This window comes from Citrobacter sp. C1 (genome assembly GCF_014596895.2).
GTDB lineage: Bacteria > Pseudomonadota > Gammaproteobacteria > Enterobacterales > Enterobacteriaceae > Citrobacter > Citrobacter gillenii.
On record NZ_CP115035.1, the window covers coordinates 3,042,014 to 3,099,684 of the forward strand.

55 protein-coding genes and 2 pseudogenes (2 of these 57 running past the window's edge) are annotated in these 57,671 nt (G+C 48.3%); 33 read left to right on the forward strand and 24 right to left on the reverse strand.

From position 1 onward, the window contains the following. The 9 genes from IB214_RS14850 to IB214_RS14890 form a co-directional block, all read left to right on the forward strand. Positions 1–401, forward strand: the 3' portion of a protein-coding gene (locus tag IB214_RS14850; protein ID WP_117341888.1) for a DUF2857 domain-containing protein. The gene continues 187 nt to the left of window position 1, outside the view; 401 of the gene's 588 nt are visible here — the last part of the coding sequence; the start codon falls outside the window, past its left edge; it ends in the stop codon at positions 399–401. Continuing rightward, the gene (locus IB214_RS14855) at positions 391–600 is read left to right on the forward strand and encodes a TraR/DksA family transcriptional regulator (RefSeq protein ID WP_117341887.1); all 210 of its coding nucleotides are present in this window, start codon (positions 391–393) and stop codon (positions 598–600) included. The genes IB214_RS14850 and IB214_RS14855 overlap by 11 nt, the downstream gene beginning before the upstream one ends. A 406-nt stretch (positions 601–1,006) precedes the next feature. Next, a complete protein-coding gene (locus tag IB214_RS14860; RefSeq protein WP_117341886.1) occupies positions 1,007–1,228 on the forward strand; it encodes a hypothetical protein in 222 nt (73 codons plus the stop codon). A 68-nt stretch (positions 1,229–1,296) separates the two neighbouring features. Then, the gene (locus tag IB214_RS14865; RefSeq protein WP_117341885.1) at positions 1,297–1,944 is read left to right on the forward strand and encodes a lytic transglycosylase domain-containing protein; all 648 of its coding nucleotides are present in this window, start codon (positions 1,297–1,299) and stop codon (positions 1,942–1,944) included. After that, entirely contained in the window at positions 1,944–2,222 is a 279-nt protein-coding gene (locus IB214_RS14870) for a TrbC/VirB2 family protein (RefSeq protein ID WP_117341984.1), read from the forward strand. The genes IB214_RS14865 and IB214_RS14870 overlap by 1 nt, the downstream gene beginning before the upstream one ends. A gap of 11 nt (positions 2,223–2,233) precedes the next feature. Beyond that, complete coding sequence (locus IB214_RS14875; RefSeq protein ID WP_117341884.1) at positions 2,234–4,981, forward strand: VirB3 family type IV secretion system protein; 2,748 nt, start codon at positions 2,234–2,236, stop codon at positions 4,979–4,981. A 23-nt stretch (positions 4,982–5,004) separates the two neighbouring features. Then, the gene (locus IB214_RS14880) at positions 5,005–5,724 is read left to right on the forward strand and encodes a type IV secretion system protein (RefSeq protein WP_117341983.1); all 720 of its coding nucleotides are present in this window, start codon (positions 5,005–5,007) and stop codon (positions 5,722–5,724) included. Positions 5,725–5,734: 10 nt separating this feature from the next. After that, the gene (locus tag IB214_RS14885) at positions 5,735–6,010 is read left to right on the forward strand and encodes an EexN family lipoprotein (protein WP_117341883.1); all 276 of its coding nucleotides are present in this window, start codon (positions 5,735–5,737) and stop codon (positions 6,008–6,010) included. A 72-nt stretch (positions 6,011–6,082) separates the two neighbouring features. After that, positions 6,083–7,114 (forward strand): type IV secretion system protein, encoded by a 1,032-nt coding sequence (locus IB214_RS14890; protein ID WP_117341882.1) that lies wholly within the window; start codon positions 6,083–6,085, stop codon positions 7,112–7,114. Positions 7,115–7,143: 29 nt separating this feature from the next. On the opposite strand, the gene IB214_RS14895 is transcribed toward IB214_RS14890, so the two are convergent. Next, entirely contained in the window at positions 7,144–7,338 is a 195-nt protein-coding gene (locus IB214_RS14895; RefSeq protein ID WP_162604168.1) for a hypothetical protein, read from the reverse strand. Here IB214_RS14895 and IB214_RS14900 point away from each other — a divergent pair. The 9 genes from IB214_RS14900 (at position 7,337) to mobC (ending at position 15,276) form a co-directional block, all read left to right on the forward strand. Beyond that, on the forward strand, positions 7,337–8,020 hold the full coding sequence (locus tag IB214_RS14900; protein WP_117341881.1) for a type IV secretion system protein: 684 nt from the start codon (positions 7,337–7,339) through the stop codon (positions 8,018–8,020). The two genes, IB214_RS14895 and IB214_RS14900, sit on opposite strands and share 2 nt — an antisense overlap. After that, positions 8,020–8,907: a P-type conjugative transfer protein VirB9 gene (gene virB9 / locus IB214_RS14905; protein WP_117341880.1), complete on the forward strand. Its 888-nt coding sequence runs from the start codon at positions 8,020–8,022 to the stop codon at positions 8,905–8,907. Before IB214_RS14900 ends, virB9 begins: the two co-directional genes overlap by 1 nt. Then, positions 8,904–10,208 carry a VirB10/TraB/TrbI family type IV secretion system protein gene (virB10, locus tag IB214_RS14910; RefSeq protein WP_117341879.1) on the forward strand — a complete coding sequence of 435 codons (1,305 nt, stop codon included), beginning with the start codon at positions 8,904–8,906 and terminating at the stop codon, positions 10,206–10,208. The genes virB9 and virB10 overlap by 4 nt, the downstream gene beginning before the upstream one ends. Then, positions 10,198–11,226 (forward strand): P-type DNA transfer ATPase VirB11, encoded by a 1,029-nt coding sequence (virB11, locus tag IB214_RS14915; protein WP_117341878.1) that lies wholly within the window; start codon positions 10,198–10,200, stop codon positions 11,224–11,226. The genes virB10 and virB11 overlap by 11 nt, the downstream gene beginning before the upstream one ends. Before the next feature lie 49 nt (positions 11,227–11,275). After that, positions 11,276–11,578, forward strand: a complete 303-nt coding sequence (locus tag IB214_RS14920) for a conjugal transfer protein (protein WP_117341877.1) — start codon at positions 11,276–11,278, stop codon at positions 11,576–11,578. Positions 11,579–11,596: 18 nt separating this feature from the next. Next, complete coding sequence (locus tag IB214_RS14925) at positions 11,597–11,902, forward strand: hypothetical protein (RefSeq protein ID WP_117341876.1); 306 nt, start codon at positions 11,597–11,599, stop codon at positions 11,900–11,902. Positions 11,903–12,369: 467 nt separating this feature from the next. Beyond that, positions 12,370–12,651: a hypothetical protein gene (locus IB214_RS14930; RefSeq protein ID WP_117341875.1), complete on the forward strand. Its 282-nt coding sequence runs from the start codon at positions 12,370–12,372 to the stop codon at positions 12,649–12,651. Next, positions 12,648–14,519 (forward strand): type IV secretion system DNA-binding domain-containing protein, encoded by a 1,872-nt coding sequence (locus IB214_RS14935; protein WP_117341874.1) that lies wholly within the window; start codon positions 12,648–12,650, stop codon positions 14,517–14,519. Before IB214_RS14930 ends, IB214_RS14935 begins: the two co-directional genes overlap by 4 nt. A 10-nt stretch (positions 14,520–14,529) precedes the next feature. Further along, positions 14,530–15,276: a MobC family replication-relaxation protein gene (mobC, locus tag IB214_RS14940; RefSeq protein WP_117341873.1), complete on the forward strand. Its 747-nt coding sequence runs from the start codon at positions 14,530–14,532 to the stop codon at positions 15,274–15,276. 447 nt (positions 15,277–15,723) lie between these two features. On the opposite strand, the gene IB214_RS14945 is transcribed toward mobC, so the two are convergent. Next, positions 15,724–16,218: a GGDEF domain-containing protein gene (locus tag IB214_RS14945; protein ID WP_223240194.1), complete on the reverse strand. Its 495-nt coding sequence runs from the start codon at positions 16,216–16,218 to the stop codon at positions 15,724–15,726. 1,220 nt (positions 16,219–17,438) lie between these two features. On the opposite strand from IB214_RS14945, the gene IB214_RS14950 reads away from it, so the two are divergent. The 4 genes and pseudogenes from IB214_RS14950 (at position 17,439) to IB214_RS14965 (ending at position 22,355) form a co-directional block, all read left to right on the forward strand. Continuing rightward, positions 17,439–18,110 carry a nitroreductase gene (locus IB214_RS14950; protein ID WP_117341872.1) on the forward strand — a complete coding sequence of 224 codons (672 nt, stop codon included), beginning with the start codon at positions 17,439–17,441 and terminating at the stop codon, positions 18,108–18,110. 365 nt (positions 18,111–18,475) lie between these two features. Further along, positions 18,476–18,955: pseudogene (locus tag IB214_RS14955) on the forward strand ((2Fe-2S)-binding protein); the annotation flags it as partial. Then, entirely contained in the window at positions 18,952–19,950 is a 999-nt protein-coding gene (locus IB214_RS14960; protein WP_117341870.1) for a xanthine dehydrogenase family protein subunit M, read from the forward strand. The pseudogene IB214_RS14955 and the gene IB214_RS14960, both read left to right, overlap by 4 nt. Further along, positions 19,947–22,355 carry a xanthine dehydrogenase family protein molybdopterin-binding subunit gene (locus tag IB214_RS14965; protein ID WP_117341869.1) on the forward strand — a complete coding sequence of 803 codons (2,409 nt, stop codon included), beginning with the start codon at positions 19,947–19,949 and terminating at the stop codon, positions 22,353–22,355. Before IB214_RS14960 ends, IB214_RS14965 begins: the two co-directional genes overlap by 4 nt. Before the next feature lie 30 nt (positions 22,356–22,385). Here the strand turns inward: IB214_RS14965 and IB214_RS14970 are convergent, their stop codons facing one another. The 9 genes and pseudogenes from IB214_RS14970 to IB214_RS15010 all read right to left on the reverse strand — a co-directional run bounded on the left by IB214_RS14970 (position 22,386) and on the right by IB214_RS15010 (position 33,116). After that, positions 22,386–23,360, reverse strand: a complete 975-nt coding sequence (locus IB214_RS14970; RefSeq protein WP_117341868.1) for an XdhC family protein — start codon at positions 23,358–23,360, stop codon at positions 22,386–22,388. Positions 23,361–23,577: 217 nt separating this feature from the next. Next, a pseudogene (gene tatA / locus IB214_RS14975) lies at positions 23,578–23,703 on the reverse strand (twin-arginine translocase TatA/TatE family subunit); the annotation flags it as partial. A gap of 84 nt (positions 23,704–23,787) precedes the next feature. Continuing rightward, positions 23,788–24,147: a DUF1330 domain-containing protein gene (locus IB214_RS14980; RefSeq protein ID WP_117341866.1), complete on the reverse strand. Its 360-nt coding sequence runs from the start codon at positions 24,145–24,147 to the stop codon at positions 23,788–23,790. 167 nt (positions 24,148–24,314) lie between these two features. Next, positions 24,315–25,298: an aldo/keto reductase gene (locus tag IB214_RS14985; RefSeq protein ID WP_161959005.1), complete on the reverse strand. Its 984-nt coding sequence runs from the start codon at positions 25,296–25,298 to the stop codon at positions 24,315–24,317. 597 nt (positions 25,299–25,895) lie between these two features. Next, on the reverse strand, positions 25,896–29,024 hold the full coding sequence (locus tag IB214_RS14990) for an efflux RND transporter permease subunit (protein ID WP_117341864.1): 3,129 nt from the start codon (positions 29,022–29,024) through the stop codon (positions 25,896–25,898). After that, positions 29,017–30,225, reverse strand: coding sequence for an efflux RND transporter periplasmic adaptor subunit (locus IB214_RS14995; RefSeq protein WP_117341863.1), 1,209 nt, complete (start codon positions 30,223–30,225; stop codon positions 29,017–29,019). The genes IB214_RS14990 and IB214_RS14995 overlap by 8 nt, the downstream gene beginning before the upstream one ends. Positions 30,226–30,613: 388 nt before the next feature. Next, positions 30,614–30,862 (reverse strand): YdgH/BhsA/McbA-like domain containing protein, encoded by a 249-nt coding sequence (locus IB214_RS15000; protein ID WP_117341862.1) that lies wholly within the window; start codon positions 30,860–30,862, stop codon positions 30,614–30,616. Positions 30,863–31,191: 329 nt separating this feature from the next. Then, complete coding sequence (locus IB214_RS15005) at positions 31,192–32,259, reverse strand: alpha/beta hydrolase (RefSeq protein WP_117341861.1); 1,068 nt, start codon at positions 32,257–32,259, stop codon at positions 31,192–31,194. Positions 32,260–32,378: 119 nt separating this feature from the next. Continuing rightward, positions 32,379–33,116, reverse strand: coding sequence for an NAD(P)H-dependent oxidoreductase (locus IB214_RS15010; protein WP_223240193.1), 738 nt, complete (start codon positions 33,114–33,116; stop codon positions 32,379–32,381). A 508-nt stretch (positions 33,117–33,624) separates the two neighbouring features. On the opposite strand from IB214_RS15010, the gene IB214_RS15015 reads away from it, so the two are divergent. Next, positions 33,625–34,311: a heavy metal response regulator transcription factor gene (locus tag IB214_RS15015; protein WP_117341860.1), complete on the forward strand. Its 687-nt coding sequence runs from the start codon at positions 33,625–33,627 to the stop codon at positions 34,309–34,311. Between the two features lie 19 nt (positions 34,312–34,330). After that, positions 34,331–35,719: a heavy metal sensor histidine kinase gene (locus IB214_RS15020; protein WP_117341859.1), complete on the forward strand. Its 1,389-nt coding sequence runs from the start codon at positions 34,331–34,333 to the stop codon at positions 35,717–35,719. 207 nt (positions 35,720–35,926) lie between these two features. On the opposite strand, the gene IB214_RS15025 is transcribed toward IB214_RS15020, so the two are convergent. The 3 genes from IB214_RS15025 to IB214_RS15035 all read right to left on the reverse strand — a co-directional run bounded on the left by IB214_RS15025 (position 35,927) and on the right by IB214_RS15035 (position 37,970). Continuing rightward, entirely contained in the window at positions 35,927–36,301 is a 375-nt protein-coding gene (locus IB214_RS15025) for a helix-turn-helix domain-containing protein (protein WP_117341858.1), read from the reverse strand. 141 nt (positions 36,302–36,442) lie between these two features. Further along, positions 36,443–36,697 (reverse strand): YdgH/BhsA/McbA-like domain containing protein, encoded by a 255-nt coding sequence (locus IB214_RS15030; RefSeq protein WP_117341857.1) that lies wholly within the window; start codon positions 36,695–36,697, stop codon positions 36,443–36,445. A gap of 193 nt (positions 36,698–36,890) precedes the next feature. Next, entirely contained in the window at positions 36,891–37,970 is a 1,080-nt protein-coding gene (locus IB214_RS15035; protein ID WP_117341856.1) for an alpha/beta hydrolase, read from the reverse strand. 732 nt (positions 37,971–38,702) lie between these two features. Here IB214_RS15035 and ompC point away from each other — a divergent pair. The 6 genes from ompC (at position 38,703) to IB214_RS15065 (ending at position 45,888) form a co-directional block, all read left to right on the forward strand. After that, positions 38,703–39,827, forward strand: a complete 1,125-nt coding sequence (gene ompC / locus IB214_RS15040) for a porin OmpC (protein WP_117341855.1) — start codon at positions 38,703–38,705, stop codon at positions 39,825–39,827. A gap of 512 nt (positions 39,828–40,339) precedes the next feature. Further along, positions 40,340–41,233 (forward strand): LysR family transcriptional regulator, encoded by an 894-nt coding sequence (locus IB214_RS15045; protein ID WP_117341854.1) that lies wholly within the window; start codon positions 40,340–40,342, stop codon positions 41,231–41,233. 181 nt (positions 41,234–41,414) lie between these two features. After that, positions 41,415–42,479, forward strand: a complete 1,065-nt coding sequence (locus IB214_RS15050; protein ID WP_223240192.1) for an alpha/beta hydrolase — start codon at positions 41,415–41,417, stop codon at positions 42,477–42,479. Between the two features lie 61 nt (positions 42,480–42,540). Further along, positions 42,541–43,590 (forward strand): aldo/keto reductase, encoded by a 1,050-nt coding sequence (locus IB214_RS15055; RefSeq protein ID WP_117341853.1) that lies wholly within the window; start codon positions 42,541–42,543, stop codon positions 43,588–43,590. Between the two features lie 164 nt (positions 43,591–43,754). After that, entirely contained in the window at positions 43,755–44,885 is a 1,131-nt protein-coding gene (locus IB214_RS15060) for an NADH-dependent flavin oxidoreductase (protein WP_117341852.1), read from the forward strand. A 412-nt stretch (positions 44,886–45,297) separates the two neighbouring features. Beyond that, positions 45,298–45,888, forward strand: coding sequence for a nucleotidyltransferase family protein (locus IB214_RS15065; RefSeq protein WP_117341851.1), 591 nt, complete (start codon positions 45,298–45,300; stop codon positions 45,886–45,888). Positions 45,889–46,016: 128 nt separating this feature from the next. Here IB214_RS15065 and IB214_RS15070 read toward each other — a convergent pair whose 3' ends face one another. Together IB214_RS15070 and IB214_RS15075 are read right to left on the reverse strand one after the other, a co-directional pair. Continuing rightward, entirely contained in the window at positions 46,017–46,856 is an 840-nt protein-coding gene (locus tag IB214_RS15070) for an SDR family oxidoreductase (RefSeq protein ID WP_117341850.1), read from the reverse strand. Between the two features lie 47 nt (positions 46,857–46,903). Then, positions 46,904–47,638, reverse strand: a complete 735-nt coding sequence (locus tag IB214_RS15075) for an SDR family oxidoreductase (protein ID WP_117341849.1) — start codon at positions 47,636–47,638, stop codon at positions 46,904–46,906. Positions 47,639–47,904: 266 nt separating this feature from the next. Between IB214_RS15075 and IB214_RS15080 the strand changes: the two genes are divergently transcribed. Further along, the gene (locus IB214_RS15080; protein ID WP_117341848.1) at positions 47,905–48,804 is read left to right on the forward strand and encodes an AraC family transcriptional regulator; all 900 of its coding nucleotides are present in this window, start codon (positions 47,905–47,907) and stop codon (positions 48,802–48,804) included. 284 nt (positions 48,805–49,088) lie between these two features. On the opposite strand, the gene IB214_RS15085 is transcribed toward IB214_RS15080, so the two are convergent. The 4 genes from IB214_RS15085 to IB214_RS15100 form a co-directional block, all read right to left on the reverse strand. Continuing rightward, complete coding sequence (locus IB214_RS15085; RefSeq protein ID WP_117341847.1) at positions 49,089–49,829, reverse strand: NADPH-dependent F420 reductase; 741 nt, start codon at positions 49,827–49,829, stop codon at positions 49,089–49,091. Between the two features lie 8 nt (positions 49,830–49,837). Beyond that, complete coding sequence (locus IB214_RS15090) at positions 49,838–51,187, reverse strand: MFS transporter (protein WP_117341846.1); 1,350 nt, start codon at positions 51,185–51,187, stop codon at positions 49,838–49,840. Positions 51,188–51,650: 463 nt separating this feature from the next. Continuing rightward, positions 51,651–51,782 carry a hypothetical protein gene (locus tag IB214_RS15095; RefSeq protein WP_348939670.1) on the reverse strand — a complete coding sequence of 44 codons (132 nt, stop codon included), beginning with the start codon at positions 51,780–51,782 and terminating at the stop codon, positions 51,651–51,653. Positions 51,783–52,307: 525 nt separating this feature from the next. Further along, the gene (locus IB214_RS15100; protein ID WP_117341844.1) at positions 52,308–53,057 is read right to left on the reverse strand and encodes a DeoR/GlpR family DNA-binding transcription regulator; all 750 of its coding nucleotides are present in this window, start codon (positions 53,055–53,057) and stop codon (positions 52,308–52,310) included. A 390-nt stretch (positions 53,058–53,447) separates the two neighbouring features. Here IB214_RS15100 and IB214_RS15105 point away from each other — a divergent pair, with 390 nt between their 5' ends. Next, entirely contained in the window at positions 53,448–54,416 is a 969-nt protein-coding gene (locus IB214_RS15105) for a Gfo/Idh/MocA family oxidoreductase (RefSeq protein WP_117341843.1), read from the forward strand. Between the two features lie 387 nt (positions 54,417–54,803). Here the strand turns inward: IB214_RS15105 and IB214_RS15110 are convergent, their stop codons facing one another. Both IB214_RS15110 and IB214_RS15115 read right to left on the reverse strand, forming a co-directional pair. After that, on the reverse strand, positions 54,804–54,962 hold the full coding sequence (locus tag IB214_RS15110; protein ID WP_223240191.1) for a hypothetical protein: 159 nt from the start codon (positions 54,960–54,962) through the stop codon (positions 54,804–54,806). A gap of 8 nt (positions 54,963–54,970) precedes the next feature. Beyond that, positions 54,971–55,207: an MFS transporter gene (locus IB214_RS15115; protein WP_244207856.1), complete on the reverse strand. Its 237-nt coding sequence runs from the start codon at positions 55,205–55,207 to the stop codon at positions 54,971–54,973. A gap of 383 nt (positions 55,208–55,590) precedes the next feature. Between IB214_RS15115 and IB214_RS15120 the strand changes: the two genes are divergently transcribed. Next, complete coding sequence (locus IB214_RS15120) at positions 55,591–56,430, forward strand: sugar phosphate isomerase/epimerase (RefSeq protein WP_117341842.1); 840 nt, start codon at positions 55,591–55,593, stop codon at positions 56,428–56,430. Positions 56,431–56,438: 8 nt separating this feature from the next. On the opposite strand, the gene IB214_RS15125 is transcribed toward IB214_RS15120, so the two are convergent. Together IB214_RS15125 and IB214_RS15130 are read right to left on the reverse strand one after the other, a co-directional pair. Continuing rightward, entirely contained in the window at positions 56,439–57,419 is a 981-nt protein-coding gene (locus IB214_RS15125; protein WP_117341841.1) for a LacI family DNA-binding transcriptional regulator, read from the reverse strand. Between the two features lie 97 nt (positions 57,420–57,516). Further along, positions 57,517–57,671, reverse strand: the end of a protein-coding gene (locus IB214_RS15130) for a Gfo/Idh/MocA family oxidoreductase (protein WP_117341840.1). 994 nt of this gene lie beyond the right edge of the window; the window shows 155 of its 1,149 coding nt (coding positions 995–1,149); its start codon lies off the right edge, out of view — the gene reads right to left on this strand; it ends in the stop codon at positions 57,517–57,519.

The following is a 57,671-nucleotide window of genomic DNA, read 5'->3' on the forward strand; positions in this document are numbered from 1 at the left end:
ATCACGACGCATTACGCCTGCTTCTAGCGAAATCCCGTGAGGAGGTTCTGCAGCAACAACGTATCAACCACGCCATCCGGCTGGGTGGGTCGATTGCGCTGCTAACTCACTATTTTGGTCTCACATCCAATGAGGTCAGCCTGCGTCGTAGGTTGCTGGATATCACCATCCCTCATGGCCGGACAATCATCCCGGATGAAGAGACCGATGCCAGGATCTGGGGGCAATGGCAAAAATGCAGGGTAGTTAATTTAGAATCAGCCGAGGCACTGGAGGCGATGATGCAGGTCACTGAAAAATTGTCCGCCCAGCCCGATAACCCCTCGCTCACTGTCGTCTGGAACCGTATCAAGCTTTTCGAACGTGAAGCAACTGACAGGGAGACGTCTCATGCCGGATGAGATCGACCGCGATCAGGAGTTTAATGAACAGCGGCTGGAAGATATGATTGAACAAAGCCGTTTCAAACCCGCTGTAACGCCTTCATTAATTCACTGTCAATTCTGTGGGAAACCTATTCCAGAGAAAAGGCGGCAGACACTGCCCGGGGTGACAACATGCACGGATTGCCAGTCCATTCTTGAACGTCGCAGGCGCTAATCATTATGCCGGTTACGCGCGGTGATTTTCTCTTCCCCGCGCGTTTTTATATTCCCCTATCAGTCAAATATCCGTTAATTTATTTTATTACCCTGGCAACATAAAGAATCCCCCCGCCTGATACATCCATCTTTTTCTTTTATCAACTCTCTTTATTCTGTTTTTAATTTTTTATATCGAAGCCTTTTTTAATATTGCACCCTGTATGCGCCGTTAATTAATGGCTCACCAGATGGACGTTAATTCGTCCGGGACGAATATTGCTCTTTAAAAATAAGGTTCGGGCTGTCACGAAACTACAATTCAGGGTGCCGCTGAATGTTCTCGCTGACCCGTTAAAGCCGGAATGCAGAATTGGGATGTGACATTTATTTAACTCATCGTTGTTTTTAGTAGAGGAGGCCTCATGCGAAAACCCATTTATCACGTATTTGTCACCCAAGAAAGTCAACCCGATGCACAGGGCGAAATAAACACGTATTGGACCAGGGTTGGCGTGGCGTTCGCTCATAACGGTAAGTCTGGCCTGAATATCATGCTGACACCCGGTATTGCTGTCTCCGGCAAGTTGGTGCTGCTTGAACCCAGAGAAGATAGCGGCATTTCGCAGGATACCACCTCTGCTTAATCCGCTTTTGACCTTCCTCCGGCAGGGGCTTGGTATACCCCCCCCGGGCTGACTGTTAAGAGGCCACCATGCTATCCACCACAGCCTTTCTTACGCTGTCGATGCAGTGCGCCGCCAGCGTTCACCCGTCCACGGCGCTTGATGTGGCGCGGGTCGAATCTGGTTTGAATCCGTATGCCATCGCTGAAATCCTGCCCGATGGCAAAGGCGTGACTTCACATTTCCCCACAAGCAAGGATGAGGCCGTCAGCCTCACCGGACGGCTGGCGGTACAGGGCCGACGTTATTCGGTCGGGCTGATGCAAATCACCAGCACCAATTTCCGTCATTACGGCGTGACCGCCCGTGACCTTCTTGCCCCTTGTACCAACCTGTCCATCTTTGAGCGCATCCTCACCGACTGCTACCGGCGCGGGGGTTCCCTGAAGCGTGCGCTCAGCTGCTACTACTCGGGAAATGTCACGACCGGCCAACAGCCGGAATCCGCGTTTAACCAGACCAGCTACATCCAGCGCATCGGCTACGCCGTACCGTCAACGCGGGAAGACCGGCAGCGGCCTCCCACCGAAAAGCTCGTGCCGGCAATCCATTACCCCACCGCCGTCTTGCGTGGTGAGCTTACTGATAACGCCATGCCAGTACTGTCATCCCTGCGCTACCCCAACGCCTTGATACGCGGCGCGTTACCCATCCCCGGCTCCCAGGAGGAACAATGATGAAACGAAGACAGAATGACAGGCCCGTACTCTCTTCCTTGTTAATGACAAGCCCGGCGCTGGCAGCAGACAGCGGGTTTAATAAAGCCAATGAGACGCTGAGCAACACCTCCACCGGCCTGCTCGGGCTGGCCGCCGTTACCATCACGCTCGCCACCATGTGGGTGGGATACAAAGTCTTGTTTGACGGCAAGAGCCTGCATGACATGCGCAACGTCATCATTGGCGCCATCCTTATCGTCGGTGCGTCAGGTTTCGGTGCCTACTGGGCGTCATAAGGGAGGTGACAATGGCTACGCTGAACAAAGCGCTGACGCGGCCTGCCGCCATAGCCGGCATTCCCCTCGTGCCGTTCGTGATGGTCAGCGGGGCCATCGTCCTGCTGGCGGTCTATGTCAGCTATTACCTGATATTACTGCTTATTCCCGCCTGGCTGGAGATGAAGGCAAAGGCCAGAACCGATATTCACTATTTCGGGCTGCTCTGGCTGGCCTTTAAAACCCGTGGCCGGTTTGGCACCAATAAACATTTTGGTGCCAATGCCCTGCTGGCAAACCGCTATGACGCCGTCGACGTCTCGGAGCTTATTGAAAAAATGAAGTTAAACGAGCGCGTTACGCTGGATAAATACATTCCGTATTCCTCCCATATTCACCCGCACGTCATCAGAAACCGCCAGGGTGATTTGGTTGCCAGCTGGGAGCTGGAGGGCACCGTTTTTGAATGCGAGGACGAACATCACCTGACGTTAATGGCGTCGCATCTCAATAACGTTATTCGTGCGTATGAAGGCCTGCCGGTTACTTTTTATCTTCACCGTATCCGGGAAAAGTACCACGATGTCTTTGACGCGAATTCAGGCATTCCCTTTTCTGATGAAGTGACCCGGCTGTATTACCAGCCGATCAGCGAAAAACCGTTCTGGCGGCACCGGCTGTTTTTCACCCTCTGCTACGCGCCCTTCTCTCCACTGGAGAAAAAGGCCATGAAGGCGCAGCCGTCCGGTAAACGCAAAGCGGCGCTGGATGATGCCCTGAAAGTGATGCTGGAATACCGGGAGGCACTGGCATCGGCGCTGTCCCGCTATACGGCGACGCCGCTAGGGATGTATGAAGAAAACCGGCGGGTGTATTCCACCCAGCTTTCCTTGTATCACCGCCTGCTCACCGGCCAGTGGCAAAAGGTGGCGGTCACGCGTGCGCCGTTTTATGAAACATTAAGTACGCCGGATGTCTTTTTTACCACCGACACTGCCGAGTGCCAGACGGTCGGCGGCTCCCGCTTTTTTCGCAGTCTGGAAATCAAAGATTACTCGCCTGAAACCGCGACCGGCCTGCTGGACGCGCTGCTGTATGCCGAAAGTGAGTATGTGCTGACACAGTCCTTCACCTGCATGGCCCGCGATGAGGCGCAGAAGCATATTCGCCTGGCGGAAAAGCGCCTGAGTTCGGCGGATGACGACGCCATTTCGCAGCGTGAAGAGCTGATTGTCCTGCGCGACCTGCTCCAGTCCGGGCATGTCTCCTGCGGGAAATACCACTTTTCCCTGCTGGTATCTTCAGACAGCCCCGAGCAGGTGGTGAAGGATGCCAACGCGCTGGCACAGCCTTTCGCCGACCTCGGCATCATGACGACGCTGTCCACGCTGTCGCTGCCCGCTGCGTACCTGGCGCAACTGCCGGGTAACTATACGCTGCGCCCTCGTCTGGTGGCCGTCAGCAGCCAGAACTTTGCCGACCTGGCGAGCCTGCACAATTTTCATCCTCATAAACGAAACGGCAATCCCTGGGGCGATGCCATCGCCATCCTCAAATCCCCTGGCGGTGGCGGGTATTACCTGAACCTGCACGACAGCCAGAGCGGGCGGGATGGCTTCAACGCAAAAACGCCGGGTAACACGGCGATTATCGGTAAAACCGGCTCAGGGAAAACGATGCTGATGACCATGATGCAGCAACTGATGCAGAAGTACCGCAATCCGGCGACGTTCTCTGAATCAGCCCTCCTTAAGCAGCTGACCACCGTGTATTTCGACAAGGACCGGGCGGCGGAGATGGCGATACGCCAGATGGGCGGACGCTACTTCCGTATCCGTACCGGCACTCCCACCGGGTTTAACCCGTTTAAGCTTGCGCCGACCCGGCGGAATATCAGCTTTATCAAACGACTGGTGCGCATGCTGTGCGGCCGCAACGGCAAGCCGCTCGATCCGCGCGATGAGGAGCGGATCAGTGCCGCCGTAGATACCATCATGCTCGACTACCCGCCGGAATACCGCAAGTTCGGGATCACCCGGCTGCTGGAAGTCCTGCCGGAGCCGCCAACCCCTGACGCCCGTATCAACGGGCTACGTATTCGCCTTAAACAGTGGGCACAGGGCGGCGAGTTCGGCTGGGTATTCGACAATGAGGAGGACACCTTCAACATCAGCAACATTGATAACGTAGGTATCGACGGTACGGAATTTCTCGATGATGAAGATATTCGCGGCCCCATCACGTTTTATCTGCTTTACCGCGTCACCAGCCTGCTGGATGGTCGCCGTCTGGTGATGTTCATGGACGAGTTCTGGAAATGGCTGGCCGATGTCGAATTTTCCCGCTTCTCGCTCAATATGCTGAAAGTGATCCGCAAGCTGAACGGCATCTTCATCCCCGCCACGCAGTCGCCTGACGAAATCGTCAAACATCCAATTGCCCCGGCGATTATTGAGCAGTGCAGCACGCAGATTTTTCTTGCCAACCCGAAGGCCAGCCGGGCGGATTACGTGGAAAAGATGAAAGTGCCGGAAAGCGTGTACGACATCGTCAGAAACCTCGATCCGGATGAGCGCTACATGGTGGTCCTGAAAACGCCGTTACGAGCAGGTGAAAACCGGCCTTTTGTGGCGATGGCGAAAATGGATTTAGCGGGCCTCGGGAAACTTACCAAAATGCTGAGCGGGAGCGAAGACAACCTGAAACTGTTCGACACCCTGTATCAGGAAGGACTGCAGCCTGATGACTGGAAAGCCGCCTTCCTTGAACAAGCCCTGTAATATTCATGACGGAGGTAATGAAAATGCGGTTCAGAGATATCATACTGGCGTTGTCGCTGTTTATTTCCACCCAGGCGATGAGCGCCGGAATACCGGTATTCGACGCCGTACAGAATACCGAATCCATGAATCAGTGGATCCAGAAACTCCAGCAGTGGCAGGAAACCGTCACCCATTACAGAAGTGAACTGGATGCCTACAAGCAGCAATTAGCCACAGCAACGGGCGTGCGGGACGTTCAGGCATTTCTCCGCGAGGCCAAAAGCCTGAAAACCGATATTGATAATCTTCGTCAGCACGGTATTTCACTCGATGACCTGCTGAGCAACCAAAACGGGTCATATTCGTCGGAACTGAATAGCTTGTATAACAAATATAAATCGTTCGATACCTGTAACCCCTCCAGCGCTTCACAACGCTATCTGGACAGCTGCAAACAGATGATCCTGAATCAGGCCGTAGCGATAGAAAATACATCTGAGGTTGAAAACAAGATCACAGGCACGCTCGGTGATATATCAGATTTATCAGACCGTATTGCTAATGCGCAGGATTCCAAAGAGTCGCAGGACCTGGCTAACGCCATCGCGGCCAAAAGCGTACAATTAAATGCGCTGACTAGCCAATGGGAAATGTCAGTCAAACAGGCTGAACAGCGAACAACGCTGCTGGAACAGCAAAAACAGAAAGCCTTTGAGCAACAGCAATTAACTGCGCCCGTTGCCGATCTGAACTCTCTATAGGGAGGTTAACATGTTAAAACCCGTATTAACCTTATGCGTCATGTCAGGCATTCTCGTCTTATCCGGTTGTAAAGAGACGAAATCAGAAGCCTGGTATAAAGGACATCCCGATGAAACCTATAAGGTCTATACGCAATGCCTCAAGGATGGCGAGGCAAGCGACAACTGCGAGTTTGCGCACCGGGCAGCACTCATGTTTGCCCAGACCGGCAAACCCGGCATCAGGAAAAAATTCGAGACGCTGTTTCAGCAGGAAGCCCAAAAAAGAAAATCCGTCACTCAGTAATATTCCCACCAACAAAAACAGGGATCCCTCCCTGTTTTATCCCCTGTCTGTTCCTGACTAATGAGAGGCACCATGTCCGGTGGTATTTTTGTTGGTATGGACAAAAACATCATGGATGGACTTAACGCCGTGTTAGAAGGTCAGTCTTCTACCTACGGCACCCTAATCAGTGCGATTATCGTCAGTTCCTTCACCCTATTTATTACGTATCGCGGTTATCAGACGCTTGGCGGCAAACTCCAGACACCGGTTGAAGATGTTGTCTGGGATGTGGGCCGCATGTTGCTGATCACCACCTTCGTTTTAAACCGCGATGGCTGGCTGGATACCATCATTGCGGCCATTGAAGGGCTTAAGGACGGCATCAGTGGCGATGATAATGTCTGGGCGCTGCTCGACACGGTGTGGGAAAAGGCACAAGCGCTGGGGCAAACGCTGTTTAATCTCGATACCGCCACCTACGTCAAAGTGAATGGCGGCTTTGCCGAGGTGCTGGTCTGGGGCGGTGCAATCGTTCTGTTACTGGCTGCAACCTTTGTCAACCTGCTCGCCGAAATCACCATTCTGTTAATGACCACCACCGCCCCACTCTTTATTTTCTGCCTGCTGTACGGTTTTCTTAAACCCATGTTTGATAACTGGCTGAAAACACTATTTACCGCAATCTTAACGATCATGTTCTCTGCCCTGTCTGTCCGGATCGCCATCAACTACCTGAATACAATACTGGATGCCGCCACAGCAACGTCTGCTGAAAGCAATATGGTGACCCTGGCGGCGCAATGTTTGCTGGCCGGGATTGCCGCAGGCGTCGTGGTGTATTTTTCAGCGAAAATAGCCACTGCGCTGAGCGGTGCCGCCGTTCAGGCCGTGTTACAGGGTGCAGCCATGAGCGGACTGAGCGGGCTGGTGAGCAAATCTGCCGACGCCGCCAGACCCGGCATACAGGCCGGGGGCCGACTGACCTCAAAAGGTGGCATGGCAGCAGCCGCGACAACCGGCAGGTTCATTGCCGCAGGTGCGGGCAAAGCCGTGAACGCCTGGCAGAAACGTGCCACCGCCATCGAAAGCATGAAACGCCAGAATCAGCAGCGTCACCGTTAATCCTCCCGACCGCTAATTTCTTTTCTCCGTCACGCCATGGCCTCTGCCAGCGGTGCGGCTTTCCTGCATTTATCCGATAAGAGGCTTCCATGAAATTCAGCATCTTGCTTCTGGTGCTGTGCGCGCTTACGGGCTGCGCTCAGCATCAGGGCGACCTCCCGCCGGTGTCCGGCGATCCCCAGCCGGTGAATTCCCCCGCCATAATTCAGGAGCTCACTCACCATGTCTGATATTCGGCACATCATTAATGTCTCGCGCTCTTTTGAATCCATCCTGCTGGAAAAGGAAGAGCGTTCCCGCAAAACCGCCTGGCGGGTGGCCGCTGCCGGGCTGATTCTGGCTGCACTGGCAATTACGGCCATTCTTATTCTGCTGCCGCTGAAAACCACTGACATTGAATTGTGGTCGGTGGATAAACAAACCGGTCGTTATGAGTATATGACCCGCATTAAAGAGCGGGATATGGCGTCTGAAAAAGCACTGGCCCATTCACTGGCGGCACACTATGTCAGACTCCGCGAAGGGTATAATTATTTCTCCCTCCAGCGTGATTATGACGACGTACAGTTATTTAACAGCGACAGCGTGAACCGGGATTATCTGGAGGGGTTTAACGGCGACCAGGCTCCGGACGTTATTTTTAATAAAGCCGAATATGTCGTCTATATCGACATTATTTCTAATGTGCATGCGCCTGCTACCGGACCGGATAGTCTGGCAACACTGCGTATTAAGCGCACTCTCCGCCGTATTTCTGATAATTCAGTGAAAACGGACTTCTGGAATATCCGCCTCACTTACCGTTATGTCCCGCATCAGCAACTGACGGACAGCCAGCGTGAAGTGAACCCGCTGGGCTTTATCGTCACCAGCTACCAGCGCGATAAAGAACTGAGGAGCGAATGATGCTGAAAAACATCCTGCTCCTGACGGGCTTAATGGTGTCATGCGCGACATGGAGCGTCGCCACCCCGCGCGGCAGCGGCTATGACAGCCGGATGCAGAACGTATCGTATAACAGCCAGAACGCCACCGTGGTGAACACCCGCCCTGGCTACGTCACCACGCTGCTGTTTGACGACGATGAAGCTGTGATTGATGCGCAAGCCGGTTTTCCAAAAGGCTGGACGGTAACGAAAAGTGATAACCGGGTGGGCGTCAGCCCGAACCCCATCACCCAGCCGGTGACGGACGCCAGCGGCAACAACGTCAGCCAGGTGTTCCTGCCCACGGCAAAGGACTGGAAGACCAACCTGTTTGTGGTGACCTCAAAGCGTGATTACAGCCTGGAGCTGAACGTGCTGGACCACGATTCCCCCGCGCAGGCGTTCGTTATCCGCTACCACTATCCGGCCGAGGTTCTCCAGCAATCCGCCGCCGCCAGCGCCGCGCGTCAGGCGCAGCAGCGGGAAAGACAGGAGAAGCAGCAGATAACGGCGGCATTCGGACAGGCGAGCATGCCACGCAACTGGCGCTACACCAAACGGGTCGCCGCCGGTTCGGCCTCCATCGCACCGGATTTTGCCTGGGACGATGGCCGCTTCACCTGGCTGGGATTTTCCCCCATCAGAGCCCTGCCTTCCGTTTTCCGGGTGGTTAACGGACGGGAGCAGGCAGTCACGCCCCGGACGGTTAAGCAGGGTAACTACATCGTGATGGTGGTGCCGGCAGCGCCACAACTGGTGCTGCGTTACGGCACTTCGGTGGTGGGGATCGAAAACGACGGATTCGGGCGCATCCCGATAACCCGCAGCGACACTGTTTCACCGTCCGTTACGCTGGAGGCTAAATGACCGATAAACCTGTCCCGGACGAACCGGAAAAAACCACCGCAGAGCGGGAAGCGGAAGCCCGCGAACGCGCCCGTGCGGCAATGGCGTATCAGGAGCCGGAGCAAAGAACCCCCCCCGGCCAGCCGGAAGTGACTCGTTTTCGTAAGGTATCCGGTCGCCGCACGCTGATCGTCAGCCTGCTGAGTCTGCCTCTGGTGATCGTCCTGGCATCCGGCGGCGATCGTCTTTTCAGTGCATTGAAAGGGGGTAATGAGAAAGAAGCCGACACCGCGCCGCAGCCCTCTTCAGGGAAGACGCTGCATGAGCGTCAAAATCTGGGCATGGACAGTAACCCGTTTGGCCTGTTCGGGCCACACACACAGGACGGAACAGACCCTGTCAGCCAGACCGTTACTCCCGCACCAACGCAGCCACCGGCCCCACCCGCCTTGAACAAGGCAGCCGCGCTGGCTGACGGGGTGAACAACGCCCGAATAATGCCGGGCGATACTGCACGCAAGTCCCCGAGTGAAACGCGCAGCCACGCAGAAACATCCGACAGTGGGTCATCATCCACGACGTACACATCCTGCCCGTCAGTACTGACCAGGGGAAAGGATGGCAGCCTTCGCTGCACGGATACTGCCGCGCCGGAAACGGCTAACAACGACAATCCGGGCGTCGCCCGTGTCACCGGCGTCAGACGGTTGGGCCTCGATCCTGATCTCTATATCCCGGTGGACCGCTATATCCCGTGTTCGATGATGTGGCGCTTCGTGTCCGATGTCGGGGGGCATATTTCCTGCCTGGTCAGTGAAGATGTTTACAGCGCCAGCAACCATGTGACGCTGATCCCGGCGGGAACGGTCGCCCGTGGCATCTACCGCACCGGGGCGCTGCAACACGGACGCAGCCGGATGTTTGTGCTGTGGACTGAGCTGCGTACGCCTGAGCCCGGCAGCCTGCAAATCCCGCTTACTGATACGCAGGCCAGCGGCCCGCTCGGCGAGGCGGGGATCTCAGGTTGGATCGACGAGCATTTCTGGGAGCGCTTCGGCAATGCCCTGATGCTCAGTACCGTGCAGGACGTGGCTGCTGCGGCGTCGGATGCTGCCCCGGGGAAAGACCGCAATACCGACTACACCGAAAACACCCGCGCCGCCACGGCGGAAATGGCGAAAACGACGCTGGACAGCAGCATCAATATCCCGCCCACCCTGTACCTGAATCAGGGTGATGTCATCGGGATCATGACCGGCACCGACATTGATTTCTCATCCGTCTGGCAGCTACGACTGAAAAAGAGGTGGTATGAACGCTGAAAACCTGTCGCTGGATTTTATGAAAAACCAGCTGTTTGGTGATTTTATTGCGCAGGACGGCCTGACGGAAATTGCCGTTAACCGGCCGGGTGAACTGCATACCAAAATCCGGGGGGAATGGCGAAGACACGAAGCCCCGGTTACGCTGCGTCAGTGTTACGCCTTTGCCAGAGCGCTGGCGTCGTGGCAGGACGATAATATCGACGACACCTCGCCGATCCTTTCCGCCACGCTTGAGACAGGCGAGCGCATTCAGGCCATTATTCCCCCGGCCTGTGAGCGCAATACCGTGTCTATTACGCTGCGCAAACCCTCATTCGGGCAGAAAACACATCAGTCATGGATTGATGCGGGATTTTATAACCGGGTAAGCGGTCAGGAGCGAACGGAAGGCAAAGATGGTGAACTGACCCGCTATTTTCAAGGTGGGGATATTTCCCGCTTTATGGAAAAAGCGGTGGAATACGGCAAGACGATTTTTATCGTCGGTGAAACCGGATCCGGTAAAACAACCTATATGAAAACGCTGCTGCACTCGATTCCCCGGCACCTCAGGCTGACCACCATTGAGGATAATCCCGAAATCCGGTTCTATCACCACACCAATTATGTCCATCTCTTTTATCCGGCGGACGCCGGGGATAATGCCATTGTCACGCCCGGCAGACTGATACGCGCCAATTATCGTATGAACCCTGACCGGATATTACTGGCTGAAATTCGCGGTCGGGAAGCCTGGGATGCACTGAAAATCGTCGGTTCCGGGCATGAGGGATTAATGACTTCCCTGCATGCGGGCAGCCCGGAAGAATGTATTGAAGGGTTAATTGACCGCTGCTATGAAAACCCCGACTGCCGGAACATGCCTTTCAACGTGCTGTTACGCAAGGTGCTTAAGAGCGTTGATGTGATAGTCAGCATTGATATTCACGGTGACATACGCCGCATGAGTGATGTTTATTTTAAACCCCTTCATCTCAAAGACATGAGAGGTGTATTCAGCAAAGGGCTTCAATAAATAACTTATCGAATTACGCAACACACGTTTAAATATGAAGGTGACCGAAATGAAAAAAGCAATATTCTCCGCATTATTACTCTGCATTATGGTGCCATATTCAACTTCCGTCATGGCCGCTGACGCCTGTGAAGTGGTGATATGCATGTACGGTAAAGCCACCGGGAACGGCGGCGGCAATGAATGCCATTCGGCCGAACGTGCATTCTTTAATATCATCAAAAAGAACAAGCACGGTTTTTTGCCGGACCATACTGCCGATGTCAGAAAATCGTTCTTACTTGAGTGTGATTCGGCAGACCCGGTAATTATCAGCCAGATTATCAGTAAATTTGGCCGCGTGCGTGGTTAATTAGCGGAGGTTATCTTTATGACCAAACCGGGTTTTATTCAGCATCCCTGGACACATCAGCGCGGGGATTCCATGAGCGCAGGCTGTGTTATTGAGCACATTGAAAATGAGGCAATGCACGGATGCGGCCTTTATTATGAAATTTATCACTACCGGGTTGTCTGCCGGTTATTGCAATTACTGCAAACGCTGAACGGCACCGACAGAATAACGCTGACAGAAGAAGCTAACCGGCGAGGATTTACGCTTGATGAAACCAGTATTAAAGAAAGTCGTCAGTGTTATTCCGACATCATCAGGGAAATCCGCGAGAGCCACTATTAATCCCTGCATTAATTTTATTCGCAGGTCCCCTATAGCGCCAAAATATTTCAGCCGAATCAGGCTTAAGGCGTGCCGGTTTTCATGTTTTTAAGGCCCCACATTTTTCGCGGATTAAGGAGTGAAGAAATGCGGCCGTAAAAATGAGGCAGCGGACAGAATTATTTTCGCGGGTTAAGGAGCGAAAATAGTTCAGGCGCCGCGCCTCACCGGCAAACAGCCGCGCCCACGCGGATTTTGCCGGCCGGGGGGCGCCGAATAAATTTCGCCGCCCCAGCGAGCGAAAAGCTGTCGACCACGACAGCGGTTTATTTGGGGGGCATCGCCCCGCACACCGTCGCGGCTAAGTCTCCGGCCAAAAGCCGGTAGCGTGGCGCGACCACCCTCTTTAAAGGTCAGCTTCCCTTTTATTCCCGCTGCGAGGAACGAGCAAAGGGAAGAAAAAGGCGAAAGCGACCGTCTTAAAGGGGGTGGTCGCGCGTAGCGGGCGACGGTGTGCCGCCGTTGACGTTGGGGGTTTTGGTGCGGCGTCCAGCCGCGACATTACCCCCATGCGACAGGCAATAAGGGCGTCCAGCCCGCATGTACTGCCGCACGCTGTGTCGTACCGGGAAGCATGCTTCCCGGTACATGGCCGCAATGCGGCCACCTTCTTTACCCCGGACGTTCGCCCCGCCTTTTCGCCCGACACCGTGGGGCGAACTGATGGGGCGATGTCATGGGGCGAACCGCTGACGAAGGAGGCATCGTGATTTTGAATAAGCTGGCCGTTTCACTGTCGCCGATAGTGAATGGCGCGCTGAGCTTCATGGTTTTTATGCAACAGCATCAGCTGATGCTGGCGCTGTTATCGGGGCTGACGATGCCGTTTTTCGCGTCGATGAAAAGCGATGAAAGGCAAAAAGCCCCGTTGTGGCAAAAGCTGATTATCGCTTTTTCCCTACTGTGTTTTCTTTCCGGTACCATGGCCCCGGCACTTATCTGGATTTTCCAGTGGCTTTATAAAGGCCGTGTAGTCGCCAGCATTCCCGTTCGGGCATGGCCTGTGCTGATTGCCTTTACCGTAACGGGTTTTATTTTGCATATTCTGCTGCGCAGGGTATTAACCCCTGAATTAGACAAAATAAAGAAGCGCCTCGTCAGAAAAACCACGCTTGAACGGGAATTACGCACCGATGTCCGCACGGTGAAATCACTGCTGCCGGAAACGCTGCATTATGACCCGCTGGATTATATCGACCTGAACAAAGGGTTATTTATCGGCATTGACCGCGATATTCACCCGATGTATTTGCCGTTAAAAGACTGGCAAAAACAACACGCGGATATTATCGGCACCACCGGCGCCGGTAAGGGCGTTGCCACCGGGATATTACTTTATCAAAGTATTCTGGCCGGTGAAGGGGTATTTGTGATGGACCCCAAGGATGATGAATGGGCACCCCACCTTTACCGCAAAGCTTGTGAGGATGCCGCTAAACCTTTTGCCCTGATTGACCTGCGAAAAACCCAATACCAGTTTAACCTGATTGAAGAGATCACCGCCGATGAACTGGAAGAGCTTTTTGTTGCCGGTTTCAGTCTGGCAGAGAAAGGTCAGGAGTCGGACTTCTATCGCATTGATGACCGGAAGGCGGCCCGGATAGCCGCACAATTTGTCACCCGAAATACTGCCTCAACCATTCGGGATGTGTATAACGGAGACTACGTTCAGGGTATTGCAGATAAGATAAAAGCCTTTTTTGGGAAAATCGAAGAGCTGGCCCTGCTCAATGCCATTAATGCCCCCACCGGATTTTCGCTTAATACGATATTTGAGGAAGGCGGTTGCTGTTATGTGATTGGCTCAATGCGCAACAGCAAAATCATTACCGCGCAGCGCATGCTGCTGGTTCGCCTGTACCAGCTGGCAGAAAGGCGCGAGCGGGTGAAAAAAGTACCCCGCCCCATTGCTATTTATCTTTCCGAACTGAAATACCATTTATCCAGGCCCGCGCTGGAAGGTTTAGGCGCGGCACGCGATAAAGGTGTTCACATTATTATGGATCATCAGTCGATTGCCGATTTAAAAGACTGCCCGGCAGATTTGAAAGGTGACGCCGTTGTCGGCGCGGTCGTTGAAAACGCCAAATTCAAACTGGTATATCGCGTCATGGACCCGGATACCGCAGAATGGGTGGCAAGGATGTCCGGCACCATATTAGTCGATGATGAGGTCCGCAAAGCGAAAACCGGCGCCGTGCTGACAGAAACTATCGACAGTGAACGCACCATCAGGCAGGCCGAGCGTTTCTTTACCGACAGCAATATGATCCTGAATCTACCCGATTTTGTCAGCTTCATCTTCACGACAAAAACACTCCCGTCTGCCTCTCTGATTTCGCCCATCAGGGTGAAAAAACGCGAACTGGAGATCTGTGCCGTGTCGCCCGCGATTGCCGCCACCGCCGCAACGGTAAACATTACCCTGGATTTTAGCGAGGAGGAAACTTACCCCGGACCCGCATCAACACCGGATATCACAGCAACTCAATCCGATCTTTTTTTTGATACGGATGAAAAAAATACGACAACACCGAATACCGATAAAGAAGAAAACCCGTCATTGCTGGATTTTTAAAGGGGGAATGATGCTGATCACCGCATACTGTGAACGCCAGACGCGACACCGCGAAAAAATACAACGACTACTGAATTTTCTAAAAGAGGAAACGTACAGTGACTTTAAAACGCTGATACTGCTGTTCGGCTTCCGGGATCATAAATCGCTGTATTCCCTGCTTTCAAAAGTCGAGGGTATGGGCTTGATACAAAAGCATGTCCTGGTATCGCGCACGATGAAAATTTCATTATGGGGCATTACCAGTGACGGACTGGCCGTAGTGTTAACCCCCGACGATGCACTTTTTCCGGCACGGTTTGAGCCATCAAAAATCACCGGCTGGACGTTGGAGCATCACCTTGATAATCAGGCAGCCCGGATCATCCTTGAGCAAAAAGGTGCATCCGGGTGGATAAATGGCGATCGCACGACCTTCCTCAGTCGTTACCAGGTCAGTCACCGCCCAGACGGACTGATTACCCTCCCCGGCGGCACGGTGATCGCCATTGAGACCGAGCGACGCCTGAAAACCAGAGCCCGTTATCAGTCGATCATCGCCAGCCATTTACTGGCCCGGACCCGTAAAGACTGGATTTACGTTTTTTATATCGTGCCGGATCCGCAGAAAAAGCGCGGTCTTGAACGGCTGTTTGACAGTATCAGACACGTCATCGTTAACCATCAGCATATCCCGCTGGAAACCCGCCACCGAAATGTATTCCGCGTATATACCCTCGTAGAACTGCTACATCTGGATTTAAAGCAATATAAGTAAAGTCCTAGCCAAGTAATGTAGGTTCTCTTAACGTTAACATTTACATCAATGCCAGAATAATAATTAAAAAAATAAATCTTTGATTGATTTAAATACCTTATCCACAACCAAATAGATGGAGATAAATAAACAAATTAAAATGAAAAACACCGTTCTGAAGAATTCATGACAATGAGTGCTAAATCTTTGTTCACATGGTTAACAAATCCGGGATTAAATAGTACCTCAGGGAAAAATTTATCACGCGAGACATTGACCTTGAGATCATTCTGAATGAAATCAACCTACGCTTACACATATCAAAATCTCACTAAATCAATACTGTGAAAAATTAAATATCAACTAAATTCATTACAATTACAAAGGCACATGAAATACTATATTGATAAATTTAAACATTAGCTAACGTATTACCCATTCAATTCTATCTCTGCCACAAGACTTAGCCTAATAAAGGGCAACATCTACGCGTTTGATTAGGTCATCTATTGTTTCCTTTTCTTTTTTGTAACCTACTCCAATACTTACTGTGAAGTGAATATAGTCCATAATCAGTAACTCTCTAGTAGAGATTAATATTTTTTCGGCGATTAACCCTGCATCTTTTATTAATGGGGAGTGCAATATTACTGCGAACTCATCACCGCCAATTCTTGCCGCCATCACATTATCACTATGGAGATCACTTAGTAGTTTTCCGAAGCACTTGAGGACTTCATCTCCAATATCGTGGCCATAATTGTCATTGATGTTTTTAAATAAATCAATATCAATTAATAGCAAACAATAATTTACCTTTTGCAATTCAACTGTAACACTTCTAAAATAGCGTAGATTCGACAACAGGGTCAGCTCGTCACAGAATGAATCAATACTGGCGTTAGCATATTTATCATTGATATATTGCACAAGAGAATAAATGCCAAAGGAGACTCCTAGCATGCCCAACAACTTAGTAAAGTCCTCAATGAACTATCCCACCCACTGAGGCTGAATGATGAATGATGAATGATGAATTCATCCATCAAATCAAATGCCGCCGATATGATCCAGACGATTAGCCCCCAATTAAACCACCACCGAAAATTAGCGTTTAGCGTTAGAGTTTTAAGATGCCAAAATATAAAATCAAGCATTATAAGTTGTACACTATCAAATAACCACCCTAAATTATTCACCCCTGAATTTACAGACTACTTACTTGGGAAAAACACTAAATTCAAAAAAAACACCACTACACATATTATTAATGATGATATCACTGGTATAATCAGGGCTTCTCGCGAATTTTTTTAGTAAATATTCCGATTTTATATTTCATAAATGGCATAATAACTCCTGGCACACATTAAAATAATTATTCCCTTGTAAATTTTAACGCCTAAGCACTTCTTTATTTACATGGTTATACGGTTTTAGTGACATACATCTTTCTTCTGGTTCAGATGAAGGTATTTTTCTAATATTCTCAGCACATTACAAATGGCTCCAAAATTTATCGGACGACGCCTGATGCTAAAAATAGGAGGGTAGTTCTCCGTTGGCACTAATTCTTAAACCTGAACCAATTCAACTTTGCATTGGACTGCAGGCGGTCTATCACCATTCGGTGAATTCATCGAGCAGCTATTGGCTTATGGAGTGACTATGTGGATATAATCCGGTCTAACGTTTTGTTTTGAATTACATCAAAATTTCCTATTTAATAGATATAGTGATGCGGGGCTAAAGATGTAATTACAAAAACTCTGTGCATAGCTTAACAAGCGAAATTAACATCTACTCACCAGCCATTATATTAATTTTACATATCATACACATATTTTATTTAACGACAGTAATTCAATAAAAGTCAACACACCTTACTTAACATTACTATTCAAACCAGAAATGTCATTTTAGGCAATTTTTACATCAAATGAGACAAGAAGTATAGGTAACTCTTAGGTTATATATAAACGAAGACTCTATAAACTGAAACCAGTACTTTTAGCAGGAACCTATTTTTTGGTTAAGCAGTATCTGTGAAAGAGATAACGATTAATTAGATACTCTTTCTCATGCGGTTATAAACCGTAAAGTCCGGTGACGTTCACATTTTGCCTGGTGCAGCCACAAAAATACCGAACGTCTGAAGACCCTGGCACTTAAGGAGCCAAATAATGTCGATGTTATTTAAAGATGTAGTTCGTTTACGCCATTCTTCACGAGCTTTCCTGCCAACACCAGTCAAAGACTCCGTCTTGCATGACATATTAGCCGATGCTCAGCTTGCCCCCTCTAACTGCAATACCCAGCCGTGGCGGGTACACATTGTTTCAGGAAACACGAAAGCTGCCCTCAGCCGGGCAATGCTGGCTGATGCGGATGATGAGCACTACACGCCAGATTTCTCATTTGATACCTCTGCCTTTCATGGCATCTATGGTGAACGTCGCGCGGATCAGGGCAAAGTCTATTATGAAGCGATGGGTATTACTCGCGATGATAAAGAAGGCCGGGATCTTGCTTTCCGAAGAAATCTGAGTTTTTTCAATGCACCACATGTTGCCTTTCTTTTTATGCCAACCGTGGGGGATAACGTGCGTGTGGCAGCTGATATTGGCATGTACGCACAAAATTTCCTTCTCTCACTGACTTCTCAAGGTCTCGCCGGCGTTCCCCAAACAATTTTGGGTTTCTTTTCAGACACCGTACGAAAAAAACTCGACGTGTCTTCGGATTTCCGGCTGCTATTTGGCATCTCATTCGGATATGAAGACCCTGAAGGAGAGAGTCATAAGTATCGGATGGGGCGAGCACCAATTTGTGACAGTGTATTTTTTCATAATTGACATTCCACTGCCTGGGCTTGCAATCAAAAAATAGCACCGTATATATCGATTATATTAATAAAAAAAATATAGCCCAATTACTTTTCTTTTTACGCGACAGATGTTTTTGCTCGCTGCAGTGTAAAAACATTGCAGTAAGTACTGCACTCTACGTCTAAGAGTAACGGCCATTGACGGTATGTTTAGCTGGTCCCCGGCCTAAATTGTTGCAAAGACACCTCTTATTTCGGGTTAACAAACATCCCCATTCTTTTGTTAACTTTTTTAAAATTAGTACAAGCAATGTGAGCAACATCTCTCGGTAAAGAACCCGTGTTGCTTAGTTAATCACCTGCAAAAGGAGCACAAAGATGCCTGGTTCCTATCCTTTACAACTCAAAATTAACGGTAAAGAAATGCACTTCAGAATCGATCCCCGCACAACTCTACTGGATGTCCTGCGGGAGTCCACAGAACTCAGGGGAACGAAAAAAGGATGTGATTTTGGGCAATGCGGTGCCTGTACTGTTCACGTAGAAGGTACCCGCGTGATCAGTTGCTTAACCCTTGCTCTTCAGGCCGGGGGAAAAGCTATTACAACGGTTGAGGGCCTGGCGAAACCCGACGGCACGTTGCATGCAGTGCAGCAAGCATTTCTAAAACATGATGCATTTCAGTGCGGATACTGTACGCCGGGGCAAATCATGTCGGCTGTTGCTTGTATCGAAGAAGGACATGCAAGCTCTGACGATGAAATCCGAGAATACATGAGCGGCAATATCTGTCGATGTGGCGCGTATTCCCACATCGTCGCAGCTGTGCGAGAAGCAGCCAGTAGTATGTCTGAGAAGGAGAATACTGTATGAATGATTTCGACTATATCCGTGCCAACAGCATTGATGCCGCTACTGGTGCCCAGATCAGAAACGGTGCCCGTTTTCTGGCTGGAGGAACAACTCAGATTGACTTGATGAAATGCGGTGTCGAACAACCGGCAGAACTCATCGATATTACTTTCCTGAACGGCCTTTCCGACATAGTGGTAAATTCACAAAGCATACGCATTGGCGCTCTGGCAAAAATGAGCCAGGTTGCCAATAACCCTCAGATAAAAAACAGTGCCCCGGTCCTGTCTGAAAGCCTCTGGCGCGCAGCTTCTGCTCAACTGAGGAATATGGCCACCATCGGAGGCAATTTGATGCAACGTACCCGTTGCAGCTACTTTCGTGATCCCACAGCCTATACATCATGCAATAAGCGAACCCCTGGGTCAGGTTGTTCGGCAATGAACGGTAATAACCGTAATCACGCAATTCTTGGCACCAGTGAACAATGTATTGCCATTTATCCAGGTGATTTTGCCGTCGCGCTGACTGCCTTCGACGCAAACGTCATACTGCAAAACCAGGACGGAGCCACTCGTACAGTGAAAATCAGCGATTTTTTCCTGCTGCCTGTGGAGAGACCAGACCTGGAGCATGATCTGAGAGCAGGAGAGCTCATCGTCGCAGTGGAAATTCCTCTGACGCCCGCAATCCAGCACTCTCATTATCTTAAAGTCCGTGACCGCGCCTCATATGAATTCGCCGCCGCCAGTGCCGCTGTCGGTGTTGAACTGGAGGTTGATGGAAAAACAGTGCGTGATATCCGTATTGCCTTGGGCGGTGTAGCGACTGTACCGTGGCGGGCAACCGTGGTCGAGCAAGCATTGAAAGGACAAATATTTGACGAACAAACCCTGCGTCAGGCAGCAACCCTTATCACTAAAGATGCCACCGCCCGGACAGATAACGGATTTAAAATTACCCTTGCCCCACGAGTTATCTCCCGCGCCCTGCTGACCGCAGGAGGAGTGGCATGAACAGTAAAAACACATTCAACAAATCGCGCCGAACTCTTCTCAAAGCCAGTGCAATTATGAGCGCAGTTGTAGGTACTGGTCTTCGGCTGAGACCGGCAAGCGCTGCGGAAGCTCGCCCTGGGATTCCGACAGCCCCCCTGTCACGTGAAATCAAATATCAGGCACTGGGTATAGGGAGAGAACGTGCGGATGGCCTGCTGAAGATCCAGGGTCAGGCGCGCTATGCAATAGAACATAATCAGGAAAATATGGCCTACGGGGTGATAGTACAATCCACGATTGCCAGCGGTACCATTACCGGAGTAGACACCAAAGCCGCCCGACTTTCTCCCGGCGTGGTGGCCGTCTACTCTCATTTGGACAAGTTGAAACTCAATCCGGCCAAAGTCTTCCTCAAAGGGGGGGCCGCAACCGAGGCATATACTCCATTACAGGATGAGCAGATTAAGTTTAACGGGCAACATGTCGCAATTGTCATCGCCGAAACATTTGAACAAGCCACGTATGCTGCGAGCCTTGTCAAAATCTTTTATCACGCCACACCGGCCATTTTGCAACCTGAAGATCCCAGAACCAAGCCGCAGTTGATTGATGCATTGAATGTAGCGTGGGGCAATGCAGAACAAGCTCTGAGCACTGCGCCAGTGGTTATCAAAGGTGTCTATACCACACCCCGTGAATACAATACTCCCATTGAACCTCATGCCTGCATTGCTTCCTGGAAGAATGGAGAGATTACTGTCTGGGAACCCACTCAGTGGGTTGGCGGCGCGCGACAGGTAATTTCAGAATGGATGGGGCTCGGTATTGAAAAGGTTCGAATCATTTCCCCTTTCACTGGCGGAGGATTTGGATCCAAGGTGTCACCTCATGCCCACGTCGCCCTAGCTTGTCTGGCCTCACGCGAACTTGATCGCCCGATAAAAGTATCACTGACCCGTCAGCAAACGTTCACCGGCTATGGCGGGCGGCCACGGACGCGCCAAGAACTCTCGCTGGGTGCCCATAAAGATGGTCGTTTAGTCTCAATCGTACATAATGGCTGGAATGAGACGTCCATTGATGACGTTCATCTTGAACCGACAAACAACGTTACACCGATTATGTATGCTTGCGACAACGTCTGGGCCCGGCACAGCATTATTCCGGTAAACACAGTCAATCCCGGCTGGATGCGTGCTCCAGGTGAAAATCCCAGCGCATTCGCCCTGGAAATCGCCATGGACGAACTGGCCTATGAACTGAACATGGATCCGCTGGCGTTGCGCTTGCTTAACTGGGCTAATCACGACTATAAATCCAAAACGCCGTGGAGCACACGTCAACTTCGGGAAGCTTATGCAGCCGGCGCAGATGCTTTTGGCTGGAGTAAACGAACTGCAGCACCTCGGTCAATGCGTAGAGGAAGGGAGCTTATCGGTTGGGGAATGGCTGCGGGTACCTACCCGGTCATACGTTCACCTGCCGAGGCTCGTATAATACTTCACGTAAACGGCGAGATTGTAGTGGAAAGCGGTGGTACTGACATCGGCACCGGAACTTATACCATCCTGGCCCAGACGGCCGCGGAGGTTCTGGGAGTTTCCTCGCACCAGATCACTGTTCGTCTTGGCGATACCAGGCTCCCCCGCTCTCCGGTTGCAGGCGGCTCGCAGTTAGCTAACGTGTTGACCGGTGCAGTGCATAAAACGGCCGTTGCGGTTAAGGAAAGGCTGATCACGCTCGCAATTTCACAGCCTGACTCCCCTCTTTATCAAGCACAACGAAGTAATGTGACGATCGGTGACGGACAGATTTCTTTATTGCGACGTCCGGGAAAAGGCATAAGTTTCAGTCAACTGATAGCGCTTACCGGTCATGAATCAATGGACGTAAAGGAAAACACCTACAAGCCCGGCGCTACTGAACAGGAACGCTATGATGCAGCTCATACTTTTACCCAGATCCAGATGCCTGGGGCATTTGACACCTCTTCCCATAGCTGGAGCGCACAATTTGTGGAAGTGGCCGTTGATGAAGATTTTGGGACCGTCCGGGTAAAACGTATGTTGGGTGCTTTTGACTGTGGCCGGGTCTACAACCCTAAATTGGCGGAAAGCCAATGGATAGGTGGAATGGTCATGGGTCTCGGGCAGGCCCTGCTGGAAGAAGGCATGCACGATCCAAGGGACGGACGTATCACAAACGCCAGCCTGGCAGAGTATGTGGTACCCGTTAATGCGGACGTGCCTGATATTCAAGTCATCAGCGTAGGGGTTCCAGATTACCAGGCCAGCGCATTAGGGGGAAAAGCCGTGGGGGAAGTGGGGATCGTTGGCGTGGCAGCAGCCATCAGCAATGCTGTTTTTCACGCCACGGGCAAACGCGTTCGGGATTTGCCCTTGACCATGGATAAGCTACTCTGACACTAGCGTGAAAGGGCGACTCAAGCTCTTTCACGCTTTTCTTTGGCTGTTCTTCACATGAACTACGTCGGCCATTACCGCCAAAGCGATTTCCGCCGGCGTTTTACTCCCAATCTGCATCCCTATGGGAGCGTGGATCCGGCGAATATCCTCCTCGTTGAGCCCGCCAATATTTTTAAGCCGCTCCAGCCTTCTGCTGCTGTTACGTTCCGACCCCATTGCACCAAGATAAAATGCTTCGGTAAAGACAGCTTCCATCAACGTTAAATCATCCATGCGCGGATCGTGAGTCAGTGCCACCACGGCGGTATTAGCATGGCATCCCCCTTTCTCAATAAAGTTGACTGGAAACTCTGCTCTCAACATGACCCCGTCAACCAGACTGTCAGCAAAATTCTGTAGCGCGTCCGGTCGGTTTTCACAAACGATGGTTTCAAAACCAAGTGAAACGGCAAAGTTTGCACAATAAATAGCAACGGCAGACAAACCGGCAATGACTAACCTTGGCGGGGCAGCAACGATCATTACAATACGGTCGTTATCATACTCAACCTGAGTACTGCTCCGATACGCAGTCGGTGCAAGGCTACAACAGGGCTCCGGTAGGTGGATTTCTTTAGAAAGTGAATGGCCTTCTTTCAGAGCCGACCCCAATTGATTGAGATAGGCTGAGCTGTTACCCCCATCGGGTGAAAGATATTCTATCAAAATATCTAATATCCCCCCACAGGGTAAGGCGCGATTAGGGGTTAAGCCACCATCGCCATACCGGACAACCTGGCTGCTTTTCCTGTAATCCCCGCTGGCCAACCTGGCCAGAAAATCTTCCTCAACACAGCCACCGGATAGCGATCCACAATAGTTTCCCCGGGTATCCGCGACCATCATCGCACCTGGTGACCGTGGAGAGGAGCCGTAGGTGCTTAAGACAGTACAGAGCCATATAGGTCCAGTCTTGACCCATTCCCGGGCTTGATCAATAACAGTGAGATCCAGACTCTGCATAATGATATCCTGCCAGGAAATATTGATATATTAATATTCTGAGTGATGGAGCCCAATTCAATTATCATGGCTATAGATGAAGCGGGAAGACGTCAATAATTCAACCGCCCGGGCCTTATTTCTGACGTTCTGGATCTACCTTATCATTACCATTCAGGCTCAGAACGGGGGCCTTTAATTCTTCAACTGATTCAGAACTATTATTTTCACTTGCGAAAGATTTTTTAAAATCCCGAATGCTCGCACCGAGGTCACCTCCCAAACTTCTAAGCCTTTTGGTACCAAAGAGCATAATGACGATACCTGCGATGATAACAAGCTTCCAGATACTGATTCCGGCCATAAAAACCTCTTTTAAACGACCTGATTCAGGTCCTGATTTTTCAAAATAACTGTTAATTATTTATTTTCAACAGACGGCCCATTATCATTTAGTAATGATGACCCAGCCCTCGGTTGAGGCGATTCTAAATTTTTTCGCCTCAGTATACTCGGGTGAATTGTAGAAACGTTCGGCATCCTCAATACTCGGGAACTCTGCTATTGCAAATAATGAATGCGGTCGCCCTTCTTTCGCTTTTACACTCTCATTAAATACAGTCACCTTTCCATCGTACTTTTGTACCAACGGACCTGCCACGTCCATATACTTTTGATATATGGTGTGGTCTTTAATATCATAATTTGCAATCACGTAGGCGTGAGGTGTTACTTCAGCACTCTGTGCTGCGGATGCAAAGATCAATGCGCATACGGTCAGCGTGAGCAAAAGGTTCTTTTTAAACATTTAAATTTCCAACAGTATTGGTAATAGGTTTAAGAAAAGATAAAACCACACCGAAAATGAATGACTCAATTAAACTTGTGAGGTTTTATCTTAAGCACAAAATTTTTTGACTAGCGTTTGAACATATCCTCATCCGTAACACACCATGAGGTAATGCCCTGTCTCACTTACGAGCTATGGTCGACAAAACCCATCTGCATTTTGTTCATACGTCCACCATGTATGGTGAGTTTAGATAAAGCCACATCGATTTCACTCATTTCAGATGGGGTGAAATGGATGTTCAGCGCTCCCAGATTCTCATGAAGATGATCCACGTTGCGTGTACCTGGGATAGGTACAATCCATGGTTTGCGGGCGAGTAACCAAGCCAGCGCAATTTGTGGCGGAGTGGCATTCTTTTTCTTGCCAAGTGCACGTAAATAATCAATCAAAGGTTGGTTTGCCGCCAGGTTACCGGGTGTAAAGCGTTCAAAAGTTGAACGTAAATCAGTTTTCGGATCGAGGTGAGTTTGCGCATTCATTGAGCCCGTAAGATAACCCATGCCGACGGGTCCCCAAGGTACAAACCCGATCCCCAATTCTTCACAAGTTTGCAGCACACCATTATGTTCCGGTTCGCGGCTCATCATTGAATATTCAGTTTGTACAGCAGACACGGGCTGAACAGCATGCGCACGACGAATCGTTGCCGCGCTGGCCTCAGAAAGCCCAAAATGCAATACCTTCCCTTCTTTAATTAAATCTTTAATCGTACCCGCAACATCTTCAATTGGCACATTGGGATCAACACGGTGCTGGTAATAAAGATCTATATGATCTGTTCTAAGGCGTTTTAAGGAACCTTCGATAACTTTGCGTATATGTGCCGGCTGACTGTTAAGACCGCCGGCTTCAATATCAAATCCGAATTTGCTGGCAATAATAACCTTGTCGCGTACTTCATATAATGCTTCGCCGACCAATTCTTCGCTGGTATGCGGACCATAAACCTCGGCAGTATCAAAGAACGTTACCCCTTTGTCATAAGCCTCACGGAGCGTGCGGATCCCTTGATTTTTATCGGCAGCAGGACCATAGTTCGCACTAATGCTCATGCAACCCGCACCGAGTGCTGAAACGGTAAGATTACCAAGCTGGCGTTTTGTCATCTTATCAACGACCTGATTACTGGCGTTGTTTTGAGCCAGGGTAGAAGTTACCGAAGACGATGCCACAGCTCCCCAGGGCAAAGAGCTCACGGCTATACCAGCACTGACAAGTGCGGTATGAGAGAGAAAAGCTCGGCGACTCAACGCCCGCTTTGATTTGTCTTCATTCATAAATTTCTCCAGAAGTTATAATGCAGGTAACGAAATGATAACGTTGAAAACTGCCCCCTAAAGAAGCGCCTCCCTTCCAAGGTTTCGTACATCTCGTTCCTATCCCTGCTCTATCATTTTAACCACCTGATATATAAATAGATTTTCTACAGAAAATCAGGGGGACGGTTTCTATGTATAGCTATATCAAGCTTCATTATTGCCCCCTCGCTTGAAAAAAACATTGCCTGTTTTGATGCTAATTTTGCCTAAAGTGATTATCTCCAGGTTGTTTTTCTTAAGTTGAATTGAAAAAATCATATCAAGTTAATATTCAAAGCTTGATAAGAATAAGATGAGTAAAAAAATAGAAACATACAAACATCCCCATAAGAAATACGGTCGAAATCACTAAAAAGATTATTCACACTCTCCTATCGAAAAATCTTATTTATCTTGCCGTTCGCCTGTGCGTTGCACTTTGAATAATTGCAGCATGAAGACAAAAAAAGCCGGCACAAAAAATATCGCCAGGAAAGTACTGGTCAACATGCCGCCCAGAACGCCGGTTCCAATAGCGTTCTGGCTGGCTGCTCCGGCACCGTTAGCAATCACCAGCGGCACTACGCCCAGAATAAATGCCAATGAGGTCATCAGGATCGGCCTTAACCGTTGCCGGGCGGCATGGATGGCGGCCTCAACAGGGGATGCACCGGATTCAAAAGACGTCTTGGCAAACTCCACGATGAGGATAGCGTTCTTGGCCGCCAGGCCAACAGTGGTCAGCAACCCTACCTGGAAATAGGCATCGTTGGACAGACCCCGCAGCAGCGTGGCCGACAGCGCGCCTATCACCCCAAGGGGGACGACCATCATCACTGCCGTCGGAATGCTCCAACTTTCATACAGGGCCGCCAAACAAAGGAATACTACGATCAGCGAAATAATATACAGCGCAGGAGCCTGAGCGCCGGAAAGCCGCTCCTCAAATGACAGTCCGGTCCATTCAAAACCAATCCCCTCAGGCATAGCGGCTGCGATACGCTCCATTTCTGCCATGGCGTCACCGGAACTGTATCCTGTAGCGGCTCCCCCCTGCAGATTAAATGAAGGCACACCGTTATAGCGGTTCAGCTTTTGCGCACCGAAGCTCCACTGCGCCGAGGCAAAGGCCGAGAACGGCACCATCCCCCCGGCAGCGTTGCGCACATACCATTTATCCAGGTCCTGTGGTTGCATACGCGACGACGCAGCGCCCTGAATATAGACGCGCTTGACGCGATCGCGATCGATAAAATCGTTCACGTAAGACGAACCCCAGGCAACCGACAGGGTACGGTTGGCTTCGGCGATGGATACCCCCAACACCCGCGCTTTTTCACGATCGATCAGCAGTTGGTATTGCGACGCGTCCTCGAGGCCGTTTGACCGAACGTTGGTCAACAGGGGGCTTTGCCGCGCCTCGGCCAGGAAATGATCGCGGGCAGCCAGCAGTTGGGCATGGCCTAGTCCGGCACGATCCATCAACTGGAAATTAAATCCCGAAACATTGCCAAGTTCCCGCACGGCAGGTGGGGATACCACGATAATGCGTGTATCGCGGAAGTCCCGCGCAAAGCGGGCGTTCAGTCGGACAGCTAAGGCCGCAACCTTCTGCTCAGCTTTGGCACGGTCACTCCAGTCATGCAGTCGGATAAACATCAGTGCGGCGTTCTGGCCCCGGCCACCAAAGTTGAAGCCGGAAATGCCGAACACTGACCTGACACTGTCCTGTTCTTCCTCAAGTAGATAGCGAGTAGCACGATCGAGTGTTTCCTGGGTCCGCTGTGCCGTGGCACCGGCCGGAGCAAGGATCTGGGCGAACAGCAAACCTTGGTCCTCCTCCGGCAGAAACGAGGTCGGGATACGGGTATACAGCCAGCCGGCAGCAACCACCAGCGCCAGGTAGATAATAATCAGGCGTCTGGGCCGTCCGAGGCCACGCGTCACGATGCCCACATAGACTCGGCTGGCACGGTCAAAATGGTGATTGAAGCCGCCAAAAAATCCCTGTTTAGCGGCATGCTCACCAAACGCCGCTGGTTTAAGCAACGTTGCGCACAAGGCCGGGGTAAAGACGTTGGCCACCAGCACTGAGAGCACCATCGACGAAACAATGGTAATAGAAAATTGCCTGTAGATAACCCCGGTGGAGCCGCCAAAAAAAGCCATGGGTACAAACACCGCCGATAGCACTAAGACAATGCCGATCAGTGCGCTGGTAATTTGATCCATCGATTTGCGGGTGGCCTGTTTGGGCGACAGTCCCTCCTCGCGCATGATGCGATCGACGTTTTCCACCACAACAATGGCGTCATCAACTAACAGCCCGATTGCCAGAACCATACCAAACATGGTCAACGTATTGATGGAATAACCGAAGGCCGCCAGCACGCCGAAGGTGCCAAGCAGTACCACAGGCACGGCCAGCGTTGGGATAAGCGTGGCGCGAATATTTTGCAGAAACAACCACATTACCAGAAACACCAGAACGATCGCCTCGAACAGGGTTTGCACAACACTTTTGATCGACAGGAGCACAAACGGAGAGGTGTCGTACGGATAGACAACCTCCAGCCCAGGTGGAAAAAATGGCCTGAGCGTGTCAACTGTGGCGCGCACTGCGGCGGCGGTTTCCAGCGCGTTCGCATCGGTGGCCAGACGGATGGCAAGACCGACCGCGGTCTGACCATTATACCAACTATCAATTGCGTAGTTCTGCGCGCCCAGCTCGATAGTTGCAACGTCGGCCAGCAGCACGCGGGAGCCGTTCTGATTGCTCTTGAGCAAAATTCGTCCAAACTCTTCCGGCGTTTGCAGGCGCGATGGCCCTATCACGGTGGCGTTAAGTTCTTGTCCGTTCTCAGCAGGCAAACCGCCGAGTTGTCCGGAGGAAATCTCGACGTTTTGTTCCTCGATCGCCGCCGAAACATCGGTGACGGTCAGGCTATAATTCAACAGTTTGTCCGGGTCAAGCCAAATGCGCATGGCATAAGGCGCGCCGAAGAGCTGAAAATCCCCCACCCCCGGGGTACGGCTTATTGTATCCTGTACGAACGACGCCACGTAATCCGCAATATCGGCCCGGTTCATTGAGCCGTCAGTGGAGATAAACCCCAGTACCATCATGAAATTGGCCGTCGCCTTGGTAACATGTATCCCCTGCTGCTGCACCTCTCTCGGCAGCAGCGGCTGCACCAGCGATAGCTTGTTTTGCACCTGCACCTGCGCCGTGTCGGGGTCAGTTCCTTGTGCAAAGGTCAGGGTGATCGTCATATTGCCATCGGCATTACTCTCGGAAGAGATATACTGCAGTTGGTCCAAGCCATTCATCTGCTGCTCGATAACCTGCACCACCGTATCCTGCAGCGTTTTCGCCGATGCCCCGGGATAGTTGACCTGGATGCCAATGGCAGGAGGGGCAATACTCGGGTACTGGGCCACTGGCAGACTGGCTATCGACAATGCGCCGCACAGCATCATAACAATGGCAATGACCCACGCAAAAACCGGTCGATCGATAAAAAATCTAGCCATGGGGCATTACCTTCTCGTCTATGCTGCGGTCAGCATGGGAGCCATTGGGGCTGCCCCATTCCCTGGCATTAACCCTGACGCCTGGGCGAACCTGCTGTACTCCCTCCACAATCACCTGATCTCCCTCCGCCAAACCGTTGGTGACCAGCCACTGGTCACCAACGGTTCGGTCGGTCTTGAGCACGCGTAGTTCCACCTGATTGTTACCGTTCACCACCAACGCCGTGGGCTCGCCACGCGGGTCGCGGGTAATGCCGCGCTGCGGAACCAATAAGCCGTCACGTGCTACTCCATCCACCAGCCGCGCACGCACGAACATGCCGGGCAGCAGTTTTCGGTCAGGATTGGGGAACACCGCGCGCAGTAGCATGGAGCCTGTCGTTTGATCCACGGTAATATCAGCGAACTGCAGTTTGCCAGTCTGCTCATACCGGCTACCGTCTTCCAGCGTCAGCGTAACCTCTGCGCTGACCTCGCCATCACCGCGCTTGAACACGCCTTCCGCCAGGCTTTTTTGCAAACGCAGCAGTTGTACGCTGGACTGGGTGACGTCGACATACATCGGATCAATCTGCTGAACTGACGCAATAGCCAGCGCCTGCTGCGCAGTGAGCAATGCCCCTTCAGTTACCGAAGAGCGTCCGATAATACCGTCGATGGGCGACAATACTTTGGTATACACCAGGTTGATACGCGCCCCTTCAAGCACCGCCTCAGCTGATTTTACATCGGCATCAGTCTGGTCCATGGTCGCAAGGGCATCATCATAGGCCTGGCGACTGATGACGTTGCGCTCCGCCAGCGGGCGATAACGCTGCACCAGTTGTGACGCAGCGCGCCATTGTGCTTTAGCACGTGCCAGCGCCGCAGTGCTGCGATTATAGTCAACACGGTACAGCGCTGCGTCGACCTGATAGAGCGGCTGACCGGCCCGGACGACGTCGCCCTCGGTGAACAGACGATGCTGCAGGATACCGCTGACCTGCGGTCGCACATCGGCCGAACGAAATGCAGCAGTGCGTCCAGGCAGTTCTGTGGTCAACGTGACAGATCTGGTCTTAAGAGTGACTACCCCGACTTCGGGCATCAGCGGCAAAGTGGCCACGCTCCGGTTATTATTGTTAGCATTACTCAGGAATATCGGTAACCCGATAACACCAACCATCGCGCCGCCGATGAATAAGACGATTTTAAGGTTCATGATGACTTATTCCTCTTCGTGCTGGAGCGGCCACATTGATAGTGGCCCCTTTAAGGGACAGTTACTTATCTCAACATGATGCGCAGATAGTTTTAATCTCAGCTAAGGACTATCATGAGTTTATTACTGCCAGACTTATTGTTTATGAACGCAACGTTCAGTAATGACACTGCACTGATATGATTAATAATATCATTATCCAAAAGAGCATGATCGGTGAAATTAATAGAACCTTAATCCAGGAAAACATTGCGCAAGAATCTGGCATAACATCTCCCTTTACAATATTAAATGTATTACCCCCCCCCACTAAATTCAATGTGAAAGTCATTCTAGCTATATGTACAGGGCCGATTAATATCGCCCTGCACATACTTTACAAGAGCCATCATTTATAAACCAATGCTACTCCATGTAACTTGTTTGCACCTCCGGCAGAAATAATTTTGTAAGACCCCCCACCGGCTTGTACTGCTTTTTCTGACAACTTACTTTCCAGCTCAGAAAGCGTTGTAGCACCGCTAGCGGATACGACTCCAATTCGATTTGATCCTTCAAAATTGTTCACTTTATTGGCAGCAAAACTGTTTGTTGCTACTGTAGAAAGCATTAATACCATCATTGATATCTTAATCATTATCGTTACCCACCTTGTTTAAGTATGCCGGGCAAGAGTAATCCCGGTAATAAACATATTAACTCCCGACACCTGACTTCAGCATGACGTCACGATAACATTTTTGTCAGAATAGATATTAACAGGGCAGATTTGGTTTTTTATTTTCCAGAAAGAGCACTTATCGAGAACAGACTCATAATTCCCTGACACTAATTTACTTTTCCTAACTGGGATTTTTATCAATAATGAAGTCTGACAAGAGAGCATATCCCGGTTTAATCGAGAGTATGCCGCAAGATACGACACTCCCTGGGTGAACTTCAGTTCGACTGACGTTAAGCGTGTCGCTAAGCTATCGAGAATGCTTTACGCAAAGCCGCCAATTTAGCGTTATTAAAAGTTTTTACAATATGCGCTTCGGGTGAACTTAAATCGAAGCCATGAAACCCGCCGGGGACGACCAATAGCTCTGCTGGCACACCGGCGTCTATCAATTTGCCCGCATAACTGATGTTTTCCTCAACAAAAAGATCGACCGAACCTACACATATATAAGCGGGAGGCAGGCGGGTGAAATCATCAGTTCGTGCAGGAACTGCAGCGCGGGGAACTGTCGCAGTGCCCGGTTGAACGCCGAGAAAAGAAGCCCAGCCAAATCTGTTTGCCGCCGGGGTCCAGATGATGCGACCGATGTGAGAGGGTACCTTACCGACACTTCCAGTCCGATCATCCAGCATTGGATAGACGAGTAGCTGAAATGCTAATGGAAACTCTCCACGATCGCGGGCTTTGATGGCGAGCAGCGCAGCATGACCACCGCCCGCACTTTCGCCCATTACGGCCACCTTACGGGTATCGACACCCAACACATCCGCATTATCGAACACCCACTTAAGCGCAGCATAGTTGTCTTCAACAGAACCCACATAGGTAACCTCCGGGGCCAGTCTGTATTCGACTGAAACGATCACACAATCAAGAGCAATCGACATCGCCTGCAATCGATGCACATCTTGTGCAACTGTACCTAGGACAAATCCCCCGCCATGGGTGTGTAATATAGCCGGTCGGCGAGTGCCAGGCTTATCATTGATGACATAAACCACCACTTCGGGCTGATTGCGAATTCCCGGCACAATACGTTTAGTAACCTTTACTGATGGATCCTGAGCTGGCGACAATTTATCCAGAGATGCCCTAATTTGGCCGAGCGTTGACGTCGACATTTTGGATAACGTTTCTGTCAGCGGCATGAGCTCCATCGCTGCGGCTCGCAGTTCTGGATCGACATGACTCATAAAATCTGCCTTACCGATTGCAGAAACCATCTCAGCAGCAAAGCTTCGTGACACTGTAGTTAACAGTATCGTACTCAGAGTACCAAGGACTAATTTACGACGTGTCAGCTCTATCATATTACTCACCTATAATTCGGGACGACCACGTTTACAAGCCGTCAGTTAATTCGATTTCAAAGTTTACTTTCTTATAATCAAATAAATAATCTGATAAGCAGCAATTCCCATATAGTCTATTATAGATAAGCTAGGTACTTTTTTAGGCGCTCCATGTCATTATTCACCTGCGGGGACTGTATTACATCGTAAGACCCAAATATCGGTAGAACATCAACGCCACAGAATTTATAAACAGCCGTTGTTGAATGAAACACGTCGTCAACGGATAAACCTGCATGCAGCTTTTGATTTTTGTCATCAAACGCCTGTTTTGGACTATTCATTGTCAAAGACAGCACGTATTTCTTACCCTGTAATTTTCCGCCCGAACCGTACTGTCGGCTAGAGTCATCGGCGATCCTCCCATCTCCTGATATAAAACTTTTCTGTAGCATCCCGGCAGTAAAAACTTCATCAACATATTTTTTGTAGATCCAAGGCATTCCGAACCAAAAGACCGGAGACTGGGTTATAATGATATCTGCCCAAATATGCTTTTTGACTTCGTCGTTAACATTATAACCTTGCTCGATATTTGTTTCCTGGACCTCATAACCTTTCTTCACCATTTCTTCTTTAATTAAATTAACCAATGAACGATTAAGTCTTCCCTCACTGATGCCCGGATATTTTTGGTGCGCGTTGATAACGAGAATTCTCTTAATGTCAATGTTTGCGGTACCAATTGCTGTACCTGCTGCGCTCCCCGGCGATAAAGCTGCCGCTGTCATAACCAAACCGACTTTGATAAATTCCCGGCGATCCAACCCTGCTACATCATTCGCTTCATTTTGCTCAATGGGTGATTTAGTCATGCGAAATGCTCCAGTAAAGAATTAGTTAAACCCAGTACGCAGGCATGAACCGTCATATCTTGGGTGGATGGATGTATGTCATCCATGTAAACGACACCACCGGCTATATCCTCTTTCTGCAATAACCCAGTGGCCTCAGTGAGAAGAGTGAGACTTTACGCATCAGATCACCATTATGTGCCCCGGCAACCTGGATTTTCCCTTCAAAAGGGTAAAGGAAAAAAAATCCCATTTTTCAAATGACTAATATGTCTCTTTGTATCAAATTATAACTTGCCTGATATGATAAATTTATTGCCTAATTAAACAACTTTAGTTTTAGTAGCAGCAATACCGTATCGTAAGATGGTAGACTTTAAAAAGTGATGACTTAATTTTTCACTTAGAGTCAGTTATATAAATTTAATAGACAACGAGATATCGTTCTCTTTTATTTTAATGCTTAAACCCAGTTAATATACTGACTAGTATTGTTGTAAACAACAACCCCTGAATAACGGAGGTCACCATGAGATTATTGTTGGTTGAGGATGAAGAGAAAACCTCTTCTTACATTAGCCGTGCTCTATGTGAAATGAGCTATACTGTTGACGTGGCACCCAATGGGAAACAAGGCCTCTATCTTGCTGTCGAATATGACTATGATGCTATTATTTTAGATGTGATGCTTCCTGATCTTGATGGATACGGTGTTTTAGAAGGACTTCGTGCCATTAAAAAAACGCCCGTGCTAATGCTGTCAGCGCGCAGCTCTGTAGATGAGCGAGTCAAGGGATTGCGTCGTGGTGCTGATGACTATTTGCCGAAACCTTTTTCCCTGATTGAACTGGTTGCAAGGATTCAAGTTTTAGTACGGCGTCGCGCAAACGAAAATGGTGACACTGCACAGTTTGATATTGACGACCTTCATATAGATCTTTTAGCACGCAGGGTAGTACGTGGCGATGATCGCATCGATCTGACTGCTAAAGAATTTGCGCTTTTAAGCTTACTGGCTCGCCACCATGGAGAAATCCTTTCAAAAATGATGATCGCAGAACAGGTATGGGACATGAATTTTGATAGCGATGCCAACGTGGTAGAAGTTGCCATCAAAAGGCTGAGAACTAAGATTGATACCCCCTATACCATCAAACTTCTTCACACCGTCCGCGGAATGGGATATGTGTTAGAGAAACGGACATATCGCAATTAAGCTCAAGGTTTAAAATCCGATGAAACATTCTATTTCAAGCCGTTTAGCGCTAATGTTTGTTTTACTAATGGTGATAATATTATCTACTCTTGCACTTTTTCAAAGAGCTTCGCTTTCTTCCTCACTTGAAAATCAAATGCATAATGAATTGCTATTTCGAAACTCTCTTGTAGCACCCTATATTGAGACTCAGGGATCGCAGGCGAACTGGCACTTAATTCAAGAAAAACTTAAGACACTCAGCGATAATGAAGGACATAAGGTTAAATATTCGATTATAAGTGACGATAGTCATTACCAAATCGGAGGTTCTTTACTGGCTGATTTAAGAAGTGAACGTTTAAAGGATGGTTTTTCGACCATGCCAGGCGAAGAGAAGCATTGCCCGCTTTATTTATATGTGGAAACATTGAAGTCTCTTGGCAATCGCCCAGAGATTCGTTTTGTCGTCGCAATCGATTCAACACCTTACTTCAGTACACTGAGCGAATTCTCCCACGCACTTATTTTGATCTCATTAGCGGGATTGATTTTGGTGGCAATATTGAGTTATGCCATATCTCGCATCGGCATGAGTCCCGTCCGTGATCTGAGCAGGCAGGCAAACTTTCTGATTCCAGGGAATGTAGGTCAGCGGCTTAATTCATCGGCGCTTCCCTCAGAGTTACAGTCTCTTGCTTATGCTTTTAATGGCGTACTCGAACGTCAGGAAATCGCCTGGCAGCAATTAGAGAGTTTCAATGCCGATGTTGCACATGAGTTACGCACACCTCTCACCAACCTACTTGGCCAGACTCAACTAGCTCTTGCACGTGAACGCAGTGTCCATGAACTGGAGGAACTACTACAATCTAACCTTGAAGAACTGGCTCGCATGACGTCAATTGTAAATGATATGTTGTTCCTATCCCATGCGCAGGCTGGGAAAAGCGCGGCTGAACTGAGTAATACATCTCTTCGGGAAGAAGCCCTGAAAACGGCTGAATATGTAGAACCATCATTCCATGATCGCGAACTTAAGCTGGATATTGTAGGTAACGTGCAAACCATTGTCGACCGCCGCCTTTTTCATCGCGCCTTGGCCAATCTGCTTGAAAATAGTGCGCGTCACGCGATTCCCTCCACCACCGTCACTGTAAGTATAAATGCCCAATATGGTTTTGTTCATGTCGCCGTCATGAATGTCGGGGATACGATTGCCACCAGGCATCTTTCCCGTCTCTTCGAACGTTTCTATCGCGTTGATGCTTCACGCAAAGACAGTGATATGCACCACGGCCTAGGACTTGCTATCGTTAAAGCAATTGCGATTATGCACGGGGGGGAGGTATTCGCAAGAAGTGAAAAGGGCATTAACACCTTTGGTTTCACTCTTAGAGTTTCGCCAAAGGATAATATACCATCATAAAAAACACGCCGGATACAGAACCGCGATACAAAAACCGACAACATTCTGACTTCGAAGAAAAATTTCAATAACGTGTGGAAGGTATTGAGTTCCCAGGCGGCGAAGTCGATGCATCATACCCTACTCCCAGGCATACTTGGCTACATTATGCTGTTCAAGACTATTTTGTCAGCCAGGAGATCTGTATGCACCTCATTACAGTATGAGTCAAATTGAAATTTCTTCAGGAATTGATCTGGAAAGATTATATTTTCGATATGCCGATGGAGGTATATTATATTTCCTCGAAAAAGTTCGGGTAAAAGACTGTTGTGAATCAAATCCATATTTATATGATATATAAGAAATATCATCATTTGTATTACTTAAATCCCATGCAGCTAACTCAAGCTTACGATCCCTGATATAATTAGCAAGCGTTCGCTGAGTTACCCGATGAAAAATTCGTTGGAAATGCCACTTTGAATAACCAGCCTTTTCTGCCACATCATTTATTTTTAAAGGTACGCAGATATTAATATCGATCCATGTCAATATATCCGTAATGATCTCGACGTGAACAACATCATTTTTTTTAGCCATAACTTCCTCGAATCCCCCCTTTTAATTACCATCAGGAAAAGGTTTAAAGATATGGATGGCACAGCATTCCCCAAAATAATAAACCAGGGTAAAAATTGGAGAATGACTGACATTTTCAAATTTTTAAAAAAAGGTAATGCATTACTTATAAATGACCGCCACACCAGACAGCCTATTATTCCCCCCTGCTGCGATAATCTTGTAACACTCGGCTCCTGCCTTCGATGCTTTTTGTGAAAGTACATTTTCGAGTGTGGAAAGAGTCGTTGCCCCCTGCGCGGATACTACGCCGATACGCTGTTTCCCTTCACAGGACTGTTTTAAATCAGCAGCAATAACATTTTGACAACTACCAGCAAGAATTAGAAACGCCACAGCCAATTTACTAATACTCATTTGATACCTCTGTTCATAAATATATTGAATTAACTGAATTAACTATTTCGATTTTTAAATACTAAAACCCATCTTTCAGACTTTTGTCCTTCCTGCATTATGTGTACTCATGGTAGCACCGCCATAAGTACCAGACTCAATTAACAGAGAAACGTTGAACTGAACTTGCGTTAAAAAGCGGGATCCGAGCCTGTCAGACGGCGTCCATATGGCTTGAAAACCAGTCGAGCACGAGTTGAGGATTTCTGCCAAAATAGTTGTAGCCCTCGAAACGTTGATCCGTACCTTCGATCCAAAACATTTTCTTGTCACTGGATGACATCAGATCATAGATTTCCTGCACACTCGATACCTTCGTCGTAAAGTCACGACGAACTTGTGCTACCAGAGTTGGAACTGTGACAGATTTTGCATATTCCATTGGAAAGACTTGCACAAGATGGTAACCGGTTTTTTTGTAAAATGCTGCGTCAAGCCTTTCGTATCCATCTGTAATTTTTAGGTTTTCGACTGCCTTTGCCACGAAAACTGCAGGTAACGAAGGTTGCAAGGCAATCATTGCTTTGATTTGTTTAAACTCCTCGGGGTGTTTGTGCATTCCCACAATTGTTGAGTTAGCTCCGAGGCATCTGCTATAGAGAGCTGTCTTCATGTCCTTGGTATCAGACCGGGATTTAGCGTAGCGAAGCGATCCGATCACATCGCGATATTCAAGCACGCCATGGCCAACAATACCGCCGCTGCCTGTACCACTACGCCCATGGTTACGCATGTCGTAGGTAATAATGTTGTAGCCAGCATCATGTAATATCTTGTATTCAGGTAAAAAGTTTACTTCAAAGCCGCCAAAATTCTTCCACGGATCCATATGCCCAGGGTAACCATATCGGTTGCACGGCATGGGATGATTCATAATAAGCAATTTGTCCGAATTGGCAGGAATGAACCATCCTTCAATCGTTACGCCATCCATAGCAGGGAAGAAAATTTCCTCATATTCCATATTGTATTCATTCGGCCACCTGAGAATCGGCGTACGAGTTGAATGAGCCATGAGGTCTGCCATGCTCTTGATGAATGCCTCAGTTTTCTCGTCGTCCGTACTAAGCACATTTTGGCCCGTTATTTGTTGACTTCCGGCGGCGAGCACACTTGACGACGCCATCGCCAAAAGAGGGAGAGCGGCTAATGATGCACTGGACTTTAAAAGAGAGCGTCGACTGTATGCCGAGCCACCCTCTTTCCTGAGGGTAATATCATTCTGACTACTCATTCCTGGCTCCTGTTACTCATTATTTAGTCTGATTAGACTAAACCCCTTCGATAATGCGCTAATATACATTGACCACTCTAAATTAATCTAATGCCGTCCGTATTTATTACAACGTAATTCTATTATTATACCCCCCCCACCTGTCCTCAACGTGACGCGCAGATAACATTTTTGACAGTTTCGAATTAAATTCAACAATTTTATTTCTCGTGCGAGCCTAAGACATCTAAGTTGATATCCTCAACCAAAAATCAGGTAAAATGCACAAATAAATGATTGCCCATAGAAAATCAAACACTAATGCGTTTAATCGACACTGTTTTCGCCTGAAAAAGTATAAGTTTTTCTTATCCTGAAATATTCAAAAAATGAAAAAAGACCGAATACCAAAATATTCGGCCATATGAAAAGCATATAATTAAAATAAAATACGCCAATGAAAATCCAATAATAATGAAGCAAATCAAACTAACCGATTGCCTCCAAACTTTTATTATCAATATGTGCTATTTGAGTTAACCTGCGATTTATTTATCAATCTGTGCTGACAAATCAAAACATTTATTTACACCCTGCTTTTAAAAGTGATACATCAAATGCGCAGCGTAATCGCTGCCTTGAGAAATAACCAATAAAGGGATCAGTAGTGATAGTAAAGGTCCGAGATTTTATTTTGCCCAAGGCTCAATAAATATGCAGCGGCTATATATCAAAACATTGAGGGTTATTATGATGAAGCATAAATTAATATTTTTAGCGATGTCATCTGCATTGCTTGCTGGTACAGCACACGCAGCGGAAGTTTACAATAAAGACGGCAGCAAACTGAATATCACCGGTTTGATTTCCGGCGAGCATTATTTCTCTCAGGATCCGGGCATGGATGGCGATCAGACATACGTTCGTCTGGGTTTTCGTGGTGAAACACAAATCTCTGACAACCTGACTGGTTATGGTCAGTGGCAGTCCCAGTTTGATGCCAACAACCCAGAAAGCCAGAGTTCCACGCCAAGAACCCGTTACGGATTCGCTGGCCTGAAGTTCGGCGATTACGGCTCATTCGACTACGGTCGTAACCGTGGTGTGCTGTATGATTCCTTGGGCTTTACCGATATGCAGCCTGAGTTTGACGCCATGACCTACGGTTCGGACCAGTTCATGTTCAGCCGTACAAACGGAGTCGCGACTTACCGTGAGAGCGGTTTTTATGGCCTGATCGACGGCCTGGATATTGCAATTCAGTATCAGGGTAAAAATGATGGCGGCGGTGAGCCTGGTGTTCGTAGCGTACTGCGCCAGAATGGTGACGGCTATGGCATGTCTGCCACCTATGATATCGGCGCAGGCGTCAGTGTTGTCGGTGCAATGAGCAGCTCGAACCGTACCATCGAACAAAATAGCCGTACGTCCGGCATTATGGGTAATGGTAAACGCGCTGAAGCCTATTCGGGTGCGGTTAAATATGATGCGAATGGCGTTTATTTAGCGGCGATGTATACCCAGTCTTATAATGCTTCACGCTTCGGTTCAATCTCTGATGACAGTGCGTACGGTTACGCCAACAAATCTCAAATCATAGAATTGTATGCCAGCTACCAGTTTGATTTCGGCCTGCAACCATTTGTTGCTTATAACGTGAACAAAGGTAAAAATCTGGGTCGTTCTGCTTCCGGTCAAAATTACGGCGACCAGGATTTGATCAAGTTTGTCGACTTCGGTGCGACTTATTACTTCAACAAAAACATCAATGTGTTTGTTGACTACATGGTTAACCTGGTTGATGAAAACAGCTTTACCCGTGAAGCCGGTATTAGTACCGATGACGTCACTGCGGTCGGTGTTGTTTACCAGTTCTGATTTGTCTGAGAAGTGTAATGCCGGGCGACTTCGGTCGCCTTTTTCATGTCTGATAAAAATGTGCCCACCCGGTTTAATGAGATGGGGCCCCCCACCCTGCGAGCGTTACGCTAACAGGGTGTTTTTCTTTCTGAAGGGGATCATTATGCAAAAAAGTTACGTTCATCGGTCTCGGCAAGCATTCGTTCCATAGCGCGGTTGCTTATGCGGCTCTACCTACAAAACCTACTTCACCGAACAGAATGTGGAGGTCGAACAGGAACTGAAAACGCATATGGCTGAAAACGATACCGCACAGCGCTTATTGACTGGTGAATTCAGTTTGTCGTCTTGCTGTACAACAATTGTTTGCTCATCCGTTTGTTGGCACGTAAAGCTGATCCTTTCAGTAGCGACTTGTTGTCAGTTACAAGTGTATGAGTGCTAAGTTTGTTTGCCTCAATTTTCATTTAACAGAGCCGATACCCGTTATAGTAATATTATCTGCATGGTTTTTTGAATTAGGATAATCAATGCGTCGTAAAAATGTGAAAGATTATCAGGCATTTATAGCCGTAGCTCGCGAGCAAAGCTTTACTAAGGCCGCAGCAAAGCTCGGCATCTCCCAGTCAGCGCTGAGCTACACCGTACGCACTCTTGAGGCACAACTGGGTCTACGGTTACTTACCCGCACGACCCGGAGTGTTTCCGTGACGGAGGCCGGTGAACATTTACTAAACCGTATCGGCCCGCATTTTGACGAAATTGAGAATGAGATCGCCGCACTCAGCGGGATGCGAGATAAACCCGCTGGCATCGTACGGATTACTGCCGTCGAGCATGCTGCAGAGACCATTCTTTGGCCAAAACTCAAAATGTTACTTCTGGACTATCCGGATATTAATATTGAAATTATCAGTGAGTACGGATTGAAGGATATTGTTGCTGAACGATACGACGCGGGAGTCCGGCTGGGTGAGCAGGTAGATAAAGACATGATCTCGGTTCCGATTGCACCAAACTTTAATTTTGCCGTAGTGGGGTCACCTTCCTATTTCGCAGATAAAGAAATTCCAGTTACCCCACGTGACTTAAGTGACCATAGTTGTATTAAGTTACGACTTCCGACTCATGGAGGCTTCTATACATGGGAATTCTATAAGCAGGGAGTTGAGCTTAAAATCCGTATCGAAGGAAGAGGTACATTCAGCAGCGTAGGTATGATGCGGCAGGCCGCCCTGGATGGACTGGGTCTTGCCTATCTGCCAAAAGATGTTGTGGACACTGCGCTAGAAGAGGGTCAGTTGATACAGGTTCTCGCCGACTGGTCTCCACCGCGCACCGCTTATCATCTTTACTACCCAAACCGCCGCCAGCATTCACCCGCCTTTGCCCTGGTACTGGAAGCACTGCGCTATCGCGCCTGACCTCCCCCTCTTAAACCCAGCGAACTGACGACTCAGTTCACTGGGCATGATTAAGAAAATACCCTTCTAAGCCTATGCAAAATTAAACCTCTAATTTCTTAATGCGAAAGAGATTATGATGAACACTTGAATCTCCCCTTTAAGTGGCCGTAACAGCATCAGGTGAAAGAAGGATCATTAAATGAATAAGCCAGCAGGTGGACTCAGTCGCCGTAACTTCATCCTTACAGGTTCAGTAGCCTCTGCCGGGCTATTGATGGCGGGTAATGCATTAGCCACACTTGATCCTACACCACGTATATCCGGGATAAGCACACAAGTGGATGGAATTACCATCCGGAGTGTGATGTTCAAAAACAATGAAATCATGATGTCAGGCAATGTCTATCTTCCAAAAGCGTTTAGCGAAGACAGAAAATATGCCGCGATCGTTGTGATTCATCCCGGGGGCGGAGTGAAGGAACAGACCGCAGGACTTTATGCACTCAAACTGGCCGCAGAAGGATTCGTAACTCTGGCCTTCGATGCTTCCCATCAGGGTGCAAGCGGCGGTTTACCACGGTTTGTTGATGACCCCATGAAACGCGTCGTCGATTTTTACAGCGCTATCGATTATCTGACCACATTACCTTACGTTGACAGCGATCGCATCGGTGCGTTAGGAGTCTGTGCCGGCAGCGGAATAACAGTGAAAGCCTCCATGTCCGAACGCCGAATCAAGGCGCTGGCAACGGTAAGTGCAGTAGATGTGGGCGCCGCAACCCGAAAAGGCTGGGAAGGCAAAACGGCTGAGTCTGAACTCATCCCTACTCTGGAGGCTGTCGCTAAGCAACGTTCGGCCGAAGCCGCGGGTGGCGCACCAGTCTATGTCAACTACGTACCTAAACTCAGCGACACGACCGCGCCTCGTGATCTTCAGGAAGCCGCTGACTACTATCTTACGGCCCGGGGAAGATACCCAACTTCGACTAATCAGATGCTGATGACAAGCATCAGTACACTCGCGTCATTTACCGGCTTTGAAGGGGCAGATGTCTACATTACTCAGCCACTCCTAATGGTAGCCGGTAGCAAGGCTGGGTCTCTGTGGCACAGCCAAAAACTTAATGCCATCGCCGCATCGACGCAAAAGGAACTGTTTATCATCCCCGGTGCGACACACATGGACCTGTACGATGGAGCGGGTGCAGCGGAAGCAGCTAAAAAACTTGCTCCCTTTTTCAAGAGTCAGCTAGCAAGCAGCTAATCCCGATTTCACTGACCTTTCGGTGTCTTTTTTTGCACTCAAATTTCGGAGCAATATGACTATGAAATATCGCAAACTTGGTAACTCGGGTCTTTCGGTCTCGAATTTGACCCTTGGTACCATGGGATTTGGCACAGAAACACCAGAAGATGAAGCATTCGCTATCCTAGATGCGTTTCTTGATGCGGGCGGCAACATGATTGATACTGCCGATGTCTACGGTGGAGGTACATCAGAAACGCTTCTCGGACGTTGGCGTGCAAATCGCCCGGACAAAACGAGCCGCCTGGTAGTCGCGACAAAGGCCCGATTCGGAACCGGCCAGGATGTCAATGATGCCGGCTCATCTCGTGCCCACCTTAACCGAGCCCTTAACACGTCGCTAAACCGTCTGGGTGTCGAAACGATTGACCTTTATCAGATGCATGGATGGGATCCTCTGACTCCAGTCGAAGAGACCCTCTCTTTTCTCGATGCGGCCGTACGTGCGGGGAAAATTCACTATATCGGGCTTTCCAACTTTACAGGCTGGCAACTTCAGCTCGTGCTTTCAACAGCAAAAGCAATGGGGCTTCAAATGCCTATCACGCTTCAGCAACAATACAGCCTGCTGTGCCGTGAGATTGAATACGAACTCGTTCCTGCTGCTGTATATAACGAGATAGGGTTATTACCCTGGTCGCCTTTAGCAGGAGGTTTTTTGAGCGGTAAATATATTCGCCACGCTGAACCTCAATCAGGTATGAGGTATACCAATGGCAATCCAATGTTCAAGTATATCGGGCAAAAGTTTGCTGAGTCGGAAAGAAATTGGGCCACGCTTGATACAGTGCGACTGATTGCTGACCAAATCGGTGCGACCCCGAGCCAGGTCGCACTGAGCTGGATCAACAGCAGGCCAGCAGTTTCTTCAACAATAATCGGAGCTCGCACAATTGAGCAGCTCTACGATAATCTCGCCGCCGCAGAACTTCAGCTTTCTCCTGAATTGGCCAGTCAGTTGGATGCCGTGAGTGCACCTGCACCGGATGAATATCCCTATGGTCGGTTTGGGTCACTTCAACGCGAACGATATGTCGATTCCAGTGCTCAAGCTCTTCGAGAGTTATAACGCAAATATTTCGTCACTTGAGCCTCTGACAATTCTGAAGGCTCATTTAACGAAACCTGAATCAGTGAATTTACATTGCTAATAATCTGAGTAGAGCCTGGCTTTAATTTCCCTTTTTAACGGAGGGTAAGCTTCTGTGGCTATTAATTATGAAGGTCGATTAAATGAACAAAAAAGTACTTCTTGAACAATATTCTCTCGGTAAAGGTATTACTTTACGAAACCGCATTGTCATGGCTCCTATGACCACCTGGTCTGGAAATGACGACGGCACGGTTTCTGACGAAGAGGAAGCCTATTACCGCTTACGCGTGAAAGATGTAGGACTAGTAATTACCGGTTGCACGCACGTTCAGGAAAATGGCATCGGATTTACCGGTGAGTTTGCTGCCTACGATGACAAATTTATCCCAAGCTTACAGCGTCTTGCCTCTGCAGCGAAAAGTGGTGGTGCACCGGCGATCCTACAGATCTTTCACGCCGGCGTGAAAACCAGTCCCGAACTCGTATCTGATATCGTCGCGGCGAGCCCTGTACCTGGAGATGCTGGTCCATCAGCCCCCTCCGTTACACCGCGTGAACTTGCTGATCATGAAGTCGAGGCGGTTGTAAAAGCCTTTGGTGATGCAACACGCCGTGCTATCGAAGCAGGTTTTGACGGTGTAGAGCTCCACGGTGCTCATGGTTTCTTGCTTCAGAATTTCTTCTCACCTCATTTCAATCAGCGAAACGATCGCTGGGGTGGTTCTCTTGCAAACCGTATGCGCTTTCCCCTCGCCGTCGTAGCGGAAGTTCGTAAGATTATTGCCGAACATGCCATTGCACCTTTCCTGCTAGGATACCGAATAACATTAGATGAATCGCATCTTGAAGATGGTTTGCGTATCGGGGAATCATTAAAACTTGTCGATAACTTAATTATTAGTGGTATCGATTACTTGCATGTGTCACTGGGAAATGCATTAGAAGCGAGGCCGGTGGACGCGCCGAAGGGCCCCAAAATCATCGAAATAATGCGGGACCATCTTGCAGATCGCATCCCACTCATTGCAGCGGGTCAAATCAAGACACCCGATCACGCTGCGGCAGCCATAGAGACAGGACTCTCTCTGGCTGCAGTCGGTCAGGGATTGGTGCTGAATCCTGACTGGGTTCAATTTGTGAGTGATGAAGCTAAAGGCCCGATTGCTCTCGATATATCTGCTTCCGATGTAACGCAGCTCGCAATCCCTCATAAACTTTGGGATGTCATTGATACCACGACGGGATGGTTTAATGTCCGTCAGACTGAGTAACAAATTTAAAATAGACTGAAAATTATAGGAATGCCCAGGTGGGATTATTATCCGGGCATTTAATCCATAAGAGTGATATGACCAAGGTTCTTTAACATTTTGAAAAAATTTGCAAGATGTATGTAAATCTTGAATACCTTAATTATTTAAGATATTTTTTTGATTACTGCATAGTTTCTTTCATGAAAAACATTCAAATCAACGATATGATTTTTTCTTTAATCCCCTGCCTGTAAATAAATAAGCATATTCAATTAACTCAGTGTTTTTTTTAATTGGAATCGCTGTATCCCAAATGATGCACGGAACCGCCTGAAAAATTCGGTTTTACTCACTATGTGATACATCAGTTCGGTGACACCAGAATCCGTTGCCGGGAAATCTAAACAGTAAGCAAAAAAGGTCAATATTGATGGTTAACCCGGGAATAATTTTGCTGGCAGCAGGGTTGAGTCGTCGATACCATAAGGCGACCGGGCGGCATAAACTGTTGGAACTTATTCCTGGCACTACTGAAACCATTTTTCAGCGCAGCCTTACCAACGCCCTGCTTACAGGGCTGAAGGTCACCGTGGTTATCAGGTCTGAATCACAACAGTTAAAGTCTATTTGCCAGAAATTAAACGCCCCATTTGTGATGGTAAATAGCTTATGTATGGGGGACTCCATAGCGGAAGGAATACAGGCAGATAAATCCTGTAATGGTTGGTTAATTTCACTTGCAGACTTGCCCAGTATTGCACAGCAAACCTATAAAATGGTCGCAGGGCTCGTATGTGAAGGGCAAATCGTGCGGCCGTATTACCATGAAAAACCAGGTCATCCGGTTGGATTTCCAGTAGAAATGAAACTGGAACTTCTTAAATTGCAAGGACATGATGGTGCTCGTAAATTGCTAAAATCTCATCCGGTATTACAATTGAATACTCAGGATAGCGGTTGCATATGGGATATTGACCTGCCTGACCAATTGAATGAACGCGTGATTAACGGAGGATTCTGAAATATAATCGATTTTATCAACTGTAATTCTAATGATCTTAGTACACAGCGATAATAAATCTCTGCGTACAAGATTAAGGTACTTACGGTAAATAATGGCGACACCGCGACGATTATTTTTCTACCATATTACTCATCGAGACCAAGAGAGGAGGATAATTCCCTATATGCATCTGCTTGCGCAAGAAGCACTCTGGCTTTAGTTTCTAATGTTTCAACCGCATCAGCACCAGCAGCGAAGCGCGCGGGAGGTGTATCCAGTCCAGCCAAATGTATCAGTGCTTCAGCCAGTTTATGGGGATCACCACCCTGTTTACCATCCATACTGCGCCAGGCTGACTTATTTTCCCGTGTTTGTTCCGCGTAATCATCAACAGTAAGTGCAGCATATGTAGTTGAATCATCAGTAAGAAGTTCGGTTCGGAAGAAGCCTGGTACCACGATCATTGTCTGGATCCCGAATCGTTCTACTTCCATTGCCAATGATTCCATCCATCCTTCGACACCGAATTTGGCCGCTGCATATGCAGAACAGAATGCATATCCTGTGATCCCAGCAGAGGAGGAAATGGTAACTATCAATCCCCTTTTCTCTCGGCGCATTAAAGGAAGTACTGCCCGTGTAACATTCATTGGCCCAAGAAGCAGTGTTTCAATCTGACTTCCAACCTGATCAGCACTTAATTCCTCAAAGAAACCCGCATAAAAATTTCCAGCATTATTTACCAGTACATCAATTGTACCGAATTTAGCTACAGTGGCTGCAACTGCAGCTTCTGCATCTTTACTGTCGGTGATATCAAGTTGCAAAGTCAAAAGTGCATCATTCTTACCAAGTGCACGGGCTACTTTCGCCGGATCACGCCCTGTCGCTACCACATTATGACCTGCAGCCAACGCTGCTTTTGCAATATACAAACCCAGACCACGACCTGCACCGGTAATCAACCATACTTGTTTATCTTTCATCGAATGTCTCTCATATTGTATTGAACAATTTTTACACATACTCAGTCTTACATTGCCTGGACAGTCGGTCTGATCAAAATTTCGCTTAAGCTGGTACGCTTAGGTCTGTTCAATGCAAAAGCAATAACATCAGCAATGTCTTCTGGCGGAATTGCCCAGTCCAGTGACTCAATGGCTGTTTTTTTACTGTCCTCATGAGTAATGTGCGTTGTTAATTCAGTGGCGACAGCTCCAGGCTCGATCACCATTACCCTGACCGAGGGTTGCAACTCTAACCGCAAGGATTCTGACCAGCCATTCATGCCCCATTTTGTCGCCGCGTAACCAGCATATCCTGCACCTGAAACGCGACCGGCAACAGACGAAACATTTATCAGATCACCGCCACCGTTAGCCTTGAGTTGTTCAAGAAACACTTCCGTTACCGTCATTGCTCCAAGAAGATTTGTTTCGATCATTTGACGATATTCATTGCGTTGTGCTGGACCGAAAGGGCCTGTCAGCATGACGCCGGCATTATTAATGAGCACGTCAATATCCCCCCAATGTCTTTTTATTGTTTCAGCTGCAGAAACTATTGAATCACGGTCAGTAACGTCTGCTTTAATTGCAATCGCATCCTCACCCAAGTCTTTAGCTAGCAACTGAATTTTATCAATCCTTCGGGCAAGAAGTGCCACTCTGTATCCTTCCCAAATAAGGGATTTTGCAATTGCTTCACCTATACCAGAAGATGCACCTGTAATAACAACGATGCGTTTTATTTTTTCCGAATTTTTCACAAACACTCCTTAACTCATGATGCCATTATTTTTGCTATTTGATCAAAGAAGTTAATTAAACACACTTATAAGACACAATAGTCATAGTTAACCTGTCAAGAACGACCTTAAACACCATAAATATCATGCCACTATATATACAAATAAGAGTGTACATTTCGACATAATGATTGCCTAAACCGATTTAAATTTGCCAGCAATAGAGAAATATCCAAAACAGTGAATCATTTAAAAATGAATTAACTAATAATAGAATAGAGGTTAAGATGCAAGACAATCCCCGTAATTCCTTTCTTGTCACCCTTTCTGATTCAATAAGTAAACTGGCACAGAAAGAAGGTGATTACGTAACCCTGATACCGGAATTGACAGTCTTTCGGCGTAACCGGCCCACATCCCCTGTTCATTGTATCTATCAAATGGCATTAGGCGTCGTTACACAGGGCGAAAAGGAAGTTATGTTAGCAGGAAAAGTTACTCGTTATCACGCGGGAGAAACACTGCTTTCTACTATCGATTTACCTATTATAACTCATGTGTTGCAAGCCAGCGATGATGCACCGTTTCTGGGGCTATCGTTGACATTAGATCCAGTGCTGATAAGCCAACTTTCAGCGTCTATGAGTCCTTCGCAACCAATGAAAAATGATTTTCCACGCCCCCTCACCGTTGAACAATTGGATGAAGGTCTAGCGGATGCGTTGTTCAAGTTAGTAAACTTAAATTCAGAACCCCATCTCGTCGCTCATATTGCACCGTTAATAAAACAAGAAATTATTATTCGTTTACTGTCAGGCCCCTATGGCAGCCAACTTAGACATCTTGCTACTGCAGGATCGCCCAGCCAACAAATATCTAAAGTAGTAAGATGGCTAAAAGTTAATTTCACTCAGTCATTGAGTATGAATGAATTAGCTGCAAGTGCTTATATGAGCCCCTCTTCGTTTCGGCAACATTTTAAAAGTGTTACAGGAATGAGCCCGCTTCAGTTTCAGAAAAAACTTCGCCTCCAGGCAGCTCGTCAACAGATGATAAGTAACAACCTCGATGCTGTAAGTGCTGCTCTTTATGTTGGTTATGAAAGTGCTTCACAGTTCAGTCGTGAATACAGCCGCGAGTTTGGAGAATCACCTCATCGGGATATAAAGAATCTACGTGCCAGTTAATGTCATATTTTTGTTTGAAATTCAGGCGTCCAATAATTGACATCCCCCGGTTAAAGACGTACATAGTTCATTGCCCTCTGTATTCCGCTTTAGGAACATGACGGTTCAGTGCTCACTGTAGCTGCGCTCCGCAGATAGGGAGGACGCCCCCTGTTTGATCGAGTTTGCCAGACACAATATCTCACTCGAGTGCATTTTCATTTCTGTGGTACAGAGTCATAAAACTGAAACGGGCATAGCGTTTAACGATATATACACCATGCCCGAAAAATGATTTTTCTACTTCAGTTAGCGTTCAGCCCCAGCAATTTTCTGAGATGAGCAGCATCGGTATTCGCGCGAAAACCGGGGCCACCATCTTCAAAGCCTTGTGAACTTTTGAGGTCTCCGGTAATGACAGGCTCACTGCCTGCGTCCCGAACGAGTTGTGCTGCAGTTGCCAGCGCCTGCTCGTCATCGCTTGCGATGCCAACACCTAATTTATCTGCAGTACGATTGGCCGAAGCAGCGATTCTGCCAGCATCTACAGAGTTAAACGCTCTGACCAGACGGGTACCTGGTAAATATTTTAAGGATGTGGCTCCTACGCCGTTACGCTTTGCCTCCTGAGTAAGGGCATTATCGGAATCAGCCGTGGGGTTTGTTGCATCCAGAACTACCTTTCCCTTGATAGCATTTCCAAGATCTTTTCCTAAAGCAGGCAGTGCGTCATAAGGCACGGCAAACAATAAGACTGAACCAAACTCGGCCGCCTGCAGAGGCGTTCCCACTGAAGCTTTAGACCCCAGTTCGGCAACCGTCGACTTTAACTCTTCAGGATGACGTGACGAAAACATCACTTCATGACCTGCGGCCACCCACAGCTTTGCAACTGTTCCGCCCAGCCAGCCTGCTCCGATTACACCTATACGCACAGGAGCAGGTGAAATCTGCTCTGTCGCTGCTGACACACTTGCAGAAGACAAAGCACCCGACAGACACAGACAACCCAAAATTTTAAGAATACTTGTTCGCGTAATTTTCATATTGCACCTCAGGACTGGAAACGGGAATGATCCGTTTTACTGGTTATGGAAATGAGTTGTAGTCTGCTTTGCTGATGACCCAGATAAAGGCTGATGCAAAGCCATATTATTGAAAGAGGAATCGAAAGAAGGGCTATCCCGGTTATACCTAGCCCCAGAGTGCTCAATGCAAGCCAGCTCCAGCTCCCGACCTGATCGCCACCGCGATAAACAACCGTATCGATGAAATTCTTTGATTTGTAACGTTCTTCACGACTGACAACGGTGAAAAGAACTTCTCGTGTTGGCCGCGTGATGCCGAAGTTGATGACGCGTCTTAGTACCTGAATAACAACAAAGGTCGCTATTCCCGGCGAAGCTGCCAGCGCACCAAAACTCAATATGCTTACAGCGGGTAAAATGCTTAGCGTGAGCAACACGCCCAGACGACCGAGAATGCTGGCTGTCAGAAAAATCTGGACAAAAAGGGTAAGGGCATTAACCCAGAAATCAACAGTTGCAAAGAAAGCGATGCGTTCAGCACTGCCGGAGAAACTGACCTCAGCAAGAGAAGCCTGATGAAAGTAAAGAAAGGTTGAGCTCATGCTGTAGAGCAGCATAAAGCCAGCGATACACAATAAATAGGGTGACCGGAGAGTATGCGTCATCCCTGAAAAAATGCCGCCTCCCACGGGCTCATGACACTCTTCACTTTCAGGTTTCGAATGGAAGTCGGAGGACGTACTGGCCAGTTTTCGTGATGCAAAAACAGTGATTTCCAGAAGAACAATGGCCAGACCGAATAAGAGGTTTCTGCCTGATAATTCTACTGCACTGAATGTTATCAGGGACCCCGAAATCCCCCCCAATGTGGCCCCAGTCGAAAGCAGTCCGAACAGCCTTTTACCCTGTTCACCGCTGAACACATCCACAACAAATGACCAGAAAACCGATACAACAAACAGGTTGAAAACTGACAGCCAGATGAAGAAAGCCCGGCCAGCCCAGACCTGCTGTTCCGGAGATGTCAGAGAAAGGACCAACATAAAAGCTAAAAGATGGAGCATGAAAAACCGATATGTTATGCGAATAAAGGTTTCTCGTTGCCATTTTCGTACGGCCCACGAAAACAATGGATTAAAAGCCAGCATGGCAATTAATGTCGCGGAAAAAAGCCATGGTAAATTTTTTATTCCGCTGGCAACACCCAATTCATCTCTTATCGGACGTAAAAGATAGTAAGCCAGGAATAGAGAAAATATGTATAACCAGGACCATAATACAGCGGAGACCTCATTATCTTTTATATGAAAGCAGTTTTTTAATAAAAATGAAAAGTTGTACTTTTTTAAAATAAAAACAGTTACATCATACTTCATATCGGGTCCTGTATGCTGTTAACCAGCAGGCCGAAGCGGTGCTGTGGTTATCATTACTTAATTAAAGTAGATTTTGTTTTTATAGCACCATTCCTTAAGATAAATCTACACCCACCTCTTTTATTTACATAATTTATTTTAGCTTCGTTTTATTTATTGCTTTAGGCAAGAAAATAATTAATTCGGGCAATCCATCTTTGCTTCGCACTTGGCATAATAACAGATCAGTGATTTGATATGGACTGATCTCGACACACAGCTTACATTTATATATAAACAATATATTTCAATAATTAACCTCCGCAAATATTTTATTGCTAAAACTATTTAATAAAATTAATTTTGCAGGTTCATGCTGACTGGCTTGCAGTGTTTTTATCCGTCCATGATAATTTTGAGGAACATCGCTTCCTCAATCACCTGTAAGAAATTTTGAGCATGCAGAGTCTGGATATAACCGTAATTAAACAACCGCAGCCCCCTCACTGCCAAACTTCACGTTCATTTCACGGTTTAGCCGACTTATTGCACCGTTCCAGTGAATCAGCTCATGCAGGCCGGTGACTGGGGGGACATCTTGATTGTTCTTCATCATTTCAGTGTAGAGCCTGCCTACCTCCTGCCCTACGACAATGTTGAGCTGGTTATTAGCCATCACGACGCCCAAGCACACCACGTAGTGCCTTCAGTTCAGCAATGTAGGCTTGCTTATTGTTGTGCAGAGAAAGTCTTAGCCGGGTAATGCAGTGGCTTGCGTCTCTGATGTTTTACTTAGCGCCCATGCGCGTGTAAATTTCTTTACTCAGGGCTTCGTTACTCATCATTCACCTTTACTAGGCAATAAAAAGCCCAAAGTAAAAGTTTCAGTAAAGAAACATTTGCTTTGGGGTTCTGCCTGCCGTACCAATCACATAACCTGTTTATGCGCTGCAATGAATATCATTGTGCGTAATATGTGTCCTTTTCTGTATATAATTACGGTCAAATCTGAGAAGCCGCTCACACAAGGTATTCCTAACGAAACAGCCGGATACAAAACAGGCATCTGAAATACAATCACCGTGTACAGATTACTTTCAAGCTAGTTCCGTAGGTTGAAAACATGCTAATTAGCTGTGGATTACTCAATAACAATTAGTTCGACTTCATGTTCCTGAATAATCCTGAGTATGTTCAATGGCGGTGCGGTACTGGTAATGACATAGTCAATATCAGCCCAAGTGCAAGACTGATACATGAGCTGGGTATTGAATTTTTCACTGGTGGCAATACATACGACCTTGCGGGCATGGTCCGCCATGGCCTTTTTAAGCAAAGCATCATCTTCAGAATCCGTGGTTATGCCTGATTCAGACAGAGCGCTTACGCCAATGAATGCTTTATCTGCCTGATATCTTCTTATTTGCTCAACGGTCATAGAACCAAGAATGGCGTGGGAGAACTCACTAAATGTTCCCCCCAACACCGAAACGGCGACAAGAGGATTGTTTATCAGTTCATTCATCACTTCAGGTGAGTTCGTTATGGCTCTGGATGGATTTTTAATGTGGCGCGCAAGGCTCAGCGAGGTCGTGCCAGCATCAATGAACATGATATCGTTGTCCACGACCGTACTGGCAGCAAAAGCCGCGAGCCTTTCTTTTTCCGGAGTGCGCAGGCTGCGCTGAACGAAGGGAAATTCCGTTTTTTTTTCACCCCGTATAGCCCCCCCTCTGATACGAATAATACCAGACAACTGGGTCAACTTGACAAGGTCCCTTCGGGCAGAATCGTAGGAAATACCGTAGGTCTGGCATATATATTCAAGCGTAACTTTACCCTGATTGTTTACCACACCTTCCAGTTCAATCAGGCGTTCATCCTGAGTCATTGATTTGCTCCCGCGCTTTGTTCCAGCGGGCATCTTAGCGGAAGCCTTATTCTATGTATATGGCTGCCTGACAAGCGGTAAACCGCTTTTTAAGAGAACCCGCCCCAGTAGGAAAGGCATGAAAGCACTCTATAAACGACCACGCCCTCCGCACATTCACTTAAGTGATACAAAGTAATAGTGACCGATAAAAACGACAAATGTGATTGAAATCACATTTAATCACTTAAAATGCAGTATTGAATTCCCTTATCAATGATGAATGCGCTATTAGTATAAGCGTTTACCGGCGCTGACCTGCAGCAGAAGTGAAGAGTCGGACAGGTAAAGTCCGAAGCAGGCATTTAGGCGCTGGTAGAGGTATCGCAATTCTTCTAAATGAGGTAATCAATGAAACTGGGCATACTTGGTGCGGGTAAAATAGTCAGGGATCTGCTGACCATTGTTCACTCACTGGACTTTGAATCCATATCCATACTTGGAACAGATAGAAACCGGAATGAAACGGAGGCGCTGGCAAAGCAGTACAAACTGGCGGCCGTTTATTTTGAATTTGAAGAAATGTTGTTAAGTGACGTGGATACCATTTATGTGGCGCTGCCTAATCACTTGCATTATGCGTACGCCCGACAGTCTATAATTAATGGGAAACACCTTATTATTGAAAAACCGATTACCACAACACTTGAAGAGCTAAAGAAACTTAACTCACTTGCGGAAAAACATGGTGTTATTCTTCTTGAGGCAATAAACATTCATTATCTTCCCGCTTATCGGGCATTAAAAAAAGAAGTCAGTAAGCTTGGGGAAATGAAGATGATAAGCCTGAATTACAGCCAATACTCTTCACGTTATGACGCGTTTAAATCAGGAGAAGTCCACCCAGCATTCGACTTTAACAAGGCGGGAGGGGCATTGATGGACATCAATATTTATAATATCAATTTTATTGTTGGGATTTATGGCCGCCCGCGCTTAGTTCAGTATTATCCTAATATCTCCAACGGCGTAGATACCAGCGGCATTCTCGTACTGGATTACTCAACGTTTAAATGCGTATGTATTGGTGCTAAAGACTGCCATTCATCCAGTATTTCAACATTACAAGGCGATGGAGGTACACTTCAGATTAATAATGCCGTCAATAATATATCAAGCTACGAGTTCAAAAGCATTCATATGGAGTCTGTAACCCATGATTTTGCGGACGGGCAGCACAGGCTTTATCACGCCTTTAAATCTTTTAGTCAGATGATTCAGAACAGGGATTTCTCAAGCGCCACTAAAATGCTTGAAGCAAGCTTTATCACAATGGAAATTATAGAAAATGCAAAAAAAACTGTTACGGAGTCATTTTAAATAGTCACGAAACTCACTATTAGATTTATTGGTAACGGAAAAAACGTAAACCGGTATCACCTCCATTTATAAATTAACGTCCGGAAACGCTTAGGACTAAGACAATCTACTCAACTAACTTTCTCTAACAAAGTGTCCGGAATGATTAGACCATCACAGACAACGAGGGCACTCAAACCTGCTTTAATGTAATCGGAGTCTATTTATAATCATCTCAGTGATTTTGACAGAAGGACAATTCAGGTTTGGCTTAATTATAAACCAGTTATTGCAAAGCAAATCTCAGTCAAAGGATCCATACGTAGAGAAGCCCGCTCAGGAAAAACCTGAGCGGGCTCTTTGCTTTGGTGTGATTAGTGAATATCTAACTGACTCAAATTTTATCCATCAAATAACGATGCGCTTCGGGACAAAGCGCAGTATCAGTACGCAGATCAGCAAGCCAATGGTGCTCACAAAACCGAACACCACGTGCCAGTTAAACACCTGCCATATCCAGGATCCCAGCGGCACGCCCACCAGCGTGGTGATAGTCAGTCCGAGCATTAAAGCGCTCAACGCCCTGCCACGCTTTCTGGCGTTACCAGCGAGGCGGCAACCAGAGAAGCCACACCGAAGAAAGCACCGTGCGGTAATCCTGTCAGGAAACGGGCACCAATCAATTGATAGTAACTGCCCGAAAATACACTGACGGTGTTGCCAATGAAAAACACCGCCATCAAGCAGAGCAAAAGGTTTTTGCGCGCCATGCGGGCCACCAGAATCTCATTTACTGGCGCACCGGCTACCACGCCCAGCGCATAACTGGCGATCGCGTTGCCGGCCTGCGTTTAAGAGATGTTCAGTGACTCTGCAACCCAGGGTAACAGCCCCATGATAATAAACTCACCCGTACCGATGCCAAATCCAACCAATGCCAGGGCCAGAATTGTCCAACACACGGCGCCGGCCCCTTGGAGGTTTTTCGTCTGATTATGCAAAATCATACCTCATCGCATGTGTCTCTCTTCTGATTTCAATACGCAGGGTTGGCGGTAAATCACCCGAATAAAATGAATGCCGTCCCCAATTTGAGATTCATCACATTTTTGCAAAAGTCAGAATGAATTTAAAGTAATCGATTACTTTTTGGCGTAATTTTGTAATCGATTACTTTTAATCATCTGGAGACCTTATGTTTACTCGAATACTGGCCAGTTCATTGCTGTTTGCTTCCGTTGCGCTCACCTCCTGCCCTGTCGCGGCGGCTGAGGCTGATAATGACATTGCTTTGCAAATGTATACCCTGCGCAACGTGGGTTCGGCGGATAAACAGTTCGCCATGGCGCACGAAGCGGGTTTCAAAAATGTCGAAATTGTCGGCACACACGACCTGAGCGCGAAGCAAATGCAGGCGCTGCTGGCAAAAAATCAGTTAAAGGTGACCTCGGCGCACGTTCAGCTGTCCGCCCTGGAAAGCGCCTACGCCCAGACCCTTGCCTTTAATAAAGCGGTGGGTAATAAAACCCTCATCGTGCCGTGGATTGAAGCGGAAGACCGCCCAACCAACAGCCAGGGCTGGATTGATTATGCCAAACGTCTGGATCGGCTCGGCGCAAAATTGCGCAAGGACGGCATGCAGTTGGGTTATCACAACCACAACTTTGAGATGAAAAAATATGATGGCGTGACGGCACTTGAAATTATCATGAATCACACCCAGCCCGAGAACCTGAAGCTGGAAATGGATGCTGCCTGGGTATCGCGTGGTGGCCAGGATCCGGTGCGTTTTCTGAAAGAATATCCCGGCAGGATTTATGCCATCCATGCCAAGGATAACGCCGCAATTGGTATCCGCGATGATGAAATGAACTTTGCGCCTTTAGGCGAAGGGTTACTGGACTGGCAGACCATTCTGCCGGCAGCGAAAGCCAGCGGCGTGAAATGGTTCATAATCGAGCACGACAAACCGAACGATCCCTGGAGCATTATCACCACGTCCCTGCGCAACTTACGGGCGGCACTCAGTCACTGATGACGGACTTATGCGCTGGCGCGTTCCGTTAAGTGCCAGCTCATCATTATCCGCTGCGCGGGTGACTCAGGATGTTCAATTTTCTGCAGTAACAGGCTGAACGCCTGGCGGCCAATGTCCTTCGACGGCTGCACGATGGTGGTCAGCGGCGGTGAAACCATTTCGGCCAGTTCGGTGCCATCGAATCCAGCCACCGCGATATCTTCCGGCACCCGCAACCCCGCCTGCTGAATGGCCGACATCGCCCCTGCTGCCAGCGTGTCCGAAACGGCGAATACCGCATCCGGACGCTCTTCTGCCGCCAGCAATTCTTCCATAGCCAGCTTGCCGGCGCTAAAACTCAGTTCGCTGGCATAGGTTATCGCCTGCCAGGCCTGTTTGCTGGTTTCCAACTGACGTATATAGCCTTTCTGCCGCAGCTGCGCATATTTATAACTGAGATCGTGGTTGATCAGCGCAATGCGCTGACGACCCTTTCCACTGAGATAACGCACCACTGCCTGCGACGCATCAGCATCATCAATGCCAACACAGGAAACCTCGCCCGCATCCGCATACTCGGCGCACTGCACCCATGGGGTCTCGCCAATTAACTGGGTCAGTTCGGGAAGTTTACTGAAGGCGTCCATGGTGATAATGCCATCCACCATTTTGCCCGCCAGCAACTGCAGGCTGGAGCGTGAACGTTCAATACTGGAGCCGGAGTTACACAGCAGAATGCGGTAGCCATTTTTTTCGGCCTGTTCTTCAATGCCTTTCACCACATCGGCGCAGAACGGGTTGGATATGTCTGAGACCAGTACCAGAATCATTGAGCTGCGTGAAGTGCGTAACTGCCGCGCCAGCAGGTTGGGCTGGTAATTGCTTTGTCTGATCGCCTCGAGCACTTTCTCGCGATTTTTGTCTTTAACGCTGTCGCTGTTGTTTAACACCCGCGAGACCGTCGCGACAGAAACGCCCGCTAAACGGGCGATTTTTTGGATGGACATGGTAGCAACTCTTGCTCAGTCAGATGACACGCAGGTTACCATAAATCTGTCTGCACAATAAGTTAGCCCGGCCGGCGTCTGCCGACCGAGCCAGGCTTCAGTCGCTGACGCGCACCCATCGCTGCTGCTGATGGCTTTTCAGGATCGCATCGACAATCGCCATCACCTGCGCGCCGTCGCTGAAGGTGGCAAACGACAATCCTGGCGAGGCCGGTTTGCCCTGCTCCACAGCCTGATAGAACTGCTGCATCA

Coding starts and splice junctions, on each gene's coding strand:
- IB214_RS14855 (WP_117341887.1), top strand. CDS start 391: ATGCCGGATGAGATCGACCGCGATCAGGAGTTTAATGAACAGCGGCTG.
- IB214_RS14860 (WP_117341886.1), top strand. CDS start 1,007: ATGCGAAAACCCATTTATCACGTATTTGTCACCCAAGAAAGTCAACCC.
- IB214_RS14865 (WP_117341885.1), top strand. CDS start 1,297: ATGCTATCCACCACAGCCTTTCTTACGCTGTCGATGCAGTGCGCCGCC.
- IB214_RS14870 (WP_117341984.1), top strand. CDS start 1,944: ATGAAACGAAGACAGAATGACAGGCCCGTACTCTCTTCCTTGTTAATG.
- IB214_RS14875 (WP_117341884.1), top strand. CDS start 2,234: ATGGCTACGCTGAACAAAGCGCTGACGCGGCCTGCCGCCATAGCCGGC.
- IB214_RS14880 (WP_117341983.1), top strand. CDS start 5,005: ATGCGGTTCAGAGATATCATACTGGCGTTGTCGCTGTTTATTTCCACC.
- IB214_RS14885 (WP_117341883.1), top strand. CDS start 5,735: ATGTTAAAACCCGTATTAACCTTATGCGTCATGTCAGGCATTCTCGTC.
- IB214_RS14890 (WP_117341882.1), top strand. CDS start 6,083: ATGTCCGGTGGTATTTTTGTTGGTATGGACAAAAACATCATGGATGGA.
- IB214_RS14900 (WP_117341881.1), top strand. CDS start 7,337: ATGTCTGATATTCGGCACATCATTAATGTCTCGCGCTCTTTTGAATCC.
- IB214_RS14895 (WP_162604168.1), bottom strand. CDS start 7,338: ATGGTGAGTGAGCTCCTGAATTATGGCGGGGGAATTCACCGGCTGGGG.
- virB9 (WP_117341880.1), top strand. CDS start 8,020: ATGCTGAAAAACATCCTGCTCCTGACGGGCTTAATGGTGTCATGCGCG.
- virB10 (WP_117341879.1), top strand. CDS start 8,904: ATGACCGATAAACCTGTCCCGGACGAACCGGAAAAAACCACCGCAGAG.
- virB11 (WP_117341878.1), top strand. CDS start 10,198: ATGAACGCTGAAAACCTGTCGCTGGATTTTATGAAAAACCAGCTGTTT.
- IB214_RS14920 (WP_117341877.1), top strand. CDS start 11,276: ATGAAAAAAGCAATATTCTCCGCATTATTACTCTGCATTATGGTGCCA.
- IB214_RS14925 (WP_117341876.1), top strand. CDS start 11,597: ATGACCAAACCGGGTTTTATTCAGCATCCCTGGACACATCAGCGCGGG.
- mobC (WP_117341873.1), top strand. CDS start 14,530: ATGCTGATCACCGCATACTGTGAACGCCAGACGCGACACCGCGAAAAA.
- IB214_RS14945 (WP_223240194.1), bottom strand. CDS start 16,218: ATGCTAGGAGTCTCCTTTGGCATTTATTCTCTTGTGCAATATATCAAT.
- IB214_RS14950 (WP_117341872.1), top strand. CDS start 17,439: ATGTCGATGTTATTTAAAGATGTAGTTCGTTTACGCCATTCTTCACGA.
- IB214_RS14960 (WP_117341870.1), top strand. CDS start 18,952: ATGAATGATTTCGACTATATCCGTGCCAACAGCATTGATGCCGCTACT.
- IB214_RS14965 (WP_117341869.1), top strand. CDS start 19,947: ATGAACAGTAAAAACACATTCAACAAATCGCGCCGAACTCTTCTCAAA.
- IB214_RS14970 (WP_117341868.1), bottom strand. CDS start 23,360: ATGCAGAGTCTGGATCTCACTGTTATTGATCAAGCCCGGGAATGGGTC.
- IB214_RS14980 (WP_117341866.1), bottom strand. CDS start 24,147: ATGTTTAAAAAGAACCTTTTGCTCACGCTGACCGTATGCGCATTGATC.
- IB214_RS14985 (WP_161959005.1), bottom strand. CDS start 25,298: ATGACAAAACGCCAGCTTGGTAATCTTACCGTTTCAGCACTCGGTGCG.
- IB214_RS14990 (WP_117341864.1), bottom strand. CDS start 29,024: ATGGCTAGATTTTTTATCGATCGACCGGTTTTTGCGTGGGTCATTGCC.
- IB214_RS14995 (WP_117341863.1), bottom strand. CDS start 30,225: ATGAACCTTAAAATCGTCTTATTCATCGGCGGCGCGATGGTTGGTGTT.
- IB214_RS15000 (WP_117341862.1), bottom strand. CDS start 30,862: ATGATTAAGATATCAATGATGGTATTAATGCTTTCTACAGTAGCAACA.
- IB214_RS15005 (WP_117341861.1), bottom strand. CDS start 32,259: ATGATAGAGCTGACACGTCGTAAATTAGTCCTTGGTACTCTGAGTACG.
- IB214_RS15010 (WP_223240193.1), bottom strand. CDS start 33,116: ATGACTAAATCACCCATTGAGCAAAATGAAGCGAATGATGTAGCAGGG.
- IB214_RS15015 (WP_117341860.1), top strand. CDS start 33,625: ATGAGATTATTGTTGGTTGAGGATGAAGAGAAAACCTCTTCTTACATT.
- IB214_RS15020 (WP_117341859.1), top strand. CDS start 34,331: ATGAAACATTCTATTTCAAGCCGTTTAGCGCTAATGTTTGTTTTACTA.
- IB214_RS15025 (WP_117341858.1), bottom strand. CDS start 36,301: ATGGCTAAAAAAAATGATGTTGTTCACGTCGAGATCATTACGGATATA.
- IB214_RS15030 (WP_117341857.1), bottom strand. CDS start 36,697: ATGAGTATTAGTAAATTGGCTGTGGCGTTTCTAATTCTTGCTGGTAGT.
- IB214_RS15035 (WP_117341856.1), bottom strand. CDS start 37,970: ATGAGTAGTCAGAATGATATTACCCTCAGGAAAGAGGGTGGCTCGGCA.
- ompC (WP_117341855.1), top strand. CDS start 38,703: ATGAAGCATAAATTAATATTTTTAGCGATGTCATCTGCATTGCTTGCT.
- IB214_RS15045 (WP_117341854.1), top strand. CDS start 40,340: ATGCGTCGTAAAAATGTGAAAGATTATCAGGCATTTATAGCCGTAGCT.
- IB214_RS15050 (WP_223240192.1), top strand. CDS start 41,415: ATGAATAAGCCAGCAGGTGGACTCAGTCGCCGTAACTTCATCCTTACA.
- IB214_RS15055 (WP_117341853.1), top strand. CDS start 42,541: ATGAAATATCGCAAACTTGGTAACTCGGGTCTTTCGGTCTCGAATTTG.
- IB214_RS15060 (WP_117341852.1), top strand. CDS start 43,755: ATGAACAAAAAAGTACTTCTTGAACAATATTCTCTCGGTAAAGGTATT.
- IB214_RS15065 (WP_117341851.1), top strand. CDS start 45,298: ATGGTTAACCCGGGAATAATTTTGCTGGCAGCAGGGTTGAGTCGTCGA.
- IB214_RS15070 (WP_117341850.1), bottom strand. CDS start 46,856: ATGAAAGATAAACAAGTATGGTTGATTACCGGTGCAGGTCGTGGTCTG.
- IB214_RS15080 (WP_117341848.1), top strand. CDS start 47,905: ATGCAAGACAATCCCCGTAATTCCTTTCTTGTCACCCTTTCTGATTCA.
- IB214_RS15085 (WP_117341847.1), bottom strand. CDS start 49,829: ATGAAAATTACGCGAACAAGTATTCTTAAAATTTTGGGTTGTCTGTGT.
- IB214_RS15090 (WP_117341846.1), bottom strand. CDS start 51,187: ATGAAGTATGATGTAACTGTTTTTATTTTAAAAAAGTACAACTTTTCA.
- IB214_RS15095 (WP_348939670.1), bottom strand. CDS start 51,782: ATGATGAAGAACAATCAAGATGTCCCCCCAGTCACCGGCCTGCATGAG.
- IB214_RS15100 (WP_117341844.1), bottom strand. CDS start 53,057: ATGACTCAGGATGAACGCCTGATTGAACTGGAAGGTGTGGTAAACAAT.
- IB214_RS15105 (WP_117341843.1), top strand. CDS start 53,448: ATGAAACTGGGCATACTTGGTGCGGGTAAAATAGTCAGGGATCTGCTG.
- IB214_RS15110 (WP_223240191.1), bottom strand. CDS start 54,962: ATGCTCGGACTGACTATCACCACGCTGGTGGGCGTGCCGCTGGGATCC.
- IB214_RS15120 (WP_117341842.1), top strand. CDS start 55,591: ATGTTTACTCGAATACTGGCCAGTTCATTGCTGTTTGCTTCCGTTGCG.
- IB214_RS15125 (WP_117341841.1), bottom strand. CDS start 57,419: ATGTCCATCCAAAAAATCGCCCGTTTAGCGGGCGTTTCTGTCGCGACG.